This is a genomic window from Streptomyces sp. NPDC037013 (assembly GCF_055607265.1).
Map to the genome: position 1 here is coordinate 112,521 of NZ_JBVJRV010000012.1, position 50,174 is coordinate 162,694.

42 protein-coding genes and 1 pseudogene (1 of these 43 only partly in view) are annotated in these 50,174 nt (G+C 70.8%); 25 read left to right on the forward strand and 18 right to left on the reverse strand.

Annotated elements, in window-relative coordinates; all coding sequences use genetic code 11:
• Window positions 1–1,328 carry the 5' portion of an MFS transporter gene (locus tag ACZ7DY_RS35770; RefSeq protein ID WP_471143241.1) on the reverse strand. 253 nt of this gene lie to the left of the window's left edge, so the window shows 1,328 of its 1,581 coding nt (coding positions 1–1,328); its start codon is at window positions 1,326–1,328; its stop codon lies beyond the left edge, outside the window.
• Window positions 1,329–1,472: 144 nt separating this feature from the next.
• Complete coding sequence (locus ACZ7DY_RS35775; RefSeq protein WP_471143243.1) at window positions 1,473–2,234, reverse strand: DUF2306 domain-containing protein; 762 nt, start codon at window positions 2,232–2,234, stop codon at window positions 1,473–1,475.
• A gap of 526 nt (window positions 2,235–2,760) precedes the next feature.
• On the opposite strand from ACZ7DY_RS35775, the gene ACZ7DY_RS35780 reads away from it, so the two are divergent.
• The 3 genes from ACZ7DY_RS35780 to ACZ7DY_RS35790 all read left to right on the forward strand — a co-directional run bounded on the left by ACZ7DY_RS35780 (window position 2,761) and on the right by ACZ7DY_RS35790 (window position 5,488).
• Window positions 2,761–4,161: an FAD-dependent oxidoreductase gene (locus ACZ7DY_RS35780; protein WP_471143245.1), complete on the forward strand. Its 1,401-nt coding sequence runs from the start codon at window positions 2,761–2,763 to the stop codon at window positions 4,159–4,161.
• Between the two features lie 185 nt (window positions 4,162–4,346).
• A complete protein-coding gene (locus ACZ7DY_RS35785) occupies window positions 4,347–4,601 on the forward strand; it encodes a phosphopantetheine-binding protein (protein ID WP_471143248.1) in 255 nt (84 codons plus the stop codon).
• A 5-nt stretch (window positions 4,602–4,606) separates the two neighbouring features.
• Window positions 4,607–5,488 carry a phytanoyl-CoA dioxygenase family protein gene (locus ACZ7DY_RS35790; protein WP_471143251.1) on the forward strand — a complete coding sequence of 294 codons (882 nt, stop codon included), beginning with the start codon at window positions 4,607–4,609 and terminating at the stop codon, window positions 5,486–5,488.
• A 67-nt stretch (window positions 5,489–5,555) separates the two neighbouring features.
• On the opposite strand, the gene ACZ7DY_RS35795 is transcribed toward ACZ7DY_RS35790, so the two are convergent.
• Window positions 5,556–7,058, reverse strand: coding sequence for an FAD-binding oxidoreductase (locus ACZ7DY_RS35795; protein ID WP_471143253.1), 1,503 nt, complete (start codon window positions 7,056–7,058; stop codon window positions 5,556–5,558).
• A gap of 122 nt (window positions 7,059–7,180) precedes the next feature.
• Between ACZ7DY_RS35795 and ACZ7DY_RS35800 the strand changes: the two genes are divergently transcribed.
• The 4 genes from ACZ7DY_RS35800 (at window position 7,181) to ACZ7DY_RS35815 (ending at window position 11,504) form a co-directional block, all read left to right on the forward strand.
• Window positions 7,181–8,449, forward strand: coding sequence for an RNA polymerase sigma factor (locus ACZ7DY_RS35800; protein ID WP_471143255.1), 1,269 nt, complete (start codon window positions 7,181–7,183; stop codon window positions 8,447–8,449).
• A gap of 213 nt (window positions 8,450–8,662) precedes the next feature.
• Entirely contained in the window at window positions 8,663–10,009 is a 1,347-nt protein-coding gene (locus ACZ7DY_RS35805) for an FAD-binding oxidoreductase (protein ID WP_471143257.1), read from the forward strand.
• 53 nt (window positions 10,010–10,062) lie between these two features.
• The gene (locus ACZ7DY_RS35810; protein ID WP_471143259.1) at window positions 10,063–10,749 is read left to right on the forward strand and encodes a dihydrofolate reductase family protein; all 687 of its coding nucleotides are present in this window, start codon (window positions 10,063–10,065) and stop codon (window positions 10,747–10,749) included.
• On the forward strand, window positions 10,731–11,504 hold the full coding sequence (locus ACZ7DY_RS35815) for an SDR family oxidoreductase (protein WP_471143261.1): 774 nt from the start codon (window positions 10,731–10,733) through the stop codon (window positions 11,502–11,504). The genes ACZ7DY_RS35810 and ACZ7DY_RS35815 overlap by 19 nt, the downstream gene beginning before the upstream one ends.
• A 98-nt stretch (window positions 11,505–11,602) precedes the next feature.
• Here the strand turns inward: ACZ7DY_RS35815 and ACZ7DY_RS35820 are convergent, their stop codons facing one another.
• From ACZ7DY_RS35820 to ACZ7DY_RS35835, 4 genes are all read right to left on the reverse strand, one after another.
• Window positions 11,603–12,862 carry an acyl-CoA dehydrogenase family protein gene (locus ACZ7DY_RS35820; RefSeq protein WP_471143263.1) on the reverse strand — a complete coding sequence of 420 codons (1,260 nt, stop codon included), beginning with the start codon at window positions 12,860–12,862 and terminating at the stop codon, window positions 11,603–11,605.
• Between the two features lie 11 nt (window positions 12,863–12,873).
• Complete coding sequence (locus ACZ7DY_RS35825; RefSeq protein ID WP_471143264.1) at window positions 12,874–14,208, reverse strand: condensation domain-containing protein; 1,335 nt, start codon at window positions 14,206–14,208, stop codon at window positions 12,874–12,876.
• A gap of 421 nt (window positions 14,209–14,629) precedes the next feature.
• Complete coding sequence (locus ACZ7DY_RS35830) at window positions 14,630–15,463, reverse strand: SAM-dependent methyltransferase (protein WP_471143265.1); 834 nt, start codon at window positions 15,461–15,463, stop codon at window positions 14,630–14,632.
• A 202-nt stretch (window positions 15,464–15,665) separates the two neighbouring features.
• Window positions 15,666–16,043 (reverse strand): YciI family protein, encoded by a 378-nt coding sequence (locus tag ACZ7DY_RS35835; protein ID WP_471143266.1) that lies wholly within the window; start codon window positions 16,041–16,043, stop codon window positions 15,666–15,668.
• Window positions 16,044–16,352: 309 nt separating this feature from the next.
• On the opposite strand from ACZ7DY_RS35835, the gene ACZ7DY_RS35840 reads away from it, so the two are divergent.
• From ACZ7DY_RS35840 to ACZ7DY_RS35865, 6 genes are all read left to right on the forward strand, one after another.
• On the forward strand, window positions 16,353–17,585 hold the full coding sequence (locus tag ACZ7DY_RS35840; RefSeq protein WP_471143270.1) for a cytochrome P450 family protein: 1,233 nt from the start codon (window positions 16,353–16,355) through the stop codon (window positions 17,583–17,585).
• A gap of 305 nt (window positions 17,586–17,890) precedes the next feature.
• Window positions 17,891–21,091 carry a non-ribosomal peptide synthetase gene (locus ACZ7DY_RS35845; RefSeq protein WP_471143272.1) on the forward strand — a complete coding sequence of 1,067 codons (3,201 nt, stop codon included), beginning with the start codon at window positions 17,891–17,893 and terminating at the stop codon, window positions 21,089–21,091.
• Window positions 21,088–22,707 (forward strand): tyrosine 2,3-aminomutase, encoded by a 1,620-nt coding sequence (gene cmdF / locus ACZ7DY_RS35850; protein WP_471143274.1) that lies wholly within the window; start codon window positions 21,088–21,090, stop codon window positions 22,705–22,707. The genes ACZ7DY_RS35845 and cmdF overlap by 4 nt, the downstream gene beginning before the upstream one ends.
• Window positions 22,708–22,760: 53 nt before the next feature.
• Window positions 22,761–24,290, forward strand: coding sequence for a 4-hydroxyphenylacetate 3-hydroxylase family protein (locus ACZ7DY_RS35855; protein WP_471143275.1), 1,530 nt, complete (start codon window positions 22,761–22,763; stop codon window positions 24,288–24,290).
• A 120-nt stretch (window positions 24,291–24,410) separates the two neighbouring features.
• The gene (locus ACZ7DY_RS35860; RefSeq protein WP_471143277.1) at window positions 24,411–24,770 is read left to right on the forward strand and encodes a YciI family protein; all 360 of its coding nucleotides are present in this window, start codon (window positions 24,411–24,413) and stop codon (window positions 24,768–24,770) included.
• A 153-nt stretch (window positions 24,771–24,923) separates the two neighbouring features.
• Entirely contained in the window at window positions 24,924–26,288 is a 1,365-nt protein-coding gene (locus ACZ7DY_RS35865; RefSeq protein ID WP_471143278.1) for an FAD-binding oxidoreductase, read from the forward strand.
• A 51-nt stretch (window positions 26,289–26,339) separates the two neighbouring features.
• On the opposite strand, the gene ACZ7DY_RS35870 is transcribed toward ACZ7DY_RS35865, so the two are convergent.
• Window positions 26,340–28,469, reverse strand: a complete 2,130-nt coding sequence (locus ACZ7DY_RS35870; RefSeq protein ID WP_471143279.1) for a molybdopterin oxidoreductase family protein — start codon at window positions 28,467–28,469, stop codon at window positions 26,340–26,342.
• A 273-nt stretch (window positions 28,470–28,742) separates the two neighbouring features.
• Between ACZ7DY_RS35870 and ACZ7DY_RS35875 the strand changes: the two genes are divergently transcribed.
• Together ACZ7DY_RS35875 and ACZ7DY_RS35880 are read left to right on the forward strand one after the other, a co-directional pair.
• Complete coding sequence (locus ACZ7DY_RS35875) at window positions 28,743–30,326, forward strand: class I SAM-dependent methyltransferase (protein WP_471143281.1); 1,584 nt, start codon at window positions 28,743–28,745, stop codon at window positions 30,324–30,326.
• 3 nt (window positions 30,327–30,329) lie between these two features.
• Window positions 30,330–31,664, forward strand: coding sequence for an extracellular solute-binding protein (locus ACZ7DY_RS35880; RefSeq protein WP_471143283.1), 1,335 nt, complete (start codon window positions 30,330–30,332; stop codon window positions 31,662–31,664).
• Between the two features lie 67 nt (window positions 31,665–31,731).
• Here ACZ7DY_RS35880 and ACZ7DY_RS35885 read toward each other — a convergent pair whose 3' ends face one another.
• The 4 genes from ACZ7DY_RS35885 to ACZ7DY_RS35900 all read right to left on the reverse strand — a co-directional run bounded on the left by ACZ7DY_RS35885 (window position 31,732) and on the right by ACZ7DY_RS35900 (window position 35,585).
• Entirely contained in the window at window positions 31,732–32,385 is a 654-nt protein-coding gene (locus ACZ7DY_RS35885; protein WP_471143285.1) for a fasciclin domain-containing protein, read from the reverse strand.
• A gap of 147 nt (window positions 32,386–32,532) precedes the next feature.
• On the reverse strand, window positions 32,533–34,173 hold the full coding sequence (locus ACZ7DY_RS35890) for a molybdopterin-dependent oxidoreductase (protein ID WP_471143287.1): 1,641 nt from the start codon (window positions 34,171–34,173) through the stop codon (window positions 32,533–32,535).
• 75 nt (window positions 34,174–34,248) lie between these two features.
• Complete coding sequence (locus ACZ7DY_RS35895; protein ID WP_471143288.1) at window positions 34,249–35,004, reverse strand: anti-sigma factor; 756 nt, start codon at window positions 35,002–35,004, stop codon at window positions 34,249–34,251.
• Window positions 35,001–35,585, reverse strand: coding sequence for a sigma-70 family RNA polymerase sigma factor (locus tag ACZ7DY_RS35900; RefSeq protein ID WP_471143290.1), 585 nt, complete (start codon window positions 35,583–35,585; stop codon window positions 35,001–35,003). Before ACZ7DY_RS35900 ends, ACZ7DY_RS35895 begins: the two co-directional genes overlap by 4 nt.
• 268 nt (window positions 35,586–35,853) lie before the next feature.
• Here ACZ7DY_RS35900 and ACZ7DY_RS35905 point away from each other — a divergent pair, with 268 nt between their 5' ends.
• Entirely contained in the window at window positions 35,854–36,570 is a 717-nt protein-coding gene (locus ACZ7DY_RS35905) for an MIP family channel protein (RefSeq protein WP_471143292.1), read from the forward strand.
• A gap of 90 nt (window positions 36,571–36,660) precedes the next feature.
• Here the strand turns inward: ACZ7DY_RS35905 and ACZ7DY_RS35910 are convergent, their stop codons facing one another.
• A complete protein-coding gene (locus ACZ7DY_RS35910; protein ID WP_471143294.1) occupies window positions 36,661–37,662 on the reverse strand; it encodes a GlxA family transcriptional regulator in 1,002 nt (333 codons plus the stop codon).
• 166 nt (window positions 37,663–37,828) lie between these two features.
• On the opposite strand from ACZ7DY_RS35910, the gene ACZ7DY_RS35915 reads away from it, so the two are divergent.
• The 3 genes from ACZ7DY_RS35915 to ACZ7DY_RS35925 all read left to right on the forward strand — a co-directional run bounded on the left by ACZ7DY_RS35915 (window position 37,829) and on the right by ACZ7DY_RS35925 (window position 40,595).
• Entirely contained in the window at window positions 37,829–38,413 is a 585-nt protein-coding gene (locus ACZ7DY_RS35915) for an isochorismatase family protein (protein WP_471143296.1), read from the forward strand.
• On the forward strand, window positions 38,413–39,135 hold the full coding sequence (locus ACZ7DY_RS35920; RefSeq protein WP_471143297.1) for a cysteine hydrolase family protein: 723 nt from the start codon (window positions 38,413–38,415) through the stop codon (window positions 39,133–39,135). Before ACZ7DY_RS35915 ends, ACZ7DY_RS35920 begins: the two co-directional genes overlap by 1 nt.
• 326 nt (window positions 39,136–39,461) lie before the next feature.
• The gene (locus ACZ7DY_RS35925) at window positions 39,462–40,595 is read left to right on the forward strand and encodes a hypothetical protein (protein WP_471143299.1); all 1,134 of its coding nucleotides are present in this window, start codon (window positions 39,462–39,464) and stop codon (window positions 40,593–40,595) included.
• 76 nt (window positions 40,596–40,671) lie between these two features.
• On the opposite strand, the gene ACZ7DY_RS35930 is transcribed toward ACZ7DY_RS35925, so the two are convergent.
• On the reverse strand, window positions 40,672–41,331 hold the full coding sequence (locus tag ACZ7DY_RS35930; RefSeq protein WP_471143301.1) for an ArsR/SmtB family transcription factor: 660 nt from the start codon (window positions 41,329–41,331) through the stop codon (window positions 40,672–40,674).
• 533 nt (window positions 41,332–41,864) lie between these two features.
• On the opposite strand from ACZ7DY_RS35930, the gene ACZ7DY_RS35935 reads away from it, so the two are divergent.
• The 3 genes from ACZ7DY_RS35935 to ACZ7DY_RS35945 all read left to right on the forward strand — a co-directional run bounded on the left by ACZ7DY_RS35935 (window position 41,865) and on the right by ACZ7DY_RS35945 (window position 45,315).
• Window positions 41,865–42,353 (forward strand): RICIN domain-containing protein, encoded by a 489-nt coding sequence (locus ACZ7DY_RS35935; protein WP_471143304.1) that lies wholly within the window; start codon window positions 41,865–41,867, stop codon window positions 42,351–42,353.
• Between the two features lie 615 nt (window positions 42,354–42,968).
• Window positions 42,969–44,351: a helix-turn-helix domain-containing protein gene (locus ACZ7DY_RS35940; protein WP_471143305.1), complete on the forward strand. Its 1,383-nt coding sequence runs from the start codon at window positions 42,969–42,971 to the stop codon at window positions 44,349–44,351.
• A gap of 103 nt (window positions 44,352–44,454) precedes the next feature.
• Entirely contained in the window at window positions 44,455–45,315 is an 861-nt protein-coding gene (locus ACZ7DY_RS35945) for a nucleotidyltransferase domain-containing protein (RefSeq protein WP_471143307.1), read from the forward strand.
• Between the two features lie 319 nt (window positions 45,316–45,634).
• On the opposite strand, the gene ACZ7DY_RS35950 is transcribed toward ACZ7DY_RS35945, so the two are convergent.
• Entirely contained in the window at window positions 45,635–46,243 is a 609-nt protein-coding gene (locus ACZ7DY_RS35950) for an ABATE domain-containing protein (protein WP_471143309.1), read from the reverse strand.
• Window positions 46,244–46,336: 93 nt separating this feature from the next.
• On the opposite strand from ACZ7DY_RS35950, the gene ACZ7DY_RS35955 reads away from it, so the two are divergent.
• Window positions 46,337–47,128 (forward strand): MBL fold metallo-hydrolase, encoded by a 792-nt coding sequence (locus ACZ7DY_RS35955; protein WP_471143311.1) that lies wholly within the window; start codon window positions 46,337–46,339, stop codon window positions 47,126–47,128.
• Between the two features lie 9 nt (window positions 47,129–47,137).
• Here the strand turns inward: ACZ7DY_RS35955 and ACZ7DY_RS35960 are convergent.
• Window positions 47,138–47,344 (reverse strand): annotated as a pseudogene (locus tag ACZ7DY_RS35960) (NF041680 family putative transposase); the annotation flags it as partial.
• Window positions 47,345–47,355: 11 nt separating this feature from the next.
• Here ACZ7DY_RS35960 and ACZ7DY_RS35965 point away from each other — a divergent pair.
• Window positions 47,356–47,568: a hypothetical protein gene (locus ACZ7DY_RS35965; RefSeq protein ID WP_471143314.1), complete on the forward strand. Its 213-nt coding sequence runs from the start codon at window positions 47,356–47,358 to the stop codon at window positions 47,566–47,568.
• 82 nt (window positions 47,569–47,650) lie between these two features.
• On the opposite strand, the gene ACZ7DY_RS35970 is transcribed toward ACZ7DY_RS35965, so the two are convergent.
• On the reverse strand, window positions 47,651–48,127 hold the full coding sequence (locus ACZ7DY_RS35970; RefSeq protein ID WP_471143317.1) for a MarR family winged helix-turn-helix transcriptional regulator: 477 nt from the start codon (window positions 48,125–48,127) through the stop codon (window positions 47,651–47,653).
• Window positions 48,128–48,196: 69 nt separating this feature from the next.
• On the opposite strand from ACZ7DY_RS35970, the gene ACZ7DY_RS35975 reads away from it, so the two are divergent.
• Entirely contained in the window at window positions 48,197–49,123 is a 927-nt protein-coding gene (locus ACZ7DY_RS35975) for an alpha/beta hydrolase (protein ID WP_471143320.1), read from the forward strand.
• Between the two features lie 487 nt (window positions 49,124–49,610).
• On the opposite strand, the gene ACZ7DY_RS35980 is transcribed toward ACZ7DY_RS35975, so the two are convergent.
• Entirely contained in the window at window positions 49,611–49,778 is a 168-nt protein-coding gene (locus ACZ7DY_RS35980) for a hypothetical protein (RefSeq protein WP_471143322.1), read from the reverse strand.
• Window positions 49,779–50,174: the final 396 nt, after the last annotated feature.

The following is a 50,174-nucleotide window of genomic DNA, read 5'->3' on the forward strand; positions in this document are numbered from 1 at the left end:
GTCTGACGGGCCTCGGCGACCGGGGAGTCGGCCATGCCGGACTGGTAGACCGCACCGCCGACACTGCCCAGCAGGGCGAGCCCCAGGGTCGAGCCGAGGAGGTTGCTGGTCTCCGACATCGACGCCGCCGAGCCCGCCTTCTCCGGCGGGGCCGCCCCGACGACCATGCTGGTGCCGAGCATGAACATCGGCGCGATGCCCAGCGCCACCAGCGCCACGCTCAGCGAGATCAGGGCGGGGCTGCTGCTCCTGCTCACCGTGGTGAGCAGGGCCAGGCCGGCGACGCACAGGACGAGTCCGCCGAGAATCGCCGTGCGCGGTTGGATCCGCCGCACGATCACCGGGGTGACCAGGACGCCGGCGGCGATGCCCAGGCCGGTCGGGGCCTGCCACAGCCCGGCCTCGGTCGGCTCGAGACCGAGCACGCTCTGGATGAACTGGCTGGTCAGCAGGCCCATCCCGGCCAGTGTCCCCGAGGCGAGCAACATGGCGAGCAGCGAGCTGCTGAACCGGATGTTGCGGAACAGCCGCAGGTCGAGCAGCGGATTGGGCAGGCGCAGCTGGCGGCGGGTGAAGACGACACCGAACACGACACCGACGGCGATGGCCACGTACGCCCCCACCGACGAGCTGTCGTCACCGGCCGCCAGCTGCTTGATGCCGTAGACCACCGGCAGGATCGCGGCCATCGACAGCACCACGCTGAACAGGTCGAGGCGCTTGGCGTCGGCGTCGCGGTACTCGGGCAGCAGCAGTGGGCCGGCGACCAGCAGGAGCAGCATCACCGGGATGCTGATCAGGAACACCGAGCCCCACCAGAAGTGCTGCAGCAGGACTCCGCCGATGACCGGGCCCAGGGCGGCACCGCCGAAATTGCAGAACGCCCACAGCGAGATGGCCGTGCCCATCTGCTTGGGGTTGCGGAACATGTTGCTGATCAGGGCGAGCGTCGAGGGCGACAGCGTGGCCGCGGCAATGCCCAGCAGGGCACGGGCGATGATCAGCATCAGCGGGCTGGTCGAGAACGCCGCGAGCAGCGAGGCCGCGGAGAACGCGCTCGCGCCGAGCATGAGGAGCTTGCGACGGCCGATCCGGTCACCGAGCGTACCCATGGTGATCAGGAAGCCGGCGAGCATGAAGCCGTAGATGTCGGTGATCCACAGCTGCTCGGTGCCGGTCGCGCCCAGGTCGGCGCTCAGATGGGGCAGGGCCAGGAACAGGACACCGATGTCGAAGGCGACGAGCAGCGTGGGCAGGGCCAGTGCGGCCAGGCCCAGCCACTCCCGGCGCCCGGCCAGCGGGGCCGTGTCCTGAGTCGTGTCACTCATGGAAATCCTTTCTCGTTCACCACCGGGGGTGGCACTCGCGCATGACGCCGTTACCCGGTGGTCGGAGCAGGTTCCGAGAAACCGACATGGGAGGGCCGCGAGAGGGATGTCCTGACCGAGGCCGTGGATCTGGGCGCGATCCGGTTACTGCCGGACCGCCCCCGTCGCCGCGTCCAGCCGCCCCAAATGCGGGGCCTTCCCGCGCCGGCGCGCGGTGAACTCCAGGTACGCCTGCGCGATCAGCAGGTGGAGGATCCACACGCCCCAGCTGGTGGCCTCGATCAGGATCTGGATGTTCACCTGCAGGCCCCAGTGCAGGATCATCCAGGCGACGATGCGGCCGTAGGTGGTGAACAGCGCGAGCGAGAAGCTGTAGATCATCCAGCGGCGGTGTTCGGCGTAGCGGCGCTGACGGGCCTTGTGCCAGGCGTACAGCGTCGTGCCGAGCCACAGGACCGCGCCGCAGGCCAGGCCGGTGCTGCCCTGGTTGGCGCGGTGCGGGACCAGTACGAACAGCACGATGAGCGTCGTGGGGACCACCGCGCCGAACACGTACACCCGGCCGGTCCAGCGGTGCACCTTCGGCCGCGTGCGGCGCAGGTGGGGCCAGGCCTGGAGCATCATCGTCACCAGGGCCAGGTTGCCGGTGGCCACGTGGGCGACCAGGAACGCGAAATGCGGGTGGAAGCCCGGGTCGAGCTGGCTGCGGGACGCCGCGGGGTCCGTGGCGAAGTAGTGGGGGAAGGAGTACAGCAGGTTGAACAGCACGGCGCCGCCCACGACTGCGTACCAGGGGTAGTACCTCTTCCACCAAGGCCGTTCCGCGTGTGCCGCGGGCCGCTGGTCGGTGTCAAGGTCCTCCGGAGGGGGCATCTGGAGGCCTGTCTGTTGCCTGTTCTGAGACATGCCTGTCCTCGGCTCTCACGGCTGGGGAGAAAAGCAGGTCGAGTATCGGATCCAAGGACCGCGGCGGGCATCTTCGTGAGTGCTGTCTTGTGAGGGCCCCGGGCCCGCCGCAACGGGTTCACCGGCGTCGTTGCCCCCGGCAGCGGCCGACGCGGCGGCGAGCGGCCCGCAATCCAGGAGATGCCCGGCCCCGGCCCCAGAGCACATCGTGAAGCCCAAGGGCGACGGCGGCGCGTGTGCAACCTGCCCGGCGCCCCGGGGTGTTCGGCGGTATTCAGCGGTTTCCGGCGGTCCGGGGCGATGCCGCGATCCCAAGGCCGTACCCGCACCCGATGCCCGTACCCGCACCCGATGCCCGGCGCGAGCACCGGCTCGCGGCAGACCCGGGAGTTCTTCCGCCCCGACGCCACGCCCACCGGCCCGGACCGCCGGCACGCCGGGCGGCCGACCGCGCCCCAGAACCCCGACAACCCCCGAAACCGCAGACTCCCGACATCCCCGGCACGATCCCCAGGAGGTGGGCAAGATGCCCCAGGAAACACCCCGGTCGGCAGCCGACGGCGACCCGACCCGCGCCATCGTGCTGGGCGGCAGCATCGCCGGGCTGTTCGCGGCCCGCGTGCTCGCCGATGCCTACGACGAGGTCCTGGTCGTCGACCGGGACACGGTCACCGGCGTCGACGGCCCGCGCCGCGGACGCCCCCAGGGCAAGCACATCAACGCCATGCACGTCCGCGGCCGGGTGGTGATGGAAGAGCTCTACCCCGGCATCACCGACCAGCTCATCGCCGACGGAACCCCGACCGGCGACTTCTCCGGCTCGGTGCGCTGGTACTTCCGCGGCCGCCCGGTCAAGCGCGCCGACATCGGCTACATCGCGGTGCCGGCCTCGGCGCCGCTGATGGAGCGCCGGATCCGCGAACGCACCGCCGAGCTGGCGAACGTCCGGTTCGTCGAACGCCACGACATCCTGGGCCTGACCGCCACCGCCGACCACACGCGGGTGACGGGGGTCAAGGTCCAAGAGAGCGGCGGGCCCGCCGAGGAGATCGCGGCCGACCTGGTGGTCGACGCGACCGGGCGCGGCTCGCGCACCCCGGTGTGGCTCGAGGAGATGGGCTACCCGCGCGTCGAGGAGGACCGGACCAACATCGGGCTGGGCTACGTCACCCAGAACTACAAGATGAAGGTCGACCCCTACGACGGCGACCTCGCGATCATCGCCGTCGCCTCCCCCCAGGTGCCGCGCGGCGTCATCTTCACCAAGACCGAGGGCGACACGACCCTGATGACCGTCTACGGCATCCTCGGCGACCACCCGCCCACGGACCAGGAGGGCCTGTACGGGTTCGTCAAGCGCCTGCCGGTCCCCGATGTCCACGAGGCGCTGAAGCACGCCGAACCGCTGGACGAGCCGGTCGCCTTCCGCTTCCCCACCACCCAGCGGCGACGGTACGAGCGGATGGGCCGGTTCCCGGCCGGTCTGCTGGTCATCGGCGACGCGGTGTCCTGCTTCAACCCCGTCTACGCCCAGGGCATGACGGTCGCGGCGATGTCCGCCCTCACCCTGCGCCGCCACCTGCACACCGGCGCCACACCGGACGCCCGCCAGTACTTCCGCGACCTGGCGCGCGAGGTCATCGACCCGCCATGGGAGATGACGCGCACCGTCGACCTGGGCTTCGACGGCGTCGAGGGCAAGCGGGACCTGAAGGTGCGCATGGGCCAGCGCTACCTGGCGATGGTCCAGACAGCGGCGACGCGCGACCGCACGGTGACCCGCGGGTACATGCGCGCCGCCGGGATGCTCGACCGGCCGGAGCAGCTGATGCGCCCCGGCATGATCCTGCGGGTCCTGCTGAACGCGCTGCGCGGCCCGGCCGCCGCGCGCCCGGCCGGCGTCGCGAGCCGGCCGGGTCCCCGCTGACCGGGGCCATGCGGGCCGGGCGGAAGGGCAGTTCAGGAGATGCTCCGCAGCGGCCACGGCTGCGAAGGTCGAACCCGAACCCGAACCCGAAGTCGAAGTCGGGACCGGTGGCGTCAGGACCAGGTGCCGCACCTGCCTCATCTCTCTTATCCCAGACCTCTGAAATTGCAGTGAGGAGCAGTGACATGACCACTCAGCAGCCGTCGGCCACCGCGGACATCACCCAGCGGGTCGCCGCGATCTGGTCCGAAGTCCTCGGCCCGGGCTCCGATCGGCCCGGCGCCACCTTCGTCGAGCTCAACGGGCAGTCCATCGCCGCCGTGCGGATCGTCGCCGGACTCGAGGAGCAACTGGGCATCACGCTCGACGTCGGCGACCTGTTCGAGGACCCGGACCTGGAGACCTTCACCCGGGGCGTACTGGCCCGCGTCGAGGAGTGAGCGCGATGGCCGGACTGACCCACGTCCACCCTGCCACCCCGCTCGACGAGGTCGTCGAGATCCTGGAACGCGACGGCGCGGTGATCGTCGAGGACTTCGTCGACTCCCGGACACTCGCCGCGCTCCGGGCGGACCTCGAACTCGGCCTGGAGGCGGCCGGCTACAGCGAGAGCGGCTACGACGGAAAGAAGACCAAACGGCTCTCCAGCCTCTTCCAGCGCTCGCCGCACCCCATGACCAGCGTCGTCCTCCAACCGCAGTTCCTCGGCGCGGCCCGGCGCCTGCTGCAGCAGACCACCCACATGTGGATCGGCAAGGTCCGCATGGAGGTGACCCCCAGCATCCAGATCAGCTTCACCCAGGCGATCAGGATCGATCCGGGCCAGGGCCGCCAGCCCCTGCACCGCGACGACGCGATGCACCTGTGGCGGCATCCGGGCCCGCCGTGCCGGCTGCAACTGATGCTGGCGATGACCGACTTCACCGCCGCCAACGGCGCCACCCTGGTCATCCCCGGCAGCCACCACTGGGACGACGAGCGGGCCCCCTCCTACGCCGAGGCGGTTCCCGCGGTCATGCCCGCCGGCTCCGCGCTGCTGTGGCCGGGCGGCGTCTACCACGGCGGCGGGGCCAACACCACGGACTCGCCGCGCTACAGCCTCTCCGTCGCGTTCGACCTGGGCAACCTGCGCCAGGAGGAGAACCAGTATCTCGCCGTCTCCCGGGAGACCGTGCTGACCCTGCCAGAGGAGGTGCAGCGGCTGCTGGGCTGGGACCGCTGCCCGCCGGGCCTGGGCCAGGTCGAGACGCAGGACCCGCTCCTGCTCCTTGAGCAGACCCAGCAGGAGCTCGCCACCAGGCCACGCGGTGCCAATCCGCTGAGGTAGGGGTCATGAAAAGGGGGGGGCAGACCAGTCCGGACTGGTCTGCCCCTCTTCTGTGCTGCCCGCTGGATCAGGGCAGGCGCACCGACAGCCCGTGGTGGAACACCTCGAGCGGGTCGTAGACCTGCTTCGCGCGTTGCAGCCGGGCGTAGTTGCCCTTGAAATACAGGGCGGGCCAATCGACCCCCGAGGTGTTCCACCGGGGATCGGCCAGGTCGGTGTCGGGGTAGCCGATGTAGGAGCCGTCGCTGATGTCGTCGGGGACCGGCACGCCGCCGGAGTGCGCGTAGACGTCCCGGTAGTACGCGCGCACCCAGGCCAAGTGACGCTCGTCGTCGGCCGGTTCGGTCCAGGAGCCGGTGCTGTAGGAGGCCTTGAGGATGCAGTCGCGCTGCGCCACCGCGGTGGCGTCCGGGGCGACGGCGTTCACCGCGCCGCCGAATCCGGTCAGCACCAGGCAGCCCATGGGGTTCTCGTAATCCGGCGACGACAGATGCCGGTGGATCGCGGTGATCTGCGCGTCGGAGAACCCGCGCCGCAGATAGCCCGCCTTGTTCTTGTACCGGCCCCGCGGATCGCTGGGCCAGCTGTAGGACGGCAGCCAGGTCTCCAGCCACGGGGAGGTCTCAGAGGCCGCCGACACCGGCTCGGCGCCGATCCCGCGGGTGATGGCCGCGGTGTGGGCCTCCAGGATCGCCGCCGCATCCGGCGCGTCGTCGGGAATGACCGAGGTCAGGCTGAACAGGCCGCCGGAGCGGTGGGTGATGATCAGGTTGCTCCACAGCGCCGTGGCCGGTGCGCCCGGCGCGCTGTTCTCCTCGTACCAGATGCAGTAATTGCGCAGCAAAGTGCGGAAGTCGGCCTGCGAGACCGTCTCCCAGGACCATGTGGTGTCGCGGCGCAGCACCGCTCGCGGCGCGCGGGGCAGCTGCCGGGCCGGGGTGCCGTCCGGCGTCCCGGGGGTGCGCAGCCAGTACTTGGTGACCACGCCGAAGCTGCCGCCCCCGCCGCCGGTGTGCGCCCACCACAGATCGTGGTGCGGGTCGCCGGGCCGGTCGGTGCCCACCACCGTCCGGGCCTGGCCGTCCGCGCCGACGACGACCGCCTCGACCGCCGTGACGTGGTCCACCACCAGGCCGTCGCGCCGCGACAGCGGACCGTAGCCGCCGGCCGCGATGTGCCCGCCGGCGGCCACCTCGAAGCAGGTGCCGGCCGGGATGGTCACGCCCCACCCGTCGTGCAGCGTGCGGTAGACGTGGTCCAGGCGCGCGCCGGGCTCCACCACGAACGCGTCGCGCCCGGCGTCATGGCCGACGTGGTTCAGCGCGGACAGGTCCAGGAGCACCTTGACGTCCGGATGGGCGGTGAAGTCCTCGAAACAGTGGCCGCCGCTGCGCACGGCGATCCGCCGCCCGCCGTCCACGGCCGCCTGGACCGCGGCCTGCACCCCGGCGGCGTCGGCGGCGAGACGCACCTCCTCGGGCCGGCCCACGAAACGATGGTTGTAGCCCTCGACGAGGGCGGGGTAGCGGGGGTCGTCACGGGTGACGACGGCGGCGATCGTGTCCGTCATGGCGGCCTTCCTCAACGGTTCGCGGTCTGTGCCCCGACCGTGTCACCGCCGGTGGGCGCCGGGCATCTCAGCGTGTGCGCACTTCGTCGGCCGGTGGAGTGCCCCGCATATAGAATGAGCTGGTGCGTTCCGATCAGCGCCTGGAAAACCTGCTCGCGGAGCTGCGGCCCTCGGTCCTCGGCGCCCTGGTCCGGCGCCACGGCCAGTTCGACGGCTGTGAGGACGCGGTGCAGGAGGCGCTCGTGGCCGCCGCCACGCAGTGGCCGGCCCAAGGCATCCCGGACAATCCGCGAGCCTGGCTCCTGACCGTCGCCGGACGCCGCCTTACCGACTACTGGCGCAGCGACCAGGCCCGCCGCACCCGCGAGGCCACCGTCGCCTCGATGACCCTGCCCGAAGCGTCCGTGGCCCCGGCCCCCGACGACGAAAGCCTGGTCTCCGTCGACGACGACACCCTGATGCTCCTGTTCCTGTGCTGCCACCCCGCGCTGACCCCGCCCTCCCAAGTGGCCCTGACCCTGCGCGCGGTGGGCGGCCTGACCACCGAGGAGATCGCCCGCGCCTTCATGGTCCCGCAGGCCTCGATGAGCCGCCGCATCTCCCGCGCCAAGCAGCAGATCAAGGACGTCGGCATGACCTTCCGCATGCCGCCGGAACCCGAACGCCCCGAACGCACCCGCGCGGTCCTGCACGTCCTGTACCTCATCTTCAACGAGGGCTACACCGCCACCGCGGGACCCGACCTGCTGCGCCCGGACCTGACCGCCGAAGCCATCCGGCTCACCCGCCAGGCCCACCGCCTCCTGCCGGACAACGGCGAGGTCACCGGGCTGCTGGCCCTGATGCTCCTCACCGAAGCACGCCGCCCGGCCCGCACCCTGGCCGACGGCACCCTGGTCCCGATGGCCGAGCAGGACCGCTCCCAGTGGAACGGCGACCTCGCCAAGGAGGGCCTGGCACTGGTCGTGGAGGCCCTGGCCCGCCCCGGCGTCGGCCTCTACCGCCTGCAGGCCGCCATCGCCGCGGTGCACGTGGAGACCCTGGAGGGCGGCGAAACCGACTGGCCGCAGATCCTGGCCCTGTACGACCTGCTGGAGCAGATCGCGCCCGGCGCGGCGGTGCGCCTGAACCGCGCGGTGGCGATGGCGATGGTCAAGGGCCCCCGCGAGGGACTGCGGCTGCTGGAGCCGCTGGAGCAGGACCGCTGGATGGCCGGCAGCCACCGGCTCAGCGCCGTGCGGGCCTACCTCCTGGAGATGGACGGCGGCCTGGACCGGGCACGAGAGGCATACCGGACCGCGGCCCGGCAGACGGCGAGCGGGCCGGAACAGCGCTTCCTCATGGAGCAGGCGGAACGGGTGGGGGCGGCCCTGGAGAAAAAGACGGGATAGACGCGCGACCGGCCGGCCGCGGCGGTCGGCGATCCCGGCTCGACCGGCACCGTGGCCCCGCGCCACCCCCCCCGCGCCCCCCGCGGCCCCGGGCGGCTTCGAGCCCGCCCCGCCGTCGCTGCGCACTCCGGCTGAGCACTCTGACGGATGCCCGCGCGGGCGCCCGGCTCGCACCCTGAGGGGCAGGACCGCCCGGACCACCAAGGGGAGTTCATGCCCGACACCGCGCCCATCGCCCTGCCCGGCGACCCCCTCTACACCGCCGCCACCGGCGTGTTCAACCTCGCCGGCCCAGCCCACCCCGACGCCGCGCTCACCGCCACCGACATCGCCGACGTACGGGCCGCGATCCGCCACGCGGCGGCGCACGGCCAGGGCATTCGCATCCACACCACAGGCCACTCCGCCGGTGCCGCCACCTCGATGACCGGCGCCCTGCTGATCCGTCCCCTCCTGTCCGGCGGCGTCGAGATCGACCCCGAACGCCGCCTGGCCCGCATCCCCGCGGGCACCCCCTGGAGCGCCGTCGTCCACGCCGCGGCACCCCACGGCCTGGCCGCGCCCCACGGCACCTCGGGCACCGTCGGCGCCATCGGCTACCTGCTGCACGGTGGCATCAGTCTCTACGGCCGCAGTCTCGGCCTGGCCGCCAACCACATCCGCTCCATCGAGCTCGTCACCGCGGACGGACGCATACGCCGCGTGAGCGCCGGCGAGGACCGAGAACTCTTCTGGGCCCTGCGCGGCGGAGGCGGCGGCTTCGGCGTCGTCACCGCCGTCGAGATCGGGCTCTTCCCGGTGACCGATCTCCTGGCCGGCGCCGCCTTCTGGCCGTGGCGACAAGCCCGGGACGTGGTCGGCGCCTGGTACGACTGGACGCTGCACGCGCCCGAGGAGGTCTCCACCTCCCTGCGCGTGATGAACCTGCCGGACCTGCCGGAGATCCCGCCGATGCTCAAGGGCGGCCCGGTGGTGTGCGTCGCAGGCGTCGCCCTGGCCGCCGACCGCGCCCGCGACCTGCTGGAGCCGCTGCGCAAGATCGGCGAGCCGGTGCTCGACACCTGGCAGGCCTGCGGCCCCGAACTGGTCCCGGACATCCACATGGACCCCGAGGAGCCCGGCACCTTCGTCGGCGACCACCTGCTGCTCGCCGAACCGGGCCGCGAAGGGATCGCCGCGTTCCTGCGGCTGACCGGCGAAGGCTCCGGCTCGCCCCTGATCGCCGCCGAACTGCGCCAGCTCGGCGGGCGCCTGGCCGCCGCCGACCCGGCCGGCGGCGCCCTGAACCACCTGGACGCGCGCCTGGCCTACATGGGCGCCGGCGTCCCCGAACTGCGCGGCACGCCGCAGGAGATCATCGGGCACTGCGACAAGGTGCGCGCCGCTCTGGGCCCGTGGGACACGGGCCGTACCGCGCCCGGCTTCGTGAAGGGCCTGGACCGGCCGCGCGGGCACCTGTCCCGGGACGACGTCCGGGCGGTCGAGCGGGTGCGGGCGCGCGTGGATCCCAAGGGCCTGTTCCGGGGCGACGCGATGCCGGAGACCCTCCTCGCGTCCTGACAACGGCACGCAGGAAGAGGCCCGGCACCTTGTGCCCTGCGATCGTCGAAGACATGCCCCAGGTGATCGCGGACATCTCCGTCTCCCTCGACGGCTTCGTCGCCGGCCCCGACGACAGCCCCGGCCGCAACCCGCTGGGCGTCGGCGGCGAACGCCTCCACCAATGGCTCTTCGCCCTCGAGACCTGGCGCACCCGGGCCGGGACCGGGGCCGGAGCCGGGTCCGGGTCCGGGGGCGGGGAGCAGGGGGCCGGCGCCGACCTCGTCATGGGCGAGTACTTCACCCGCACCGGCGCCGCCGTGATCGGCCGCCGCATGTTCGACCACGGCGTGCCGGCGTGGGGCGAGGAACCGCCCTTTGGCGTACCGGTGTTCGTCGTGACGCACCGGCCGCTGCCGCCGCGCGCGATGCCCGGCGGCACCCGCTTCGAGTTCGTCACCGGCGGCGTCACGCAGGCCGTGGGGCGGGCCCGTGCCGCGGCCGCGGCACAGGGCAAGGACGTGGCGGTGATGGGCGGCGGGCAGGTGATCGCCGCCGCCCTGGCCGCCGGTGTGCTGGACGAACTGCGCCTGCACGTCGTACCGGTGCTGCTCGGCGGCGGCCGCCCGCTGTTCGCCGGGCCCATGGATCCCGCGATCGCGTTGGAGACGACGCGCGTGGAGCTCTGGTCAGGCGTGAGCCATGTATTCCATCGCGTTCTCAAGCAGGAAGGAAGGCACAGATGCTCTCCGACAAGGTGATGCTGGTGACCGGTGTGGGCCCCGGCCTCGGCCGTGAGATCGCCGTCCGCGGCGCAGCGGCCGGAGCCGACGTGGTCCTTGCGGCCCGCACCGGAACCGTCCTGAAGTCAGTGGCCGCCGAGGTCGAATCGCACGGCCGCCGGGCGCTTGCGGTTCCCACCGACATCCTCGACCCGGACGCCTGCCGGGCCCTGACCGAGCGTGCCCTGGACACCTTCGGCCGGGTGGACGTCTTCGTCAGCAACGCTTTCGCGCCCCCCGCGATGGGCGAGCTGGCCACGATGGACCTGGACGCCGTGCGCGCCTCGCTGGAGACGGACGCCCTGGCCCCGCTGCGCCTGGTCCAGCTCCTGGCGCCGACCCTGACCGGGCACGCCGGTTCGATCGTGCTGGTCGGCTCCGCGGTGGTGCACCACTCCCGCCCCCACTTCGGCGCCTACAAGGCGTCGAAGTCGGCGCTGCGTTCACTGGCCGGCAGCCTGGCCACCGAACTGGGCCCGCATGGTGTCCGCGTCAACACCGTGGTGCCCAACTACATATGGGCCCAGGGGCTCAAGAGCTGGTTCGCGGCCCAGGCCGCCGAGCGGGGGGTGACGCCGCAGGACATCTACGACGAGACCGCGGCCGCCTTCGACCTGCGCCGCCTCCCCGAGCCGGGCGACGTCGCCCACGCGGTCCTGTTCCTGGCCTCGGACCTGGCCAGGGCGATCACCGGCCAGAGCCTCAACGTCGACGCGGGCGAATTCCACTCCTAGCAAGAAGCCGGGGCCGGGGTGACCCGCCCCGGCCCCGGCTGTCCGACGGCCCGTGCCGGTGGCCGCCCCCGACCACCGGCACGCGCCCCCCGGGGGGACTAGCCCCCCTGAATGGCCCGGCGACGCGCACTGGCCAGCCTGAGCTGGGCGAACCCCCGGTTGGCGACGGTGGTGAGCAGCACGGCGGAGCTGACGTGCGTACGCCCGGTGGACAGGTCGCGCCAGATTCGTTCCAGACGGGTCCCTTCCCGTACGGCGTGGCTGCCGGCGGTCGGCTGGAGGATCTCGTCGACGGCCCGCCAGGCCAGCTCGGTGGCCTCCCGGCAGGTGACCGCGATCCGCAGGTCCTCCTCGGGCGTGAACGCCCCCACCGGCAGCCCGGCCAGCTCGTGCCAGCGCCGCGACGCCGCGAGGACCAGCGTCTCGGCGGCGTCGATCATGCCGCTGGCCTTGCCGTACCAGAGCTGGAAGTCGGGATCCTCCGCCCTGGGCAGGAACGGCGGCACGATCGTGGTGCGGGAGAACATCAGCTCCGTGTACGCGTCGAGCGCGCCCTGGCACATGCCGACCGCGATGTGCGCGCCCTCCAGGGCCATCGAGCTCGCCGGCGCGCCCCCGTACTGCGGGTGCGCGTGCAGCTCGCGCCCCGGGGTGCCCTCGGTCACCGAGATCTCCTCGAAGTTGACCTCGATGCCGAAGTGATCGGGGATGTGCCCGCCGCGGATGCGGATGCTGTGCGAGCCGCTGCCCTTGAGGCCCAGCTGCCCGCCCCAGTCGTCGAGCATCTCCCACTGGTCGCGGGGCGCGATGAACAGCAGCCGGCGCGGCGGCTCCGTATCGTCTCCGGCGATCACGGTGTTGCCGATCAGATGGGTCGCGTACGGCGCGCCGGAGCAGTACCGCCACACCCCCTCCAGGACCCAGCCGCCGTCCTCGGCGCGCCGGGCCGTTCCGTAGGGGGCGTTGACCAGCGGCGCGATGAAGTCGCCGCCGGCGAAGATCTCGGCCTGCGCCTTCTCCTGGAACATGCTGGCGGCGAACAGCGAGTGCGCGGCGCCCAGGCAGAACATCCAGCCCGTGGACGGGCAGGCACGGCACAGGACCATCGCGACCCGCAAGAACGTGTCGAAGCCGAGCTCGAGGCCGCCGTAGCGCCTGGGTACCGTGATGCGGTAGAAGTCGGCGTCCCGGAATGCCTGATGGGTGTCCTCGGCGTAGAAGGTGCGCTGTTCGGTCTCGTGCTGGCGCGCCACCAGGTCGGGCACCATGGCCCTGGCCCGCTCGATCAGCACGGCCGGGGTGACCTCGTCCTCACCGGGCATGGCCGCGCCCGTCGCGGCGTTCTCCGTCTCCCTCACGGCGCCGGCCCTCAGATCGCCGAGTCCGCGGCGGCGACCATTTCGCCGACCACCTCGAGGAATCCGGCGGCCTGCTCCTCGACCTCGGCCCGCTCGAAGAAGTGGCGGCTGAAGCTGAGCCCGCCGACCACTTCGCTCTCGCTCAGATGCATCGACCAGATCATGCCGTCCGGGGTGTCGGAGCCCAGCGGCTGGGGGATGACCCGCCGCCACACCGCCGTGTACGTCAGGTCGCCGATCCGCTCGCCCTGCATCAGGTAGGGCGGCTGGACGGCCTGGAACAGGGTCGGCACCGCCTCGGGGCCGGCCGAGGACATCAGCTCGGGCGCCTCGGCGAGGATCTGCATCAGCGGCAGCTCATGGGAGAAGGCGCCGATGCAGGCCGTCCTGGTGCGGGCGATGACATCGCGGAAGGTCCGGCAGCCCTCCAGATCCACCCGCAGCGGGCAGAAGTTGAAGAACGACCCGACCGTGGACTGGAAGCGGCGCTCACGGCCCGGCGTGAAGGTGGGCACCACGAGGTCGGTCGCCCCGGTGCGCCGGTGGACGAAGACGGTGAACGCGGCGAGCAGCACCATGAACGGCGAGCTGCGCGTCGCCTTGGCCAGCCGGATCACCTCCGCGCTCAGCTGCGCGTCGGTGGTGAAGCGGTGGTAACTCGTCGCGGGGGACTGCCCGGTGGGGTGCACCGGCGCGACCAGGATCCTGGCGTCGCGCAGCGTCTCACGCCAGTACGCCCGGGAGGCGGCCACCGCCGGACCGTCGGCCTGCTCCTGCTGCGCGGCGACGTACTCCCGGTACTGCACCGCCGCGGGCAGCCGCGGCTCGTGGCCGGCCGCGCGAGCGGTGTAGCACTCCGCCAGGTCCCGCAGGACCACCTGGATCGACCAGACGTCGGCGGCACTGTGGTGGGCGCACAGCACCAGCACGGAGTCCTGCTCGTCGAAGCGGCCCAGCACGGCCCGCAGCAACGGGACCCGGTCGGCCGGGAACGACCGGATCTCCGACTGGATCATGAGCTGCTCGGCGCGCCGGTCCCGGTCCGCGCCATGCGCCTCGTCCAGGTCGATGAGCTCCAACTCCGGCTCTGCGGCGGGCAGTACGCTCTGCCCACCGCCGTTGTCCAGGTGCACCACGGTGCGCAGCGCCTCATGCCGCTCGACCACATCGGCCAGCGCCGCACGCATGGCCCGCACGTCGACGCGGCCGTGCAGCCGCCAGGCGAAGGCCTCGGTGTAGTGCGGCCCGAACGGCCCGGTCTTGAATCCCTGGGCGAACATGCAGAGGAACTGCTGCTGCAGTGAGAGCGCCGCAGGTGCCTGCTGGGTTTCCGACGTCGTGGTCATGTGGGATCTCTCCTCAGAAAAGGCGGACGCTGCCGTGGTGGAGGACTTCGATCAGCGTGTCGCACCGGGGTTCGGCGACCGGGCCGGGCCGGCCACGGCCCCGCGTGCTGTCGCCGCCGGGCGGCACGCCGTGCAGGCCGGACGAACCGGCCCTCCAGCTCTTCACGACCGGCGTGAGGGCCGGCGGGCGCGGTGGCCGACCAGGAACAAACAGGAACAAAGAAGCCGGCCGGGGCAGTTCGCGCCGCGGCCGCTTTTCTGGCCGGTGCAGGAGGGCGGACCGTCATCGGCCGGCGCGATCGGACACCACTGGGCGGGGGCACTGCTCCGTGGCCGCGTCCCGATTCTCACTACCGCCCCCAGGGCCGCGCATCTTCGGGATTGCGCCCCACCCGCGAAGAGGGCGATCCGGCGCGGCGGGTCAGCTGCGGGGGTTTTGGACGGTGATGACCGCGTAGCCGATCTGGTCCGCGCCCGGTGCGAAGAAGGTCTCCAGGGTCTGGCGGAGCGTGTCGACGGCGGCCTCGCCGAACCGGCCGGCCAGCTCCTCGCGCCGCGTCTCGACGGCCTGCAGGTACTTGGGACCCATCCCGAACACCCGCGGCCCGCACTGCAGATACTCCGCCGGCTCGAACCCGGCCGCGCGCAACGCCTCCAGCCACTCGGCCACCGACAGCATCCGCTTGGCCCCGAAGGCGGCGGCGAACCGCCCGGCCTCCGCGGGGCCGAGGCCTTCCCGGGTGGGTTCGGTCAGCGACAGCAGGGCGCCGGGGCGCATCGCCCGGCGCAGGCCGGCGAGCGTAGCCCCGAGGTCATCGACGTAGACGAGGGACTCCATCGCCACCACCGCGTCGAAGCTGCCCTGGGGGAAGTCCAGCGAACTGTAGTCGCCGACCCGGAAGGTGACCTGGCCGGCCAGGCCGGCCGCCCGGACCCGCGCCCACGCCTCGGCCACCTGGCGGGTGCTGATGTTGACGCCGGTGACCTGCACCCCGTACTCGGTGGCGAGCTGGATGGCCGGGGCCCCCAGGCCGCACCCGACGTCCAGGACCTGATCCCCCTTGCGCAGCCGCAGCGAATCGGCCACCTTGCGGGTCAGCCGCTGCGCCGCCTCGATCAGCGGGGCCTCGTCCGTCTCGTCGTACCAGTAGGCCAGATGCACCTGGCCGTCGTTGAACACGCTCGACATGTCGGACGACTCGTCGAACATCTCGGCGATCTCCGGCGTCGGGCCGGTGGCTGCCGCGCTCTCCATGGCTGCTCCTCTCGCGCTGGGACCAGATCGACCGAGCCCTGCCCCAAGGTCGCAGGGGCAGCAGAGGCGGGCATCTTCCTGGTTGCGCGGTCGCCGCGGAGGCAGCCGTCAAGCGGGGGTCAGGGTGAAAGCCGGGCGGCCCGGAGAGCCGATCGGTCGGCGCCGACCGCCCCGGCACTGACGGCCGGGGCGGCCGGGGCGCTCAGGCGTCGCCGTCGGGCTTCGGCGCGAACCCGTCATGCAGGATCGGCCACATCTCCACCGGGCTCTCGCGCGCCCAGGGCATGTCCGCCGCGATCTCGCGGGCCCGCTCGGCCGACTCCACCTCCAGGAGGTAGAGGCTGCAGACGAACTCCTTGGCCTCCAGGTAGGGGCCGTCGGTGGAGAACGGGGCGCCGTCCTTGTTCCGTACCAGCGAGGCCTGGCTGCTGTCGCCGAGGCCGTAGGCCGCGAGCAGCTCCCCGGAGGCCCGGTAGCGGGAGTTCCAGGCGTCCTGCTCCGCGATCTCCTTGTCCAGCAGCTCGGCCGGGATCGACGCCCACTTCTCCTCGTTGCCGTAGATCATGAGCAGGTACTTCATGTCAGCCTTCAGCCTCCTTGGGCCTCATGTGCGACGACCCGGACGAATGGGTGAAGTCCGGTGGAAGTGATCGGCTGGATCACGTCACTCACCCTATGAAAGGCCACTGTACGAGATCAACAACCAGCGGCTCGTGAGTGATTCGGCGGCCAGGCGGCCGCTCGGCCGGAAGGGACCGGCCACCGCCGGCACGGCGATCCGGCCCTCTTCGGTGAATCCCGGGTCCGCACCGTGGAAGACGCCCGCACCACCGCCCACTGGACACCCTGGGAGTGACCGGCACCCATCCCCACCTCACAGGAGGCAGACGTGGACGACGACCCGCTCTTCGTCATCGATCCGTCCGGGCGCGACATCCACGGCGAAGCGGCCCGGCTCCGGGCCCGCGGACCGGTCACCCGGGTGCTGCTGCCCGGCGGAGTCGAGGCCTGGTCGGTGACCGGCTACCACGCCGCCCGGCAGGTCCTTGCGGACGAGCGGTTCGCCAAGAACGCCCGGCAGCACTGGCCGGCGTACGCCAAGGGCACCCTCGGCCCGGACTTCCCCCTGATCGCCTGGGCCCGGATGGACAACATGTCCACCGCCGACGGCGAACCGCACGCCCGCCAACGCCACCTGGTCGCCGGCGCGTTCAGCCCGCGGCGGATCGCCATGCTGCGACCGCGCGTCGAGCAGGTCGTGGCGCGAGCACTGGAGGAGCTGGCCGCCCACGCGGCCGAGCAGCCCGGCGAGCCCGTCGACCTCAAGGCGCGCTACGCCCACCCGGTGGCCTCCCGCGTGATCGGCGAACTGCTCGGCGTGCCCGACGGCGACCCCGACGCCATCCTGGAGCGCGCCGGATACGTCGAGCCGAACCCGCGCAAGGCGGCCGTGGAGTTCGCCGCGCTGCGCAGCAAGATCCAGGCCCTGGTCGCGCACAAGCGCCGACAGCCGGGGGAGGACCTGATCAGCGACCTGATCGCGGCCGGACCAAGTCAATGCCCGGCATCCGCGGCGGGGGAGGGGGACGATGCCGAACTGGTCGGCCTGGCACAGCTGATGCTCAACACCGGCGCCGAACCGGCCAGGAACCTCATCACGAACACCGCGCTGGCGCTGCTGACCCGGCCCGACCAGCGCGCCCTGGCCACGGGCGGCGAGGTGGGCTGGGAAGAGGTGGTGGAGGAGACGCTGCGCACCGACGCGCCCGTTGCCCACCTGCCCTTCCGGTTCGCCACCGAGGACGTCACGATCGCCGGCGTGACCATCTCCCGGGGCGATCCGGTGGTGGTCGGTTACGCCGCGACCGGCCGCGACCCGGAACTGCACGGCGACGCCGCCCAGGAGTTCGACGCCCGGCACACCGACAAGCGGCACGTGGCGTTCGGCCACGGCGTCCACCGGTGCGTGGGCCCGGCGCTGAGCCGGATGGAAGTGCGCATCGCGGTGCGGGAGCTGTTCACGCGCTTCCCCCGGCTGCGGCTGGCGGTGAAGCCGCACGAACTGGCCGGCCAGGGCACCTTCATCATGAACGGCCGCCTCACCCTGCCCGTCCACCTCTGACCACACCCCCATCACCCCGACGCACCCCACACAACAACCCCTGACAGACCGTCAGGAAGCTTGGTGTGCGCGGCGAGTGGCCAGAGAACACCGGCGCCGGTGATGCCCGCGGCCTGCCCCGATCCGGCGTGAGCGGGCGGCGAGGACAGCCGCACTCCAGGAGATGCCGCCGATGACCGCGCTCGCCATTGTGGGGAGTCGGAAAGCCGCCCGCCGCGCATCAGCAGCCCCGCTCCGACCCCCGTGTGCGGCCCGGCGATTTCCCCTGCCCCGACCACGTGCCGAACCGCTGATGGAGGCTGTCCATGACCGACCCCGCGTACCGGCACGTGCCGGCGACCGAGGTGCAGCAAGGGCTGTGGCTGCTGCGCGCGCTCGGTCAGGAGCCGGCACCCCTGAGCCGCACGTACCGGGTGGTCGGCGACCTGGACGTGGCGGCCCTGGCCGTGGCGTGGCGGTCGCTCGTGGACCGGCACGAACCACTGCGCTCGGCACTGGTCCTGCGGGACGGCACACCCGTACGAAGGATCTGGACCCACTCGGGACCGCAGGCGTTCCTACACCGCGAGGCGGACCGCGGACCGGCCCAAGAGACACCCCCCGCAGCACCCGGCCAAGGGCGCTCCGGTCCGGCCCCCGGCATCGCCCCGGACCCGGCCGGCACGCCAACAGCACAGCTGACGGTCACCCGCTGCGGGCCCCGGGAGCACCAGATCCAGCTGGCGGTCCCCGGCGCATTCGCCGACGAGGACTTCCTGGACACACTGGTCGAAGAACTAGGCGACCTGTGCGCCGGCAGAACACCCCAGGCCCCCACCCCCCGCCCGGGCAAGAGCGCCGCCGCGAGGACCACACCGCCCCAGGCACTGGCCTGGTGGGTCGATGCGCTGACCCCGCTGCCCAGCGAACTCCCGCTACCCGCAGACCGCCCCCGCCCCCAGCGCCCCTCGGGACGGTGGGGAACGGTCAGCACCCCACCCGACCCAGCACTCGGCCGCGCCCTCGCACACTGCGCCCAGGCCCGCCGCAGCAGCCCGTTCACCGTGCTGCTCACCGCCTTCCAGGTCCTCCTGCACCGCTACACCGGAGGCGACCGGGTGGCCGTCGCGGTACCGGTGGGCCAGGGCGGGGCAGACCCGGCGACCAACGTCCTGATCCTGCCCGCCGACATCGAGGCCGGGCAGCGCTTTGGCGACGTCCTCGAGCGCGGCACCGCACTGGCCGCCCAGGCGATGGCCCGGCGCACCGTCCCACTCGCACGGGTGCTCGGGGCCCTGCCGGTCGTGCGCGACGCACGCCGGGTGCCGCTGGGCGACGTCGTCTTCGACTACCGGCACGGGCCACAGCAGCCGGTGCCGGCCATCCCCGGCACACTCGTCCAACCCTGCCCGCAACAGCACGGGCCGGCACCGGCCGACCTGGTGCTGCGCGTCCACGACCACCAGAGCGGGCCGGCCGTCACCGTCCTCTACGACGCGGACCAGTTCGAGCCGCAGAGCGCGCGGATGATCCTGCGGCAGTTCCACACGCTGCTGCGGCACGCCGTCCACTGCCCGGACACCACCGTCGGTGAGCTGAGGCTCGACAGCCCCCAACGAGCGGCACGCGCGGCCGCCGACGCCGACCGGCGGGCCGACGGCGGCGCGCCCGCCCGCACGATCCTGGAGACGATCAGCAGGCGCGCGGCACAGGACCCGCACGCGGTGGCCGTGGACGGCCCCGACGGCACACTGACCTACCGCGCGCTGTACGCCGCCGCGACACGCATCGCCCAGGACCTGCGGGCCGCCGGGGTGGGGGCCGGCGATCCGGTCGTGGTGCGGCTGCCGGTGAGCGTGCGCCAGTACGCCGCACTGCTCGGGGTGTGGGCGGCCGGCGCCCATCTGTGCTGGTTCGGGACCGCCGACAACGGCGACCGCGGCCGCGCGGTCCTCCAGGAGCTGAAGCCGGCGGCGATGCTGGTGGCCCCCGCGGCAAACGCAACCCCGCCGGCCACCCCGGGCCCCGATGACCTGCTCACCTGGTACCGCACGACGCTCGGCGGCCGAGCCGTCACGGTGACAGAACCCGACCCCACACCGCGAGCAGCCACCCCCACCCCGCCGCCGTCGCTGACCGACCGCGCCTACGTCGCCTTCACCTCCGGCACCACCGGCGTCCCCAAAGGCATCGCCCACCGCCACAGCGCCCTCGCGCAGTTCGCCGCGTGGATGGCCGCCGAATTCGAGATCGGACCCGGCGTACGCGTCGCACAGTGGGTGGCCGCCGAACACGACCCCGCCCTGGCCGAGACGTTCGCGGCCCTCGGCTCGGGCGCCACGCTGTGCCCGGTGCCCGAGAAGATCCGCGCCCACCCCGAACGCCTCCTGGAGTGGCTGGCCACCGAACGCATCGGCGTACTCCAGACCGTGCCGAGCTTCGCCCGCGAACTGCTCCGCGTCCTGACCGAACGCCGTTGCGCCGACCGCCTCGGCACCCTCAAGACCCTGCTCCTGATGGGCGAAGCACTGCCCGGCGAACTCGCCGAGGGACTGCTGGACGCACTGCCCCTGGCCCGCATCGCCAACCTCTACGGCCCCACCGAGACCGTCGCGGCGACCTGGCACCCGGTCACCCGCCGCACAGCACACGCCACCAGCCCACCCGGCACAGGAGCCGGCCCGTCCATAAAACCGGCCACCGCCCCGGTCCCCATAGGCCGCCCCATCCCCGGCCGCGGCGTCCTCCTCATCGACGAAGCAGACCGCCCCTGCCCCGACGGCGTCACCGGCGAACTGGTCGTCACCGGCCCCTACGTCGCCGACGGCTACCTCGCCGAGCCGGGCCACACCGCCTTCACCCCCCTGGCCGACCTCGACGCCCCCTGCTACCGCACCGGCGACCTCGCCCGCCGCCGCCCCGACGGCACCCTGGAATACCGCGGCCGCAAGGACAGCCAGATCAAGCTCTACGGCAGCCGGCTGGAACTCACCGACGTCGAAGCCGCCCTGGCCGGGCACCCCACCGTCGCCGACTGCGCCGTCGTCGCCGGCACCGACCGCCACGGCCTGCCCAACCGCCTGATCATCTGCGTCGTCCCCCGCAGCCCGCCCGCCGGCCAACCCCAGGGCTCACCCAACGAATGGCGCACCCACCTGCGCCGACGCTTCGGCCGCTCCCTGCTCCCGGCCCTCTACCGCACCCTGGACCACCTCCCGCGCACCGTCACCGGCAAGGTCGACCGCCCCCAGCTGGCACGTACCGTCGCCGCCGCCGAACGCGACGCCGCGGCCCGGCGCCCCGCACCCGGCACCGAGACAGACCTCGCGGCCATCTGGGCGGACCTCCTCGGCGCCCCACCAGGCCACGCCGAGCAGAACTTCTTCCTCGCCGGCGGCACCTCCCTGCTGGTCCCGCGGCTGCTGCACCAAATCCACCAGCACTTCACCGCCGACGTCAGCGTCCCGCAGTTCTACGCCCATCAGAGCCTGGCGGCCCTGGCGGCCCTGATCGACCGAACCCGATGAAGGAGCACCCCGTGCCCACCACCCCCATCACCACCCCAGCCGTCCTGGACGGCGAAACACTCGACATCCCCGCCGTCCGCCGCGTGGCCGAACAGCGGGCCCAAGTGACCCTGACACCCCAGTCCCTGGCCAAAGCCGGCAAGAGCCGCGCCGTGTTCGAGGACGTCGTCCGCGCCGGCACCCCCGTCTACGGCGTCACCACCGGCTACGGCGAAATGATCTACATGCTCGTCGACCCCTCCCGCGAAACCGAACTGCAGACCAACCTCGTCCGCAGCCACAGCGCCGGCGTCGGCCCGCTCTTCCCCCACGACCAGGCCCGCGCGATCGTCACCGCACGCCTCAACGCCCTGGCGAAGGGCTACTCAGCGGTCCGCCCCGAAATCCTGGAACGGCTGGCCCTGTACCTGAACACCGACCTGATCCCGGCGATCCCCGAGATCGGCTCCCTGGGCGCCAGCGGAGACCTGGCCCCCCTGGCCCACGTCGCCTCCACCATCATCGGCGAGGGCTACTTCCTGGGCCCCGACGGCCCACGCCCGGTGGCGCCGGTCCTGCGCTCACACGGCATCACCCCCCTGGAGCTGAAGTTCAAGGAAGGCCTGGCACTGATCAACGGCACCTCGGCCATGACCGGCCTGGGCGCACTGATCGTGGACCGGGCCCTGGACCAGGTGCGCCACGCTGAGATCGCCTCCGCCCTGCTGGTGGAAGCCATGCGCGGATCCATGGGCCCCTTCCAGCCCGAGGGCCACGACATCGCCCGCCCCCACCCCGGCCAGATCGACACCGCCGCTAACATGCGGGCCCTGCTGCGCGGCAGCGCACTGACCGTGGAACACTCCGACCTGCGCCGCCAGGTCGCCGCCGCCAAGGACGACAGCGACGTCACCCGCACCGAGATCTACCTGCAAAAGGCCTACTCGCTGCGCGCGATGCCGCAGGTACTGGGCAGCGTCCGCGACACCCTCACCCACGCCACGGCCCGCGTGCACACCGAACTCAACTCCGCGAACGACAACCCCCTGTTCTTCGAGGACCACGAGGTCTTCCACGGCGCGAACTTCCACGGCCAGCCGGTGGCCTTCGTCATGGACTTCACCACCATCGCCCTCACCCAGCTCGGCGTACTGGCCGAGCGGCAGCTCAACCGGGTCCTGAACCGGCACCTGAGCTACGGCCTGCCGGAGTTCCTGGTCGCCGGCGACCCGGGCCTGAGCAGCGGATACGCCGGCGCCCAGTACCCGGCCACCGCACTGGTCGCCGAGAACCGCACCATCGGCCCCGCCAGCACCCAGAGCGTGCCCTCCAACGGCGACAACCAGGACATCGTCAGCATGGGCCTGATCGCGGCCCGAAACGCCCGGCGGGTCCTGGCCAACAACCAGCACATCCTGGCCGTCCAGTTCCTGGCCGCCGCCTCGGCGGTCGACGTCTCCGGACGCTACGACGGCCTGGGACCGGCCGGCCGCGCCGCCTACGACGCGGTGCGCTCACTCGTCCCCCCGCTCAACCAGGACCGGTACATGGCCGACGACATCGAGACCGTCGCCGCCGCCCTGACCCGCGGGGAGTTCATCACCGCCGTCGAGGAATGCGGCGTGGAACTGCTGTGACACCGCCACCGGCCGGCCCCGGACCCGCCGACGACCAGGAGGGCAGGACAGCAATGGCCACTCGGCCCATGAACGGCGAGCAGTACGTGGAAAGCCTCCGCGACGCCCGCGAGGTCTACGTATACGGAGAACGCGTCAAGGACGTCACCCGCCACCCGGCGTTCCACAACCCGGTGCGCATGACCGCCCGGCTCTACGACGCCCTGCACGAGGACCGCTACCGCTCCGTTCTGACCTGCCCGCTCGACGGCGGCGGCGACGGATACACCCACCGCTTCTTCACCACACCGCGCAGCGCCGAGGACCTGGTCGCCGCACAAGGCGCGATCGCCGCCTGGGCCCGCCTCAGCTACGGCTGGATGGGCCGCAGCCCCGACTACAAGGCCTCCTTCCTGGGCACCCTGGGCGCCAACGCCGACTTCTACGAGCCCTACGCCGACAACGCCCGGCGCTGGTACCGCGAATCGCAGGAGAAGGTCCTGTTCTGGAACCACGCCATCGTGCACCCGCCGGTGGACCGCGACCGCCCGCCGGACGAGGTCGCCGACGTGTTCGTCCACGTCGAATCCGAGACCGACGCCGGGCTCGTGGTCAGCGGCGCCAAGGTGGTGGCCACCGGCTCGGCACTGGCCCACTACAACTTCATCGCCCACTACGGCCTGCCCATCCGCAAACGCCAGTTCGCACTGGTGGCCACCGTGCCGATGGACGCCCCCGGCGTGAAACTGATCTGCCGCCCCTCCTACACCGCCACCGCGGCCGTGGCCGGCAGCCCCTTCGACTACCCGCTGTCCTCACGGCTGGACGAGAACGACACGATCCTGGTCATGGACAAGGTGCTGATCCCCTGGGAGAACGTCTTCATCTACGGAGACCTGGGCAAGGTGCAGATGTTCACCGCCCGCTCCGGCTTCCCGGAGCGCTTCACCTTCCACGGCTGCATCCGGCTCGCGGTGAAACTGGAATTCCTGGCCGGCCTGCTCTCCAAGGCCCTGCGGATCACCGGCGTACAGGACTTCCGCGGCGTACAGAGCCGGCTGGGGGAGGTACTGGCCTGGCGCAACCTGTTCTGGGGCCTGTCCGACGCCGCCGCCCGCAACCCGCTGCCGTGGAAGGACGGAGCGGTTCTGCCCAACGCGGACTACGGCATGGCCTACCGGTGGTTCATGCAGGTCGGCTACCCGCGCATCCGGGAGATCATCCTCCAGGACGTGGCCAGCGGACTGATCTACGTACCCTCCAGCGCCGAGGACTTCCACAACCCCCAGACCCGGCCCTACCTCGACAAATACGTCCGCGGCTCCGGCGGAGTCACCGCCGTGGAACGGGTCAAGCTCATGAAACTCCTGTGGGACGCGATCGGCAGCGAATTCGGCAGCCGCCACGAGCTGTACGAGCGCAACTACTCGGGCAACCACGAGAACACCCGCGTCGAGCTCTACGCCAGCCAGCTGGCCTCCGGCCAACTCGCCGGCTACGAGGAACTCGCCGAGCAGTGCATGTCCGAGTACGACCTGGACGGCTGGACGGTCCCGGACCTGGAATCCTTCCCCGACCTCAAGAACCTCATCAACCGGCCCTGACACCACCAGGCCCCGGCCGCCCGGCGAAAAGTTCCGCACGCGATGTCCGCTTCCCCAAGACGGCTCCGACTAGAAGGGGAAAGCGCCCGCGCCGGGCGCCCGATCACAAGGAGCCCCACGATGAAGTACATGCTGCTGATCAACCTGGACCCCAAGGCCAACGAGGCACTGAGCGAAGAGCAGCAGGCCGAGGTCGGCGCCGCCCACGGCAAGCTGATGGAGGTCATCAAGGAAGCCGGCGAGTTCGTCGCCGCCGAAGCCCTGGCCGAGCCCGACAAGACCACCGTGGTGCGGGTACGCGACGGCAAGACCGTCACCTCCCAGGGCCCGCTGGTCGACGCCGAGCAGTACTTCTGCGGCTACTACATCGTCGACGTGGCCGGCCCGGAGCGCGCCGTCGAACTCGCCGCCATGATCCCCGACGCCCAGTGGTCCGCCATCGAGGTCCGCCCCTACTTCGAGATGCCCGAAGAAGGCTGAGACGCCGCGAGAACCTGGCTGGCGGCGGCCACCCGCCGCCAGCGCGCCGGCACGCCGGGGCATGTCCTGATCCACGCTTCGGCTCCGACTGACAGGTGTAGGAAGAGGAATGCGCCGACGGGTGCTGCTCAACGGAAGAAGAGAGAGACCATCATGAACAGCGACTTGGACCCCGCGGACATCGCGTGCCTGCGGGCCGACATCACCGGCGAGGTCTACGTGCCGGGCGACGAGGGATACGACGAGCTCACCGACCTGATCGTCCACACCGGGCACCCGGCCGTGATCATCCGAGTCCGCACCAACGACGACGTGGCCCGCGGCATAGCGTTCGCCGTCGAGCACGAGCTGGAGATCTCCACCCGAAGCGGCGGCCACAGCAACGCCGGCTTCAGCACCAACGTCGGCGGCCTGGTCCTGAACCTGGCCCACCTGAACTCCATCGAGGTGGTGGACGAATCCGAGCGCCTGGTGCGCCTCGGCGCCGGCGCGCACTGGGAGCAGGTCGCCGACGCGCTCGAGCCGCACGGCTGGGCCTTCACCTCCGGCGACACCACCACCGTGGGCGTGGGCGGCCTGCTCGTCGGCGGCGGCATCGGCTGGCTGGCCCGCAAGTACGGCCTGGCCCAGGACAGCCTGGTGGCCGCCGACGTCGTGACCGCCGACGGCTGCGTCCTGACGGCCAGCGCCGAGGAGAACCCCGACCTCTTCTGGGCGATCCGCGGCGGCGGCGGCAACTTCGGCGTGGTGACCTCCTTCACCGTGAAGGCACAGCCGGTCCCGCAGGTCTTCTTCGGCCAGATCTCCTTCGCCCCCGAAGAGACCGAGACCGTCCTGCGCGGCTGGGCGGCACACATGGACTCCGCCCCCGAAGAACTCACCGCCACCGCCATGTGCTGGCCGACCTTCGGCGAAGCCGCCCCGCCCCTGGCCCTGGTCGTCTGCTACGCCGGCAGCGACGAAGCGGCCGCCAACGCCGCCATCGACCCGATCCGCAAACTCGGCACCGTCGTGGAGGACCAGGTCCGCCTGATGCCCTACGGCGACGCCCTCCAGCCCGCCGGCGACCTGCCCCCCGGCTGGCGCCCGCGCGTCCGCAACCGCTTCACCCCGGACCTGACCGCGGACCTGGCCACCACGATCCTCACCGAGCAGGCCAACCTCGAGAACCTGTACGTCGAGATCCGCAGCATCGGCGGCGCCCTGAACCGGGTGCCCAAGGACGCGACGGCCTTCCCCCACCGCTCCACCCAGGCCATGATCATGGGCGTACTGCTCGGCTCACCCGAGAGCAACGAGCCGCTGCTGCCCGCCTACGAGGCGTTCTGGTCCGCCCTGGCCCCCTCCACCTCCGGCGCCTACAGCGGCTTTTTGAGCGACATCCTCCCCGCGGACGTCGAGGCGGTGTACCCCCGGCCGGTGTACCGGCGCCTGGCGGCACTGAAGGACAAGTACGACCCCTGCAACATCTTCCACCTGAACGTCAACGTCGTCCCGGCCGGAGCCGACCAGGACTGAACCCGCGGCGGCGCCGTGCACCACGCACGGCGCCGCTCCGCACCCCCTTGCTCACACCGGCATCACCCGCACCGGCACCCCGTTGAACACCGCGTTGCCCGACACCGGGTCCAGCACCAGCTCATCGGTGAGCGCGTTGGCGTTGACCCCGGCGTTCTCGCGCGCCACCGTCTGCCCGCTGTCCTGGTGGCCCCAGCCATGCGGCAGGCTCACCACCCCCGGCATGACCGTCTCGGTGGCCTCCACCACCACCTCCGCCTCCCCGGCCGCGGACCGCACCCGCGCCCGCTCCCCGAGACCCAGGCGGGCCACGTCCTGCGGATGGATCTGCAGCGTGCACCGATTGGTGCCGCCCACCAGCGAGGGCACGTTGTGCATCCAGCTGTTGTTCGACCGCAGATGCCGGCGCCCGATCAGCACCATCTCCGGGGCCGGGCCGGCCAACCGGCCCAGCAGACGCGGCACATCGGCGGCCAGTGCCGCCGGCGCCAGATCGACCTTCCCCGACGCGGTGCACAAGATCTCTGCCAGCCGCGGCCGGAGCGGACCCAGGTCCAGCCCGTGCGGGGCCTGGCGCATCGCCTCCAGCGACAGACCGTAGCCGCCCATCTTCAGCAGCGCGTCCAGGATCCGCTCGGTCCCATCAGCACCCTCCAGGCCCTCACGCAGCCCCGGCGCGGCCGCGAGCAACTGCCCGAGCAGCATCTCCTCACCCGCCTCGGCGCCGGCGCCGGGACCCTGACCACTGAAGATCAACAGCAGTGTGGCCAGGATCGCCGCCTCCGAGCGCTGCTCCTGCCCCAGCGCGAGCACCGGCGGGGAGAAACGGGCGTAGTTGCGGACCATGATGATCTGCACCAGGAAATCGAAGTGCGGGCTCTGCAGGATCCGCGGCGGCGGCAGGATCACGTTCGCGTGCCGCGTCGTCTCATTCAGGTAGGGATCCACACAGACCATGAAGTCCAGCTGGGACAAGGCCCGCACCAGACGCGGAGCACCCGGCGCCGACAACGCCGGATTGCCCCCCACCGTGACCAGAGCCCGCACCTGCCCCTGCCCGGGCGTCCGTATCTCATCGGCCAGCGTCGCCACCGGAAACTCACCCAGCACCTCCGGCAGCCCCCGCACCCGGCTGTGCCACGCGCCGGTGGCGAACGGCTGCCCGCTGCGGAAGATCTCCAGCCCCGCCGTCTTGGCGAACATCACCCCGCCGGCCCGGTCCAGGTTCCCGGTCAGGACATTGATGACATCCACCAGCCACTGCGCCAGCGAACCGAACTCCGCGGTACAGGTCCCGATCCGGGCGTAGACGCACGCCGTGGGCGCCGCCGCGACCTCCCGCGCCAGCCGCACGATCACCGCCGCCGGCACCCCACAGGCCTCCTCCACCGCCTCCGGCGTGAAGTCAGCGGCCAGCGAGTGCAGTTCGGCCAGGCCGGTGACCTCCACATCCACCGAGACCAAATCTTCGGCCAGCAGCGTGTGCACGATGGCGAACAGCAGATACGCATCCGTGCCCGGGCGGATGAACAGATGCTCATCCGCCAGCTCGGCGGTACGGGTGCGCCGCGGATCGACCACCACGACCTTGCCGCCCCGCTCCTGCAGGGCCCGCAGCCGGCCCTTGAAGTCCGGCGCCACGCACAACGACCCGTTGGACTCCACCGGGTTGGCCCCGAGGATCAGCATGTAGTGGGTGCGGTCCAGATCCGGAACGGCCACGGCCATCGGATCGCCGAACATCAGGCCACTGGCCACATGCTTGGGCATCTGGTCGACGGTGCTGGCCGAATACACGTTACGGCTGCCAAGGACCTGCGTCAGCGGCTGCCGGTAGAGGAACCCGGCCATGGTGTGAAACGTCGGATTGCCGAAATACAGCGCCACCGCATCCCGGCCGTGGGCCCCCATGACCTCACCGAGCCCCCGGTCCACCTCGGCGAACGCCTCCTCCCAGGAGGCGGGCCGCAGCTGCCCCCCGACCCGCACCAGCGGACGCGCCAGCCGGTCCGGATCCTCGTCGAGCTGACCCAGCGCCGCCCCCTTGGGACAGAGGAACCCCTTGCTGAACGGGTCGTCCTGATCCCCCTCGACCCGCAGTACGTGCCCGGCGTCATCCAGAGTCAGCCGTAACCCGCACGACGTCTCACACAAAGGACACGTCCGCAGTGCAGTCTTCATGCTCGCTCCCGAGTTCAAAAGGGGTGGGCCGACGTCCCCGGACGCAGCCCCGCGAGCCACCTAAGACCAGGGACCGCACCGCGAAAAAGAAAGGGGGCAGGCGCGCGCCTCACCGCCGTCGCACGGCCCCATCGCCTCCCGACGCTAACAACCCTCACACCCCCGGCCCTTCTCGCAGGATGCGAAGGGTCATACGGGTTGGGCATTCCCGAAGATGTCGGCCGCCACCGCGCGGGCCACCGTGGGGACACACCTGCCAAAGAGAGGATCTCCATGGCCCCGAACGCCGAGCCAACCACCGCCACCGGAGCGCTGACCGCCTTCCGCGCAGCCGACTCCCAAGCGCTGGCCGAGGCGTTCAGACGCCTGGTCGCCACGTTCTGGACCGACGGAACACTGAACGAGCCCGCCGCACCCCACAAAGCCGTCCCCGACCTGCTGGCCGCCTGGGACGACACCGACGCCCCACACCGCGGCTACCTGGCCATCACCCTGGGCCTCCTCGTCGAAGCCGAGTACCCCACCCTCACCGGCCCGGTCGCCACCGCCGTACGCCAGGGCCTGGACCCCCTCCTCGACGAAGTGCGCGAGACCACCACCGTCACACCGCTGACCCTGGCCCTGCTCTACCTGCTCTCGCACTTCCCCGACGACCGCACCCGCATCCAGTCCGCCTTCGACGGCGTACCCCTGGACCCCGACGACCGGACCCGCCTGGAGCGCGGACTGACCCGGCTGAACCCCCTCGACCCCGACCTGGGCCGGGCCTGGCCCTCGCCCTTCGACTGGGACATCGACGACCGGGAACGGGACTTCGACCGCGCCTGGATCAAAACCCTGACACCCCAGCAGACCACCGCCACCTGGCACGACGACACCCGCACCCTGTGGGCCACGGCCGGCGCCAAAGCCCTGTGGTCGGTGACCGCCCACACCATGCCCACCCCGGTCACCGACCAGAACCCCTACTGGTCGGCCCCCCACCAGCCACCCGGCCCCGCCCACCCCCGCACCTTCGCCCGCCACGCCCCCACGCTGCGCTGCACCGCCTGCCGAAACCCCCTCACCTTCCAGGACAAGGCCGCCCACTGCCAGGGCTGCGCCACCCGCTACCCCCTCACCCCCGCCGGCATCCTCGACCTCTCCCGCCGGGAGCACCCCGGCGCCGGCGCGAGCGAGACCGCCGAGGACATCGAGGCCGACGTCCTGCAGAACGCCGCCGTCATGAGCACCGTCGGCGGGCACTACGAAGCCGGCCTGCGCCCGGCCTTCCTGCGCGTCATGGGCCAGAACTGGGACGGCAGCATCACCCCGGCCGTCGAAGACGCCTACATGACCGAGCGGCTGCGCGCGGCCGCCGCCCGCGGGGATGCCCCCGTCCTGGACCTTGCGGCCGGTGCCGGCCGCTGGACCTGGGTGGTCACCGAGGCCGTCGGCGCCGACCGGGTCATCGCCCTGGACCTCAACGACGCCATGCTCCACTGGCTGCGCGGCCGGCTGCCCCAGGTGGCCGCGGTCAGGGCCAGCGCCCTCGAACTGCCCATCGCCGACAGCAGCCTGACCGCCGTCAACTGCTGGAACGCCCTGCAGGCGATGCCGGACGCCGCCCAGGCGATCGCCGAGATCGGCCGCTGCCTGCGGCCCGGCGGCATCCTGACGTTGATGACCTTCCGCTGGGCCGACGACCCGGTCTACCGCTACTTCCAGCGCTCACACATCTTCCCCGCCCGCCCCGAGGGCTACCTGCTGTTCGAACCGCAGGAGATCCGGTCCTGGCTGGCCGCCGCCGGACTGCGCGTGGTCGAGGAGTCCGGGCCGGGCACCTTCGTCTTCCTCACCGCCGAGCGGGAGGGCTGAGCCGTGAAGGACGACGGCCGCATCATCGTCGACGTACTTTTCGCCGACCACCCCTTCGAGGGCTTCCTGGACCCGGTGCGCCGACGAGCCGCCGAGTTCGGCGCAGCCCACCCAGACCACGAGATCCGCATCCACACCTACCGGTACTGGACCCCCACCGGCCGCGAAGACTTCATCCGGACCCTGGACCAGGGCCGCGTCCCAGCCCTCGTCGACGTCTTCTTCACCGAGACCCAGCACGCCCGCGACGCCCGCGCCACCACCGGCGGGCCCCTGTTCGCCCCGGTGCAGCGGGCGATCGGCGCACGCCGGGAGATCCTCGGCGAACCCGTCGTCCTCGACGACCTCGTCGCCGCCGCGCGCCGCTACTACAGCTACGACGGCGAACTGGTGTCGATGCCGTTCAGCGTTTCCACCGGCCTGCTGTACACCAACATGGCGATGCTGCGGGCAGCCGGCATCACCGAGGTGCCACAGGACTGGGACAGCCTGGAGGCCGCGTGCAGGGCCGTCGTACAGACCGCGGGCGGCCCCTCACACGCCATCACCTGGGCCAACGACGGCTGGTTCTTCCAGGGCGCGGTGTGCCAGCAGGGCGGCCTGCTGGCCGACCACGACAACGGCCGCTCCGGCCGCGCCCAGAAAGTGGACCTGGCCTCCAAGGAACTTCTGGCCTGGGCCACATGGTGGCAGCGACTGCACAAGGACGGCCTGTACCTCCACACCGGCACCCCGCAGGACTGGGCAGGGACATTCAAGGCCTTCACCGAGGGCAAGGTGGCGTTCTTGTGCAACTCCTCCGTCATGGCCCAGCCCGTGGTGGCGGCCGCGACCCGGGCGGGAATCGACGTCGCCACCACCGGCCTGCCGCACAACGGCGCCGTCCCCTACGCGGGCGACGTCCTGGGCGGCGACTCCCTCTTCCTGGCCGCCGGCCTGCCACGGGAGGTGGAGGACGGCGCCCTGGCCTTCCTGCAATACCTGCTCAACCCGCAAAACGCCGCTGCCTGGCACAGATCCAGCGGCTTCATCCCGGTCACCCACGGCTCCCACCGCCTGCTCGAAGCCGAAGGCTGGTTCACCGACCAACCGCACCACCTCCAGGCCCCGAAACAACTCGACGCCAACAGCGGGACACCGGCCGCAACCGGGGCACTGGTCGGTGAACTGGCCACCATGCACGCCGAACTGGTCCAGGCGATGAGCGACGTACTGGAACACGACGCCGACCCCGTCAAACGCTTCACGCAGGCCACCACCGCGGCACAGCAACGCCTGGATGCCTACAACAGCCGCACCACCGAACGCCACGCCGCCCACCACCCCGAACCCACCTGACCCCCACAGGTGACCCGGTTCAGGCGGCGAGCACGCCCCTGGCGCACTCAGCGGTCAGCGGTCATGGTCAGCTCTTGGGCATGAGGACCGTGTCGACGATGTAGACGTTGGCGTTGGCGGTCTTCACGTTGCCGCAGACCACCTTGCTGCCTCCGTTGACCTTGTAGGACTCGCCGGAGCCCGACGTGGTGAGCGTGGACTTCTCCAGCGTCTCGAAGGAGCCGCTCCCCAGATCCTTGGGGGCCAGCTTCTTCCCGACGACGTGATACGTGAGGATCTTGGTCAGCTGGGACTTGTCGCTGAGGACCGCGTCCAGATCCTTCTGCGGAATCTTGTCGAAGGCGTCATTGGTGGGCGCGAACACCGTGATGTTCTCCGCGCTGTTCAGCGTGTCCACGAGACCGGCCTTCTTCACCGCGGTCACCAGCGTCGACAGCGCGGGATTGTTCGACGCCGCGGTGGCGACAGGGTCCTTGGCCATCCCGTCGAAGCTGCCCTTGCCGTCCTTGGGCACGGAAGAGCAGGCGGGACCGAACGGCTCGTCCATAGCCGCCGTATCACCGGACGGCTCGGTGGCGGCTGATTTTTCGGAGGAGGCGGACGAGGAATTGCCGGACGCCTCGTCCTTGGAGGAGTCGCTGTCGGAGCAGGCGGTCAGACCCAGCGGCAACACGGCGGCAGCGGCGACGGCAACGGCAACACGGCGGATTCGAATCTGCATGGCTGGTCCTCAATCGGTTCCAGAAGGCCGGTCTGCCTTCATCACACGGAATCCGAAGCTGCCCGCCAGACGGATTGGTCCCGTCCCCGAAAGAGTGCGCAAGCGTGAGCGCGCGACGAACCAGGGGGTGCTGCCGGCCGGCCGCGCTCAATCGACGGTGACGACCACCGAGTGCCGACCCGAGGCACCGTCGGGAATGGTGCGAGTGCGTTCCGCGGTCTGGGTCTCACCGGTGCGGTCGGTGGCCCGGACGGTCAGCGTGTGATTTCCCTTGGTGGCCTGCCAGGCGTAGGACCACTGGCGCCAGGTGTCCCGCGTGTCCTCGGCCGCGAGCCGCGCCTTCACCCACGGCCCGTCGTCGACCCGCACCTCCACCTTGTCGATACCGCGGTGCTGGGCCCACGCGATGCCGGCGACCATGACCCGGCCCGCCTTCGGACGAGCGAAAGGCCGGGGAGTGTCGATACGGGACTGCGTCTTGATGGGAGCACGCTGCGCCCACTCCCGCTTCACCCAGTAGGTGTCGTAGGAGTCGAACGTGGTGAGCTCGATGTCCTGGATCCACTTGCAGGCCGAGACATACCCGTATAGCCCGGGTACCAGCATCCGGACGGGAAAACCGTGTTCGAACGGCAGGGGCCGGCCGTTCATGCCGAGCGCCAGCATCGCATCGCGGCCGTCCATGACGTCCTCGACGGGGCTGCCGATGGTCATCCCGTCCACGGAACGGGCGACCAACTGGTCGGCGGGCCCGCCTCGCGAGGGAGGCCTGATTCCGCACTGCCCGAGCAACTCGGCGAGACGGACACCGATCCAGCGGGCGTTGCCGACGTATGGCCCGCCGACCTCATTGGAGACACACGTCAAGGTGATGCGCCTTTCGATGAGCGGCATCTCCAGCAAGTCGGCGAAGGACAGCGTCCGTTCGCGGGCCACACCCGTGCCGTGGATGCGGAGCTTCCAGGAGGTGGCGTCGACCTTGGGCACGACCAGGGCGGTGTCCACACGGTAGAAGTCCTCGTTCGGTGTCACCAACGGGCTGATCCCGTCGAGGGGCAGGGCCGCGCCCCGCGGCACGACGCCCGCCGCCGACCTGACCGCGGGAAGGACGATGGCGTTGCGCGAGGCGATGGCGTTCTGTCCCCGCGAGCCGTTGAGCGCCCGGCCCGCGAGCCCCGCGCCGGTCGAGGCGGCCGCCGCCGCGGTCGCGGCGAGGATGAAGCCCCGCCGGTCCCAGCCGGCCTCCTCGGACCCACCCGGCGCGCCGGCAGGCCCGCCGCCAGCATCCGTACTCAGGGCACCCCCTGCCGCACCCGTGGCCGTACGGGGTGCGCCGAGTCGGCCGGTGAGCCAGTAGAGGAGGCCGGAGCCCGCGACAGAACCGGCCACCGAGGGCAGGGCATCGGCGAGCCCCGTCGAGTCAGGCCTGCTGAGTGCTGCCAGAGCCCCGAGGACCCCGAACGCCAGCACACCGAGCGAACCGCCCAGCCGCCGGCGCGCGGCCACCGCCCCCAGCACGAGAGCCAGCGCGCTCAACACAGCGAGGATCCCCAGCTGCAGGATCAGCTTGTCGTTGGTCCCGAACTCCCGGATCGCCCAGTCCTTGACCCCGGGCGGGGTGCGGTCGATGGCCGCACCGCCCACCGCGACGACCGGACCGGCCTTTGGCCGTACCGCCGAGGAGACCAGTTCGGCGACCGCGATCGCCGCGTACGCCGCCAGCAGACCGCTCAGCGCGCCCAGTGCCAGCCGTGTGAGGCCGCGAAGCGGCCGCGTTGCATCGTCCATGCTCAGGAATACGTCCCCGCCAGGCCGCCGGATTGGTCATTCACTCCTCTTGCCCATAGGGGGCAGGGCACCGGGTCAACTTGGGAAATCCATGAGGGCCAGCGGCGCGGTGGTGGGGTGGGGGGAGCCACCTGCTGGTTCGAGCGTGACGCCCATCCCGGCCGCTCCGTCCAGTTCACCCTCCATCAGCACGCTCTGCGTGCTCTCGGCGGGATTCATGAGCCCCGCGGAGCGCATGACTCCCTTGTCGGAGAACCAGAGCTGGTAGACCTTGCCCGCAGGAGGCTTGGCCATGCCGGCGGCCACGAAAGCGGCCCGGTCACGGCTGGCGGAGACGATGACCGTGGCGCTGGCACCGCCGGCCAGTTTGCCCGTACGGGTCCGGGCGTCGGGGGCGGCCAGCAGCGCCGCCAGCTCCTGCCCCCGCTCCTGCGCCCGGTGGGCGTCGTCCCGGGCGGTCTGCACCTGGCCGTACTGCCACACACTGGTGCCGCCGAGCGCGGCCGCCGCGGCGAGGCAGGCGGCCAGGGCCCATCGCGCGAGGCGACGGGAGCGGTGCGAAGGCGTCCGGTCCCGGCCGTCTTCCCCGGTGAGCGGCACCTCTTGGCGGACCGTGGCGATCCGGCGCAGTACCTCGTCCTTCATCGCGCGGCGGGCGACGACCGAGGTGGCCAGGCCCAGGCGGGCGGTGGTGGCCTGCAGCTCCCGCACTTCCTGGGCGCACGGGGCGCAGACGGCCAGGTGCTGTTCGAAGGCCTCGCGCTCCTCGTCCTCCAGCGCGTGGGCGGCATAGGCCCCCGTAAGGGTGTGCAGGTCCGCGGCGCTGTTCATGCGCTCACCCCCAAGCAGTCACGCAGACGGATGAGCCCGTCGCGCAGGCGCGTCTTGACGGTGCCGAGCGGCAGAGCGAGCAGCTCGGCGACTTGCCGGTAGGTCAGCCCGCGATAGTAGGCGAGCGTCACGGACTGGCGCTGGAGCTCGGTCAGGGCGCGCAGGCAGCGGCGGACCTGCTCGCGCTCCAGCCGGTTCTCGACCTGCTCGCTCACCTCGTCGAACTCCGGGACCTGTTCGAGCAGGGCGGCTCTGTGCTCACGGGCGGTGGAGGCCTCCACCGAACGGACCCGGTCCACGGCCCGGCGATGGGCGAGGGTGAGCACCCAGTTCATGGCCGTCCCAAGATCAGGCCGGTACCGCGGAGCCGTGCGCCACACCTCGACCAGAACCTCCTGGGCCACTTCCTCGGACTGCGCGTGATCGCGCAGCACCGCGCGCACCACACCGAGAACCCGGCCGATCACGGCGTCATACACGCCGGAGAAGGCCTCCTCGTCACCACGCGCGACGCAGGAGACCAACTCCTGGAGATCAGGCCCGGGCGCTGCCTGGGATCCGATGCGTACAGCATCGTTCATATCGGTGATCTTTCAGCAAGAGGGGCAACGTGTACGAATGATCCGGCGCGAACCCCCGCAAGGATTGGTCCCACCCACGACCACTTGTACGCCGGGAAACCGCGCACGCCCCGGCCGGCCCCGCGCCGGCCGATCCCGCCGTCGGCCACAGCCGGCCCATCACTCGAATGGGCGTACGTTACGGGCTCAGGCCCCGGCACAACAGGTGAGCACACGCGGGCAGGCGGACGATGACCAGGGGGCCCGTCGAGCCTGCGAGGTGGTCGCTGTGCAGATCAGAGCGGTGATATCGGAGTTCCTGGGAACGCTGCTCCTCGTCTTCTTCGCCGTGGGGTCGGCGGTGCTCGGCGCGGAGTTCATCGGCACGCCCGGCATCGCGCTGGCGTTCGGCTTCACGCTGCTCGCCCTCGCCTACACCCTGGGCCCGATCTCCGGCTGCCACATCAATCCGGCGGTGACGCTCGGCATGCTCGTCGCGCGCCGCATCGACGGCCGCACCGCCGTCACCTACTGGATCGCGCAGTTCCTCGGCGGCATCGCGGGCGCGGCCCTGCTCTTCCTGCTCGCCAAGCAGGTGCCGGGCCTGAAGACGAGCGAGACATTCGGCAGCAACGGCTACGACGACCGCTCCGAGGTCGGCATCAACCTGGGCGGCGCCTTCCTGGCGGAAGTGGTCCTGACCTTCCTGCTCGTCTTCGTCGTCCTCGGCGTGACGCACCGGGTGGCGGTGACCGGCTTCGACGGGCTGCCGATCGGTATCGCGCTGGCCGTCATCCACCTGGTCGGCATCCCGCTGACCGGCACCTCGGTCAACCCCGCCCGGAGCCTGGGCCCCGCCCTGTTCGCCGGGGGAGCGGCGCTGTCCCAGCTGTGGCTGTTCATCGTGGCCCCCCTGGTGGGCGGCGTCATCGCGGCGCTCGTGCACCACGTGACCCACCCCGCGGGCGAGGAGCGGGTCATCGCCGACAAGGCGTCCGCCGCGTAACCCCAAGCCGCCCGCCCCACCCCGCAGCCACCCGCCCCGCTCCGCCCCGCACCGGCGACCGGGCGCCGGGGGAGGGGAGTAGGGGGGGGCTCAGGGCATCTGCGGCACCCGGAACCTGCGCCGGTATTCACCGGGCGTCGTGTTCAGGCGGCGCCGGAACGCCCGTACCAGCGTGTCAACCGTGCCGAAACCGCAGGCGGACGCGATCCGCTCCAGCGTGGCATCGGAGGACTCCAGGTCGTGGCGTGCCTTCTCCACGCGCACCGACTCGATGTACGCGTGCGGGGTGACGCCCAGTTCGGTCTTGAACAGGCGCGTCAGGTGCCGGTCGCTGACATGCGCGTACTCGGCGAGTTCGGTGACGGTCAGCGGCTCGGCGATGCGGCGCAGGATGTGGTGGCGCAGGTCCTCGATGCGCCGCGTCGTGGAGAGCTGGGTCAGCGGCACACTGAACTGGCTCTGCCCGCTGGGGCGTTTGAGGTACATCACCAGCTGGCGGGCCACCCGCAGCGCCACCGCCTCGCCGAGATCGTCGGCGATCAGCGCCAGCGAGAGGTCCAGGCAGGCACTGATACCGGCCCCGGTCCACACGTTGTCCTCACGGATGAAGATCGGGTCGGCGTCGACCTCCACCGCCGGGTGGTCGGCCGCCAGCTGCTGAGCGGTCGACCAGTGCGTGGTCGCCCGCTTGCCGTCCAGCAGCCCCGCCGCGGCGAGCAGATGCGCGCCCACGCACACGGAGGTGATCCGGTGCGAACGCCCGGCGAGGACCTTCACCCACGCGACGAGATCGGGATCGACCAGCGGGTGTACGCGGCGCTCCTCGTCCACCGTCACGGCGCCGGGCACCAGCAGGGTGTCGATGCTGCGGCGCGCGGCCTCCTCGAAGGTGAGGTCGGGCAGGATGCGCACGCCCGCCCCCGTGGTGACCGGGTCCATGCGCGCGGCGGCGAGCACGACCTGGTAGCCCGCCGCCTCGTCGGTCTCGCGCAGGGCGAGGGAGAACACCTCGGGCGGCCCGGTGACATCGAGCAGGTCGACTCCCTCGAAGAGCACGATGACGATGAGCCGTCGGGCGGCGGTGTCCGGCACGGAACGCTCCCTGGTCGGCCGGGTCGCGGGCGATGCCCGGCACATGTCTGGATCTGCAGGTTACATGTCATTGCCGACGTACCGGCCCGGTCCTAGCGTGGGAGACGCAGCACGGCGGGGACCCGCCACTGCACCTCTCCCACGCATCACCGAAGGCGGTACACCCATGTCCAGAACGACGCTGCGCGAACTCAACGGCTTCGACCAGGAGCCCGCGACACTGGCCGGCTCCACGCTGATCCTGATCGACTTTCAGAACACCTACACCCAGGGCGTCATGGAACTCGACGGCTGGGAGAAGTCCCTGGAGGCCGCCGCGCAGCTGCTGGCACGGGCCCGCGAGGCCGGCACCAACATCGTGCACGTCATCAACGACGGCGGCGAGAACACCCCGTACGACATCCGCGCCGAGATCGGCGGCATCCACCCCAAGGTCGCCCCCCTGGACGGCGAGCCCGTCGTCGTCAAGCAGGCCCCCGACGCCTTCGTGGGCACCGACCTGGCCACCCACCTCACCCAGGGCCAGGACGTCATCATCGCGGGCTGGATGACCCACATGTGCGTGGCCTTCACCGCACAGGGCGCCTTCCTCAACGGCAACCGCCCCACCGTCGTCGCCGAGGCCACCGCGACCCGCTCACTTCCCGTCGCGGGCACCGACATCGACGCCTGCCAGGTGCACTACAGCGCGCTGGCCACCATCGCCGACCTGTACGGCGTCGTGGTCCCCACCCACAAGGACATCGTCTGATGAAGACCACCCTGATCCGCTCGGCCGCCGCCCTGGGCGCCGCCGCCGTGCTGGCCGCCACCCTGACCGCCTGCGGCGGAAACTCCGAGGCCGCCACGCGCACCGACAGCCGCGACCAGCGCCACGAGAAGAACCACGCCAAGGACACCACGACGCTGCGCCAGTTGATGAAGCTGGACGAGACGCCCGCGAAGCTGTCCGACGCGACGCTGGTCCTGGTCGACTACCAGAACGTCTACACCGGCGGCACGATGGAGCTCACCGGCTGGCGCGAGGCGGTCAAGAACACCAAGACCCTTCTGGAGAGGGCCCGCAAGGCGCACACGCCCGTCATCCACATCGTGGAGAAGGGCTACGACCTCAAGTCGAAGGCCGGCCAGATCATCCCGGCACTCAAGCCGGCCAAGGGGGAGACCGTCGTCGAAAAGGCCGTCCCCAACGGCTTCCACGACACCAACCTCGCCGCCGAACTCAAGAAGACCGGCCGCAAGAACGTCATCATCTCCGGCTTCATGACCCACATGTGCACCCTCTTCACCACCGAGGGCGCCGTCTACAACGGCTACGCCCCGACCGTGATCGGCGACGCCTCGGCGACCCGTCCGCTCCCGGTCAACGGCAACCCCCGCGGCATCCCGGCCAAGCAGGTGCATGAGTCCGCCCTCGCCACGATCCAGGACCGCTTCGGCGTCGTGGTCCCCCACCAGCGCGACCTCAAGTAGCCCCCGCAGACGGCACGTTCAGCCCGCGCGCCCCACGCAGGGGCCCACGGGCCGCACGCAGGTGGCCCACGTGGCCCCGCACCACGCCGCCGCCCTCACGCGGCACCCGCGCACTCCCCGGCAGGGAAGCGGCCATCCCAGGCTCTTCCCTGCCCTCGTGCGCACCCCCATCTCACCCATCTCACCCATCTCACCCATCTCGCCCATCTCGCCCATCTCGCCCATCTCACCCCCACCCCATCCCCCCAACAGGGAGATCCCCCCATGCAAGCAATCCCCCCCAACCACCCAAGACCGATCTCAACAGCACTACGGAGAAAACGAAGATGGCCACGCGCAGAAGTTTCATAGGCAGCGCCACCGGCGTCAGCACCGCCGCCCTCCTCGGCTACTCGGCGACCCCCAGTGCCGCCGACACCCTCCCGGCCGACGAGGCGAGCACCGCCGCGGTCACCCAGGAACAGGCACGCGCCTCGATGTTCGCGGTGAACGCGGGCATGCGCACCAACTACGCCGCCCTCAAAGCCGAGTTGATCAAACACCTGGCCCCGGTGGTCGTCGTACAGAACGACGCCAAGGGCGGCCGGTTCACCCTCGTCACCAGCAGCGGCCAGGAGTCCGTCAACCCCGTCTCCCCGACGTTCGAGCTGGCGAAGTCCATCGCCCACACCCCGCTCGGCATCTTCTCCGTGATCGCCTCCTATCTCTCGGACAAGATCCCCAACCTGCCGAACGCGAACCGCATCGACCCGCACGACCTGGTGATGGTCGCCTACAACGACGACACCTCCACCGCCTGGATCGAGCCCCTGAAGGCCTACGCCGCCAAGCTCACCACCGCCCGCCAGAACCTGGCCGCCGCCGCACTGCCGGCGACGCTGGAGACGTCCTGCGCCGCGATCCTCGACGGCGCCCTGACGTTCATCAAGAACTCCATCGCCGCCAAACACTTCGACATGGCGTCCTTCGAGCAGTTCTCCGCCGGCGTCTACCCCGCCATCCGCACCAACATGGAGCATGCCTCACAGGCCCAGATCAAGGGCGTGCAGGACATCATGAAGACCTGGCGCGCCAAGGTCGGCGAGAAGGCGTGGGCCGACCTGTACTGCGTGGTCATCTCGCAGTGGACCACCAGCGTGCTCAACCAGAACACCATCATCATCAAGGACTGCATGAATGCGGCGAAGGTCGCCACCCACCTGATCGACCTGCCCGGCCTCGAGCCGCCGGCCGACCCCGTCTTCACCGCCCTGGACAACCTCGCGCGCATCGTGCAGGACAACATCGCCGCGGAAATGGTCTTCCCCAAGGCCACCGTGGTCGCCGACGCCCTCAAGGGCCAGCAGGACCTGCTCTCCGACGAGATCCTCAACCAGCTCGGCAGCACCACGGTGACACCCCAGGCCGCCCCCCTGTACAACACCGTCGCCGCCCCGGGAGCCTGCCCGGTCCGCAAGTAGCGGCACACCCACGTGGTGGCTGACCAACGGGGGGAGCCACCACAGCGAACGCCGCCGCCGGCGCACCCTGTCGCGATCACGGCGCGGAGGACACGTCAGGCTGCGCCAGGCGGTAGCCCAGGGACGTCGCGACGTGCGTGACGGTCTGCCCCCTCCGCAGAGACTGAATCAGGTGGGCACGCCGCAGGACCGCGGCGTGCCGGCTGGCCGCGGCGTCCGATACGCCGAGCAGGGAGGCCAGTTGCCGCCCCGTGGCGCCTCCGGACAGGACAATGCTCGCCAAAGCCTCCGCTCTGCCGGCGCCCAGTAGCGTGCGCAGGGCTGCCCGTTGTCCCGGCCCGATGCGCGGGGCAGGCCCTGCGGGGATCCGGACGGTCAGCTGACCGCCGGCCGGCTCGGCCAAAGTGACCCGCCGGCTGAGGGCTACCGCCTGAATCTGCAGAGCCCTTTCACCGAGTTCAAGGTCCGCGTCAAAGGCCGTCGGCAGTTCCAGGATCCCGTGACGGAAGCTGATTCCGTGTCCGAGGTGCTGGAGCATTGCCGAGGCACCACTGCCGACATAGGTCTGGGAGAGACCGACGGCACGGGTTGCGACCGCGGATCGAATGCCCAAACGGTACGGCTCGATGGCGGTACTGCGCACGTGGGCAACGGCGTTCTCCAAGACGCTGCGGGCCCGTTCCTCACCCTCGGCCAGGGCCTTGGTGAAAGGCGTGGGACTGCGCCGGGCGAACAAGTGGGAAAGATACAGGCGGCTGACACCGCCACCAAGATCCGGCGCAAAGCTACGCGTATAGAGCTGCGCCAACGAGGCCTGAGGCCGCCCACTTCGGACGTAAGCCACCCCGGCAGCGGTCAGTTCGGCATCGAAATCCGGAAAGGTACAGACGCGGACGCTGCCTAAGCCCGCTGTCCCGAGGTGAATCCGTATCAAGATTGCCCCCCGTGCACTTGACGTCCCCATCAGGGCTTTTGCGCGTGCAAGACGAAAGCTACCCCTGGCCGCGCGCAACCGAAACGATGCGTACACACCACGGCACGACGCTACGGGAAACCAGACCCCACACGGCCCCCCGACAGCCTGATCGTGCCGCTGCGCTCCAGCCATGCGTCCATGTGATCGCACACAAAGGGGAACTCATGAAACTCAGGAACCGACGCGCGGCCGACGCCGCGGACACGGCAGCAGCGTCCCAGCCCTCTTCGGGAAAAGGCAATTCTCACCTGCGCGTACGCAGGACACTGGCCTTCACCACTGCGGTCTGTTCCATGGCGCTGGCTTCACTGATGGGGGCAGGTGCGGGCAGCGCCAGCGCGGCCTCCCCCATCGGGACGTTCCGGCTGAAGAACTACGGATGGGGTAACTACTGCGTCGCCGCGACGGGCGGCACCGGCGCACGCACGGCCCTGGCCCCCTGCGCCAACACCGACTCGCAGAAATGGACGATCTACCCCGCAGGCGATGAAGGCGCGGGCGGCACCTGGTACGAGGCGGTGAACGTCGCCACAGGGCAGTGCCTGGACGCGGACGCCAACAACCTCACCGGCGGCGCGGCTGTCCAGACGTGGGCGTGCAACGGCACCGGCCAACAAAGGTGGGGGTTCAAGATGAACGTGAACTACACCCAGCACATCAAAAACCTGGAAGCGTACAGAATAAGTTACAACCACCGCTTCCTCCTGGACATGGACAGCAACCGCCAGCGACTGTGGTCCGACAGCGGCTCCAACAACCAGTACTGGACATGGATCACCTGAGACTGGTGCTGCGATCGCGGCCGGGGCGGCGGTAGAGTCGCCGCCCCGGCCGCGACCTCCTTCAGCAACACCTGACGGCTGTCTCATGCAGAGACAACTCGGCTTCGAACTTGAGCGGTGTGGGGTCCCGAGGGGACTGACTGGCGGTCACGTTGCGTGAGAACCCGTGTTCGCCGATCCGGGCGGGGGTTTCCGCAGCAGCCGTCCGGTCCTCGGCCCGTCGGCCGCCTACTTCCCCGGGCCGCGGGTCTCCCTTTCCTGGAGCCGGCAGGCGTCGGTGTGGCGGGGGATTGGCCCGTTCGAGCGCATCGTGATGATCCGATCGCACCAAGCTACGCCTCATGGCCCCGGGGAAGCTTCCGCCCTCCCGGCCTCCTGCCCCCGCCTCCCACACCGCCGGGGGGAGGGGTTGGGCGATACGGGTGTATCTGGCGGGGCTGTGCTGGCCTATCAGGTCGACGATGCCCTCGACGGTGACGACGCCGTCGAACTCCTTAAGCTCCGGTGTCCCCCATCCACCGATGCGTTGTCCTACCCCTCGTGCAAGATGGAGGACTGCCTCCACACCACGGTGCGGCGGCAGTTGGGGACTGTTGCACTCAAGGTGGGGAGTTCGTGTTGCAGCGTCATCTTCATCGTCATGACGACGTCGATCTGGTGATGTCCGCGCTGGGGAGTGACCCCCAGTGCCTGCCGGTGCTGATCACATGGGGTGCGGCGCTGCGGCGGGATGTGGGTTCGGCCCTGCGGGAGGTCATCGCGACCAGAGCGTGGCAGAGCGACTCCCGTGTCCGCAGGGCCGCGGTGAACTGGCGTGAGGAACCCCGTTTCCAGGTCTTCCTCGACCACGGGCTCGAAAAGCGCCGCGACCGCGGCCCCAAATACGAGCACCTGGACATCGCTCTGCTGACATTCCCCGAAACCCGCGCCGCTCTCTACCGGGTGAACGAGGCGGAATGCCCGCAGCACTGCCGCACCCAGACCGGCACCTTTGCCGAGGACCGTCATGCGGATGACTACCGCGAGGCACTGTTCGGCTGGTACGCCGCCATCCAGCACGCACATGCCTGCGTCGTGCGGGCAGCGCGCTGGTTTACGGCCACCCAACCGTCCGACCCCCGCCGGCCTGAGACCTTCACCGACTGGATGAGCGGAACCCGGGGCCACCACAGCCACCACAGCAGCGCTACCGCACGGGAGACGGACCCGGCCGCCCAGCGCGCCGTGCAGGAAATCATCCTGATGATGCATGCCTGGAGCCCGCACACCTTCGAAGCCATCGACGTGGCCTTCCAGAAGGCGGAGGGACAAGACGCCTCCCACACCTGGGGCGGCAGCTTCGAGCCCGCCGGACGTCCCGAAGCCCAGGCCGCAGCAGAAGCACTCGCGAGCGTCCTGACCCCACAAGAACGTCAGCAGGTCCGGGACGCCATCGACGGTATCGAGGCCGACGAGGACCGCGACATGGACCTCGCGAAGGACAGCACACTGGCCTGCACCAGCGACCGCCACCGCACCTACGGCGCCGAATCCGGCGAGCGAGAGGACTGCGCCACAGCCCGGGCCCGCGTGTACGAGGAAGCCTCCCAGCCCTGGAGCGAAGGCGTCGACCACGCAGCCGAGGCCGCCCGCCTCGCCCGGTTCCTGCTCGGACCCCGCGACGACCGGATCAGCACCGCCCTCGCCGCGGCCCGCGCGGCCGTCGCCCGGAATATCACCGACACGACGCCACAGCTCTGGCACGACAACGCCCCACTCCTGAGGCAGGCCCGTGAAGCGACGGGACTCGATCTCCACGACGCCGCCCGGCACCTGGGCATCAAATCCGCCACGCTCGAGCGCTTCGAACAGGCAGCGGGCAAGCTCCCCGGACGCCCGGTCTCCCTCGGCTACCTCCAACTCCTCACCCTGGCCTGCACTCAGGCGGGCCACACCGTCCCCGCCTGCATCCCGCAGGCCATCTCCGAGCCGGTGATCTCACTGCCGACCACCCTGTAGGACACCACCGCACCCACATCCCTTGCCGGGCACCCCTGCGGCAGACCGGCTGAACCACAGACCCAGGTGCACCGGCACCTGAACCCACCAGCGGAGGTCTTCCGTGAAACGTGAGCGCGCCACCACGCTCCTCAACGACATGCTCGACCGCCTGGAGGAGGGAGGCTGGCCGCTGGACCTCGTGGACGAGATCCTCGTCTTCGGCTCCTACGCACGCGGCGCACTGAGCCCCTCAGACGTCGACCTGGTTGTCGAGCACCGCAGGGACGACCGCCTCACCTCAGAGTTCCTTCACTCCCTGTCCTACGGCGGCGACCCCTACGCCTCGATGAAGCGCGCCCTCAAGGGCAGAAGCCGCGGCCTGCAGATCCACTTCGGTGAACGCAAGACCCTCGAAGCGGAAGGGTTCGAGCTGACCTTGCTGTGGACACGGGGGGAACCCGTCGATGCCGCCCGCGCCCGGCTCACCGCCATCACCCCCGACCCCGAGGCGGGCCGGGCTCCACGCGACCACATGATCGAAGCCTTCGACGGCATCGACCGCTGGGTCCCGCGCCCGGTCCGCATCGATCTCACCGATCTCGTCGACCGAAAAGCCGCCACCATCCGCCAACTCCAGCTCCCCGACGCCGAACCCGCCCACCCCGCAGCCCTCGAGGCTCTCACCCGCTGGAGCGAGACGAGCCCGCTACGCCGCGCCGCAGCGGCTGTCCTCGCCCATCTCGAAGCCACCTCCCGCCCTCTAGATTCCGTCTACCTGCACGGGGAACCGGTCATCGGCAGTCGCTACAGCGACACCACCTGGCAGACCGGCATCGGATTCGGCTGGCGCCACTACCGCAGCATCTCCCACCACCTGCAAGAGGGCACCCACTGGTTCGAGGTCGTCCGCCCCACACGCACCCAGCCCCTGCACACGCTCCACGTCACCGTCCAGGACCGCTCCGCCCTCCCTCGCCTGTGACGAGAACGCCGATCCGCAGGTGAGTCCTGGTCGGCCGGCGTTGCCGGCCCGGCCGAACAGGACGGCAACGCGCGCCAGATACTCCGGCGCCACCGCATCGAGGTGCCGCACCTTCTTCACGGCCTGCTCGACCTCATGGCACGGCTGACCAGTGGCTGTGGCGTGCTCGGTGACGGCGGCCTGGAAAGGCGGCTGCCGCCTCGTACCAGCTACGCCTGTGGCCCCGCCTGGCGCCGCGGTTCTATTTCTACGACCCGCCAAGGCCCTCGAATGGTTCATCTCCCATCGGGCGCGGCCGCGGCGTACAGGGCGTGGTGCGTCAGCCCGAGGCGCCGCTGCGCCGGGCGTAGGCGCGGGCGGCGCGGGCGCGGTCGCCACAACGTGTGGAGCACCAGTGGCGCCGGCCGTGGGTGCGCAGGAGGAACCGGTCGCAGGGGACTGATCCGCAGGCGGCGAGGATGCCGGCGTCGGGACCGGTGAGCAGGTCGGCGGCGTCGGCGGCGAGGGTCGCCAGTGCGTGGTTGACGGCCTGGTCGGTGGGGTGCGCCTGGATGCGGCGCAGCCCCCGGGCCCCGTCCCAGGCGAGCAGGGGAGCGGTGGGCACGGCCGTGAGGGCCTCGTTCACCGCGCGCAAGGACTCCTCGGACGGGGCGGTGGTGTCGATGCGCGCGGCGAACAGGGCGCGGATGTGTGCGCGCAGCGTGCGCATCCGCTGTGCGCACACCTCGTACAGCTGCACGTCCGGGGCGGTCAGACCGTGGGCGGCGAGCCAACGCATGGCGGATTCCGGGGCGGCGAGCAGGTCGTAGCTCTGGCCGGCGGGCAGGGTGGCCGCGGTGTCGGCGAAGTCCAGGGAGCGGTACCGGTCGGCACCCGGTGCCGGGGGCAGAGCAGTCGGTGCCACGTCGGCGGCCAGGGTCTCATCCATGGCTCTCATGGTAGCTCTTGCATTTTTCCGTGATGCCTGCCTAGCCTGCAATCACGCTAACCACAGGTTTTTTTCGTGAGAAACGGAGACGTGATGTCTCAGCTCAACGCCAACCAGTTCCCGGTCCGCACCTTCGGCGGCCCGACCGCCCTGTTCGAGTACGGCGGCCTGCGCTTCCTGACCGACCCGACCTTCGACGGCCCCGGCGACTACCCCTCACCCGATGGCCCCACCCTGACCAAAACCGCACCCTCCGCCACCACACCCGCCGAGCTCGGCCCCATCGACGTGGTCCTGCTCTCCCACGACGAGCACGCCGACAACCTCGACACCTCCGGCCGCGCCCTGCTCGCCGACGCCCCCCTGACCCTCACCACCCCCGGCGGCGGCAAGCGCCTGGGGGCGAAGGCCAAGGGCCTGGCCGACTGGGAATCGATCGAGCTGGAACGCCCGGGCGGCGGCACCATCACGGTGACCGGGGTTCCTGCCATCCACGGCCCCGGCGCACGCGAGGAAGTCGAGCCCTTCGCCGGCCAGGTCGTCGGCTTCGTCCTGACAGGGGAGGGACTGCCGACGGTCTACGTCAGCGGCGACAACGCCTCACTCGACGCGGTCAGGGAGATCGCCGAGCGCTTCACCCCGATCGACACCGCCCTCCTGTTCGCCGGCGCCCCCCGTTTCCCCATGGTCTTCGACGGCAACCTGATCGTCCTGGACAGCGCCCAGGCGGCCGAGGCCACCCGGATTCTCGACGCCCGCCGTGTCGTCCCGGTCCACCACGACAGCTGGGCCCACTTCACCGAGGGCCGCGACGAGCTGGAGGCAGCCTTCGCCGCCGCGGACCTGACCAACCGCCTGGACCAGGACTGGACCCAACGCGCCTGAGCTTGTCTCTTAACCTCCGAGGCGGTCGCACTCGATGCTGCTGACAGGGCGCCTGATCGTCTTCCCGACGTCATAGTGGGCCGTGGGGCGGCGGCCCTACGAACCAAGTGGCCTTCCTGACCCAGGCGTTGAGGGTTTCTGTGCACTGGCCGGACAGCACAGATGCGGGCGAAGGATCCGAAACCCTCGGCGAACTCGGACCGGGGTGAGCCGGGCGGCCCCGGGGCATGGCGTTCGACGCCGACACCGGCCGCCTGGACGTCACGCCCGACACCCCGGGCCAGCAGCAGGACGTGTCGTTCTCCTCGAACGCGACGAGCCCCGCCTCCTTCAGGCGGTCAGTGGTGGCGGGGACCGTATCCGCAGAGTCGACCAGCCCCAGCCAGAGGCTGCGCCCTTTCCGTGCCATCGACGCCGTCGAGGACGCCAAAGGCGACTGATCCCGCGCATCCGACCCGATTGGACCGCTCGCCGCACCCCGTACAGCCCGGGTATCGCCCCTCCGGTCCGAGGTGATGCTCGTCAGCCCGTGGGTGTGCCGATCTGGTCGCGTTCGAGCACAGAGCGCAGCTTGGAGAGGGCCTGTGCGGCGGCCGCCGCTGAGGAGTTGTCGAGAGCGCCTCCGATCAGCTCGGCCGCTTTGGCGGTGAAGGTCTTCTCTGCGGCGTCGACGAGCTGGGTGCCGTTGTCGGTCAGGACCAGCAGTGACGAGCGGCGGTCGGCTGGGTTCGGCTGTCGGGCGGCCCAACCCTGCTTCTCCAGGCGGTCGATGGTTTTGCTGGCCGCCCCGATGCCGATGGCGAATTCGGCGGCGAGGTCCGCCACGCGGGACCCTGAGTGGTCGCGCAGGTAGCGCAGGGCTTCGAACTGCGAGGTGACGATCCCGTGCCGCTCGCGGAGCCGATCGTTGAGGGCGTTGTACAGACGCGTCTCGCATCGGACCAGGTCGGCGAAGAAGCCCGGGAGATCGACCGTTCCGCCGCTCGATGTGGATGCCATGGCATATAGTCTACGTTACATTCCAAGGCATATACTTCCATGGAAGCTACCTCTGACGGGAGCACACCTATGAGCAAGGAACAGCGCGCGAAGGTCGACGCGATACTGCGGCAACCGCGGCCCCAGGGCTCCCGGTCGCTCGCAGAGATCCGAGCCGGATTCGAAGCTCTGATGGCCCGGATGATCGTGCCCGACGGCATCCGCACCACACCCGCGAAGCTAGGCAACCGGCCCGCATTGCACGTCGAGCCGGACAGCGACCGCTCACACGCTGGGACGATCCTCTACTTCCACGGGGGCGGCTGGGTATACGGCTCCCCACAGAGCGTGCTGTCACTGACGGGACACCTTGTCGTCAAAACCTGCTTCGAGGCGTACTCGGTCGACTACCGACTCGCCCCCGAGCACCCGTTCCCGGCCGCGACACAGGACGCATTGAGCGCCTATCGCGCTCTCCTCGACAGCGGTCATGACCCTTCGGCCGTCGTATTCGCAGGGGACTCCGCAGGCGGCGGTCTCGCGGTGACGACCTGCCTGGCCGCCCGAGACGCAGGCCTCCCTCTGCCCGCCGCACTCGTCGCGTTCTCCGCAGGACTCGACGCCACCCGAACCGGCGAGAGCATGGACACCAAAACAGGCATCGACCCGATCTTCACCCGCGAGGCCCTAGAACACACCGGAGCCATGTACCTCGCCGGAGCCGACCCGCATCAGCCCCTGCTCAGCCCTGCCGTCCTCGCCGACCTGACCGGCTTCCCCCCGATGCTGCTCCAAGTAGGCACCAACGAGGTCCTGCTGGACGACTCCACACGCCTGGCCGCACGTGCGAGGACAGCCGGAGTGGACGTCATCCTGGATATCACCGCCGACGTGCCGCACGTGTTCCAGTCCTTCGCCGGCGTCTTGGACGAGGCGGACGAGGCACTGGACCGCGCAGCACTCTTCCTAAGCCAGCACATCCGCGCCACGAGCACAGCACACACGTCAGCAGCATAGGACCGCCCCCGGATTCACTCGGGCCATGACCTCCACCCCGGGTCTTGGCCGACCGCCGCCCAGCAGCGGGAGATGGATGCCTGATAACACCCGACCATTCATCAAGGCGGACGATCTGACCGTCGTACGTACCGTCTCCACACCACCACCCCGCCACGGCATTCAGGTCCAGGATGCTCGAATCCGGCATTACGACCGTGCTCCTCTAAGGCGGCGGAGGCGTGGGGCCCGGCCTCACCCGCGCCGTGCCTGCCCCCCCGGCCGGTTGTCGCGGCAAGACGCTAACGAGGTCGGTGCCCTACGTTCTCGCCCGCTCGGTCCCGCGACCGCGTCTCCACCACTGGTGTGCAAGGCGTAACTCCGCCTGGGAAGCGACGTCGACCAGTGACGTAGGTGTTGACCGCGCGAGGAACGAGGAGGAGCGGCCTTGGATACTGCCGATCACGTCACTGGCCTGTTCACCAGAATGTTCAGGCTCTCACCATCGTCAGTGCTCCCGGATATGCCGCTTCACCAGCTCGCGATCGACTCCCTCGCGCTCGAGGAACTGCGGCTGGTGATCGAGGAGGAGCTGTCCGTCGATACCAGTGATCACGGGAATCGGTCTGGTGACTGCGGCAGGCACAAACGTCAACCAGACCTGGACTGAGATCACCAACTCCGCTGCTCCTTCGACAGTCCGTCGGCCGGACATACTGCAGGGACTGCCCTGTGACTTCATGTACACGATCGAGGGTGTCGACGCCGACGCAGCACTGGGCGGAGCGATCCCTTGACCGCTTCGCCCAGATGGCTGGAGGACAAGCCGCATTGACGACCTATCAGAAATTCGGAGGAGAGCGGAGAGCGTTTAGGACTCCGCCGAGCAGCCAGCCTGAGAGGGATTCGCGGAGCGAATCCCTCTCTAGGGCCCGAATCGCGGAGCGAATTCGGGCCCCTGCCAACGGAGTTGGCAGGAATTCCGGCGGAGCCGGAATTCGGAATTGCGGAGCGATTCCCTTTTCCCGCCGCGTAGCGGCGGCGCGGCGTGTCTGCGGAGCAGACCGCGCGC

Bases quoted from the DNA above. Each gene is read 5' to 3' on its own strand.
- ACZ7DY_RS35775 (WP_471143243.1), bottom strand. From the start codon at position 2,234: ATGTCTCAGAACAGGCAACAGACAGGCCTCCAGATGCCCCCTCCGGAG.
- ACZ7DY_RS35780 (WP_471143245.1), top strand. From the start codon at position 2,761: ATGCCCCAGGAAACACCCCGGTCGGCAGCCGACGGCGACCCGACCCGC.
- ACZ7DY_RS35785 (WP_471143248.1), top strand. From the start codon at position 4,347: ATGACCACTCAGCAGCCGTCGGCCACCGCGGACATCACCCAGCGGGTC.
- ACZ7DY_RS35790 (WP_471143251.1), top strand. From the start codon at position 4,607: ATGGCCGGACTGACCCACGTCCACCCTGCCACCCCGCTCGACGAGGTC.
- ACZ7DY_RS35795 (WP_471143253.1), bottom strand. From the start codon at position 7,058: ATGACGGACACGATCGCCGCCGTCGTCACCCGTGACGACCCCCGCTAC.
- ACZ7DY_RS35805 (WP_471143257.1), top strand. From the start codon at position 8,663: ATGCCCGACACCGCGCCCATCGCCCTGCCCGGCGACCCCCTCTACACC.
- ACZ7DY_RS35810 (WP_471143259.1), top strand. From the start codon at position 10,063: ATGCCCCAGGTGATCGCGGACATCTCCGTCTCCCTCGACGGCTTCGTC.
- ACZ7DY_RS35815 (WP_471143261.1), top strand. From the start codon at position 10,731: ATGCTCTCCGACAAGGTGATGCTGGTGACCGGTGTGGGCCCCGGCCTC.
- ACZ7DY_RS35825 (WP_471143264.1), bottom strand. From the start codon at position 14,208: ATGACCACGACGTCGGAAACCCAGCAGGCACCTGCGGCGCTCTCACTG.
- ACZ7DY_RS35830 (WP_471143265.1), bottom strand. From the start codon at position 15,463: ATGGAGAGCGCGGCAGCCACCGGCCCGACGCCGGAGATCGCCGAGATG.
- ACZ7DY_RS35835 (WP_471143266.1), bottom strand. From the start codon at position 16,043: ATGAAGTACCTGCTCATGATCTACGGCAACGAGGAGAAGTGGGCGTCG.
- ACZ7DY_RS35845 (WP_471143272.1), top strand. From the start codon at position 17,891: ATGACCGACCCCGCGTACCGGCACGTGCCGGCGACCGAGGTGCAGCAA.
- cmdF (WP_471143274.1), top strand. From the start codon at position 21,088: ATGAAGGAGCACCCCGTGCCCACCACCCCCATCACCACCCCAGCCGTC.
- ACZ7DY_RS35855 (WP_471143275.1), top strand. From the start codon at position 22,761: ATGGCCACTCGGCCCATGAACGGCGAGCAGTACGTGGAAAGCCTCCGC.
- ACZ7DY_RS35860 (WP_471143277.1), top strand. From the start codon at position 24,411: ATGAAGTACATGCTGCTGATCAACCTGGACCCCAAGGCCAACGAGGCA.
- ACZ7DY_RS35865 (WP_471143278.1), top strand. From the start codon at position 24,924: ATGAACAGCGACTTGGACCCCGCGGACATCGCGTGCCTGCGGGCCGAC.
- ACZ7DY_RS35870 (WP_471143279.1), bottom strand. From the start codon at position 28,469: ATGAAGACTGCACTGCGGACGTGTCCTTTGTGTGAGACGTCGTGCGGG.
- ACZ7DY_RS35875 (WP_471143281.1), top strand. From the start codon at position 28,743: ATGGCCCCGAACGCCGAGCCAACCACCGCCACCGGAGCGCTGACCGCC.
- ACZ7DY_RS35885 (WP_471143285.1), bottom strand. From the start codon at position 32,385: ATGCAGATTCGAATCCGCCGTGTTGCCGTTGCCGTCGCCGCTGCCGCC.
- ACZ7DY_RS35890 (WP_471143287.1), bottom strand. From the start codon at position 34,173: ATGGACGATGCAACGCGGCCGCTTCGCGGCCTCACACGGCTGGCACTG.
- ACZ7DY_RS35895 (WP_471143288.1), bottom strand. From the start codon at position 35,004: ATGAACAGCGCCGCGGACCTGCACACCCTTACGGGGGCCTATGCCGCC.
- ACZ7DY_RS35900 (WP_471143290.1), bottom strand. From the start codon at position 35,585: ATGAACGATGCTGTACGCATCGGATCCCAGGCAGCGCCCGGGCCTGAT.
- ACZ7DY_RS35915 (WP_471143296.1), top strand. From the start codon at position 37,829: ATGTCCAGAACGACGCTGCGCGAACTCAACGGCTTCGACCAGGAGCCC.
- ACZ7DY_RS35920 (WP_471143297.1), top strand. From the start codon at position 38,413: ATGAAGACCACCCTGATCCGCTCGGCCGCCGCCCTGGGCGCCGCCGCC.
- ACZ7DY_RS35925 (WP_471143299.1), top strand. From the start codon at position 39,462: ATGGCCACGCGCAGAAGTTTCATAGGCAGCGCCACCGGCGTCAGCACC.
- ACZ7DY_RS35935 (WP_471143304.1), top strand. From the start codon at position 41,865: ATGGCGCTGGCTTCACTGATGGGGGCAGGTGCGGGCAGCGCCAGCGCG.
- ACZ7DY_RS35950 (WP_471143309.1), bottom strand. From the start codon at position 46,243: ATGGATGAGACCCTGGCCGCCGACGTGGCACCGACTGCTCTGCCCCCG.
- ACZ7DY_RS35955 (WP_471143311.1), top strand. From the start codon at position 46,337: ATGTCTCAGCTCAACGCCAACCAGTTCCCGGTCCGCACCTTCGGCGGC.
- ACZ7DY_RS35965 (WP_471143314.1), top strand. From the start codon at position 47,356: ATGGCGTTCGACGCCGACACCGGCCGCCTGGACGTCACGCCCGACACC.
- ACZ7DY_RS35970 (WP_471143317.1), bottom strand. From the start codon at position 48,127: ATGGCATCCACATCGAGCGGCGGAACGGTCGATCTCCCGGGCTTCTTC.
- ACZ7DY_RS35975 (WP_471143320.1), top strand. From the start codon at position 48,197: ATGAGCAAGGAACAGCGCGCGAAGGTCGACGCGATACTGCGGCAACCG.